The organism is Ruegeria sp. HKCCD6428, assembly GCF_013110595.1.
Taxonomy (GTDB): Bacteria; Pseudomonadota; Alphaproteobacteria; order Rhodobacterales; family Rhodobacteraceae; genus Ruegeria.
Window position 1 is genome coordinate 112,491 of record NZ_WVQX01000006.1, and the last position, 57,032, is coordinate 169,522.

Annotated in this window: 56 protein-coding genes and 1 riboswitch (2 of these 57 cut by a window edge); of the genes, 19 read left to right on the forward strand and 37 right to left on the reverse strand. The window is 58.2% G+C overall.

Annotation, left to right across the window (positions count from 1 at the left end; genetic code table 11):
• From GS620_RS14505 to GS620_RS14530, 6 genes are all read right to left on the reverse strand, one after another.
• Positions 1-167 carry the 5' portion of an ABC transporter substrate-binding protein gene (locus tag GS620_RS14505; protein WP_171330598.1) on the reverse strand. 1,117 nt of this gene lie to the left of the window's left edge, so the window shows 167 of its 1,284 coding nt (coding positions 1-167); its start codon is at positions 165-167; the stop codon falls past the left edge of the window.
• Between the two features lie 74 nt (positions 168-241).
• Positions 242-1,318, reverse strand: a complete 1,077-nt coding sequence (locus tag GS620_RS14510) for a branched-chain amino acid ABC transporter permease (protein WP_152459551.1) — start codon at positions 1,316-1,318, stop codon at positions 242-244.
• A gap of 3 nt (positions 1,319-1,321) precedes the next feature.
• Complete coding sequence (locus tag GS620_RS14515; protein ID WP_170345775.1) at positions 1,322-1,579, reverse strand: hypothetical protein; 258 nt, start codon at positions 1,577-1,579, stop codon at positions 1,322-1,324.
• A 3-nt stretch (positions 1,580-1,582) separates the two neighbouring features.
• On the reverse strand, positions 1,583-2,569 hold the full coding sequence (locus GS620_RS14520; protein ID WP_171616568.1) for a branched-chain amino acid ABC transporter permease: 987 nt from the start codon (positions 2,567-2,569) through the stop codon (positions 1,583-1,585).
• A gap of 29 nt (positions 2,570-2,598) precedes the next feature.
• Positions 2,599-3,417: an ABC transporter ATP-binding protein gene (locus tag GS620_RS14525; protein ID WP_171616570.1), complete on the reverse strand. Its 819-nt coding sequence runs from the start codon at positions 3,415-3,417 to the stop codon at positions 2,599-2,601.
• 78 nt (positions 3,418-3,495) lie between these two features.
• The gene (locus tag GS620_RS14530; RefSeq protein ID WP_171616728.1) at positions 3,496-5,439 is read right to left on the reverse strand and encodes an AMP-binding protein; all 1,944 of its coding nucleotides are present in this window, start codon (positions 5,437-5,439) and stop codon (positions 3,496-3,498) included.
• 313 nt (positions 5,440-5,752) lie between these two features.
• Here GS620_RS14530 and GS620_RS14535 point away from each other — a divergent pair, with 313 nt between their 5' ends.
• The gene (locus GS620_RS14535; protein WP_253283952.1) at positions 5,753-6,181 is read left to right on the forward strand and encodes a GFA family protein; all 429 of its coding nucleotides are present in this window, start codon (positions 5,753-5,755) and stop codon (positions 6,179-6,181) included.
• A 24-nt stretch (positions 6,182-6,205) separates the two neighbouring features.
• On the opposite strand, the gene mutT is transcribed toward GS620_RS14535, so the two are convergent.
• The 3 genes from mutT to GS620_RS14550 are packed head-to-tail and all read right to left on the reverse strand — an operon-like array spanning position 6,206 to position 8,682.
• Positions 6,206-6,604 carry an 8-oxo-dGTP diphosphatase MutT gene (gene mutT, locus GS620_RS14540; protein WP_171616574.1) on the reverse strand — a complete coding sequence of 133 codons (399 nt, stop codon included), beginning with the start codon at positions 6,602-6,604 and terminating at the stop codon, positions 6,206-6,208.
• Positions 6,601-7,827 carry a bifunctional glutamate N-acetyltransferase/amino-acid acetyltransferase ArgJ gene (gene argJ, locus GS620_RS14545; RefSeq protein ID WP_171616576.1) on the reverse strand — a complete coding sequence of 409 codons (1,227 nt, stop codon included), beginning with the start codon at positions 7,825-7,827 and terminating at the stop codon, positions 6,601-6,603. Before argJ ends, mutT begins: the two co-directional genes overlap by 4 nt.
• 6 nt (positions 7,828-7,833) lie before the next feature.
• On the reverse strand, positions 7,834-8,682 hold the full coding sequence (locus GS620_RS14550) for a peptidylprolyl isomerase (RefSeq protein ID WP_171616578.1): 849 nt from the start codon (positions 8,680-8,682) through the stop codon (positions 7,834-7,836).
• A gap of 176 nt (positions 8,683-8,858) precedes the next feature.
• Here GS620_RS14550 and secA point away from each other — a divergent pair, with 176 nt between their 5' ends.
• From secA to GS620_RS14565, 3 genes are all read left to right on the forward strand, one after another.
• Positions 8,859-11,576 (forward strand): preprotein translocase subunit SecA, encoded by a 2,718-nt coding sequence (gene secA / locus GS620_RS14555; RefSeq protein WP_171616580.1) that lies wholly within the window; start codon positions 8,859-8,861, stop codon positions 11,574-11,576.
• Between the two features lie 99 nt (positions 11,577-11,675).
• Positions 11,676-12,593: a hypothetical protein gene (locus GS620_RS14560; protein WP_171616582.1), complete on the forward strand. Its 918-nt coding sequence runs from the start codon at positions 11,676-11,678 to the stop codon at positions 12,591-12,593.
• 24 nt (positions 12,594-12,617) lie between these two features.
• On the forward strand, positions 12,618-14,174 hold the full coding sequence (locus tag GS620_RS14565; RefSeq protein WP_171616584.1) for a phosphate ABC transporter substrate-binding/OmpA family protein: 1,557 nt from the start codon (positions 12,618-12,620) through the stop codon (positions 14,172-14,174).
• 3 nt (positions 14,175-14,177) lie between these two features.
• Here GS620_RS14565 and radC read toward each other — a convergent pair whose 3' ends face one another.
• The 14 genes from radC to dnaK form a co-directional block, all read right to left on the reverse strand.
• Positions 14,178-14,933 carry a DNA repair protein RadC gene (gene radC, locus GS620_RS14570; RefSeq protein WP_152459563.1) on the reverse strand — a complete coding sequence of 252 codons (756 nt, stop codon included), beginning with the start codon at positions 14,931-14,933 and terminating at the stop codon, positions 14,178-14,180.
• A 35-nt stretch (positions 14,934-14,968) separates the two neighbouring features.
• Positions 14,969-15,703, reverse strand: coding sequence for an ABC transporter permease (locus GS620_RS14575; RefSeq protein WP_152459564.1), 735 nt, complete (start codon positions 15,701-15,703; stop codon positions 14,969-14,971).
• Positions 15,700-16,428: an ABC transporter ATP-binding protein gene (locus GS620_RS14580; protein WP_171116778.1), complete on the reverse strand. Its 729-nt coding sequence runs from the start codon at positions 16,426-16,428 to the stop codon at positions 15,700-15,702. Before GS620_RS14580 ends, GS620_RS14575 begins: the two co-directional genes overlap by 4 nt.
• Entirely contained in the window at positions 16,425-17,099 is a 675-nt protein-coding gene (gene tenA, locus GS620_RS14585; RefSeq protein ID WP_171616586.1) for a thiaminase II, read from the reverse strand. Before tenA ends, GS620_RS14580 begins: the two co-directional genes overlap by 4 nt.
• A complete protein-coding gene (locus GS620_RS14590; protein WP_152459567.1) occupies positions 17,096-18,031 on the reverse strand; it encodes an ABC transporter substrate-binding protein in 936 nt (311 codons plus the stop codon). The genes tenA and GS620_RS14590 overlap by 4 nt, the downstream gene beginning before the upstream one ends.
• Positions 18,032-18,051: 20 nt before the next feature.
• A complete protein-coding gene (locus tag GS620_RS14595; protein WP_171171455.1) occupies positions 18,052-19,017 on the reverse strand; it encodes a HesA/MoeB/ThiF family protein in 966 nt (321 codons plus the stop codon).
• On the reverse strand, positions 19,014-19,610 hold the full coding sequence (locus GS620_RS14600) for a thiamine phosphate synthase (RefSeq protein ID WP_171171457.1): 597 nt from the start codon (positions 19,608-19,610) through the stop codon (positions 19,014-19,016). Before GS620_RS14600 ends, GS620_RS14595 begins: the two co-directional genes overlap by 4 nt.
• Positions 19,607-20,371, reverse strand: a complete 765-nt coding sequence (locus GS620_RS14605; protein WP_171616588.1) for a thiazole synthase — start codon at positions 20,369-20,371, stop codon at positions 19,607-19,609. Before GS620_RS14605 ends, GS620_RS14600 begins: the two co-directional genes overlap by 4 nt.
• Positions 20,372-20,373: 2 nt before the next feature.
• On the reverse strand, positions 20,374-20,568 hold the full coding sequence (gene thiS / locus GS620_RS14610) for a sulfur carrier protein ThiS (protein ID WP_171230109.1): 195 nt from the start codon (positions 20,566-20,568) through the stop codon (positions 20,374-20,376).
• A complete protein-coding gene (gene thiO / locus GS620_RS14615; RefSeq protein ID WP_171616590.1) occupies positions 20,552-21,529 on the reverse strand; it encodes a glycine oxidase ThiO in 978 nt (325 codons plus the stop codon). Before thiO ends, thiS begins: the two co-directional genes overlap by 17 nt.
• Positions 21,526-22,329 carry a bifunctional hydroxymethylpyrimidine kinase/phosphomethylpyrimidine kinase gene (thiD, locus tag GS620_RS14620; RefSeq protein ID WP_171616592.1) on the reverse strand — a complete coding sequence of 268 codons (804 nt, stop codon included), beginning with the start codon at positions 22,327-22,329 and terminating at the stop codon, positions 21,526-21,528. Before thiD ends, thiO begins: the two co-directional genes overlap by 4 nt.
• Positions 22,330-22,373: 44 nt before the next feature.
• A riboswitch (TPP riboswitch) is annotated at positions 22,374-22,479 on the reverse strand.
• Between the two features lie 238 nt (positions 22,480-22,717).
• Positions 22,718-23,866, reverse strand: coding sequence for a molecular chaperone DnaJ (dnaJ, locus tag GS620_RS14625; RefSeq protein ID WP_171233554.1), 1,149 nt, complete (start codon positions 23,864-23,866; stop codon positions 22,718-22,720).
• Between the two features lie 3 nt (positions 23,867-23,869).
• Positions 23,870-24,595, reverse strand: a complete 726-nt coding sequence (locus GS620_RS14630; protein ID WP_171616594.1) for an FkbM family methyltransferase — start codon at positions 24,593-24,595, stop codon at positions 23,870-23,872.
• Between the two features lie 180 nt (positions 24,596-24,775).
• Positions 24,776-26,683, reverse strand: coding sequence for a molecular chaperone DnaK (gene dnaK, locus GS620_RS14635; RefSeq protein ID WP_152459576.1), 1,908 nt, complete (start codon positions 26,681-26,683; stop codon positions 24,776-24,778).
• A gap of 212 nt (positions 26,684-26,895) precedes the next feature.
• Here dnaK and GS620_RS14640 point away from each other — a divergent pair, with 212 nt between their 5' ends.
• A complete protein-coding gene (locus tag GS620_RS14640) occupies positions 26,896-27,498 on the forward strand; it encodes an alpha-ketoglutarate-dependent dioxygenase AlkB (RefSeq protein ID WP_171616596.1) in 603 nt (200 codons plus the stop codon).
• On the opposite strand, the gene GS620_RS14645 is transcribed toward GS620_RS14640, so the two are convergent.
• Positions 27,495-28,319, reverse strand: a complete 825-nt coding sequence (locus GS620_RS14645; RefSeq protein ID WP_171616598.1) for an ABC transporter permease — start codon at positions 28,317-28,319, stop codon at positions 27,495-27,497. The genes GS620_RS14640 and GS620_RS14645 overlap by 4 nt on opposite strands.
• A 122-nt stretch (positions 28,320-28,441) precedes the next feature.
• Here GS620_RS14645 and cysQ point away from each other — a divergent pair, with 122 nt between their 5' ends.
• The 7 genes from cysQ to GS620_RS14680 all read left to right on the forward strand — a co-directional run bounded on the left by cysQ (position 28,442) and on the right by GS620_RS14680 (position 36,458).
• Positions 28,442-29,239 (forward strand): 3'(2'),5'-bisphosphate nucleotidase CysQ, encoded by a 798-nt coding sequence (cysQ, locus tag GS620_RS14650; RefSeq protein WP_171616600.1) that lies wholly within the window; start codon positions 28,442-28,444, stop codon positions 29,237-29,239.
• The gene (locus tag GS620_RS14655; RefSeq protein WP_171616602.1) at positions 29,239-30,039 is read left to right on the forward strand and encodes a 3-deoxy-manno-octulosonate cytidylyltransferase; all 801 of its coding nucleotides are present in this window, start codon (positions 29,239-29,241) and stop codon (positions 30,037-30,039) included. The genes cysQ and GS620_RS14655 overlap by 1 nt, the downstream gene beginning before the upstream one ends.
• A gap of 70 nt (positions 30,040-30,109) precedes the next feature.
• Complete coding sequence (gene galE / locus GS620_RS14660) at positions 30,110-31,093, forward strand: UDP-glucose 4-epimerase GalE (protein WP_171616604.1); 984 nt, start codon at positions 30,110-30,112, stop codon at positions 31,091-31,093.
• 7 nt (positions 31,094-31,100) lie between these two features.
• Complete coding sequence (locus GS620_RS14665) at positions 31,101-32,144, forward strand: glycosyltransferase family 2 protein (protein WP_371807915.1); 1,044 nt, start codon at positions 31,101-31,103, stop codon at positions 32,142-32,144.
• A gap of 184 nt (positions 32,145-32,328) precedes the next feature.
• Positions 32,329-33,315, forward strand: a complete 987-nt coding sequence (locus GS620_RS14670; RefSeq protein ID WP_152459939.1) for a glycosyltransferase family 2 protein — start codon at positions 32,329-32,331, stop codon at positions 33,313-33,315.
• Positions 33,312-35,012: a beta-1,6-N-acetylglucosaminyltransferase gene (locus GS620_RS14675; protein ID WP_171616609.1), complete on the forward strand. Its 1,701-nt coding sequence runs from the start codon at positions 33,312-33,314 to the stop codon at positions 35,010-35,012. Before GS620_RS14670 ends, GS620_RS14675 begins: the two co-directional genes overlap by 4 nt.
• 6 nt (positions 35,013-35,018) lie before the next feature.
• Positions 35,019-36,458, forward strand: a complete 1,440-nt coding sequence (locus tag GS620_RS14680; protein ID WP_171616611.1) for a nodulation protein NodH — start codon at positions 35,019-35,021, stop codon at positions 36,456-36,458.
• Here the strand turns inward: GS620_RS14680 and GS620_RS14685 are convergent.
• From GS620_RS14685 to GS620_RS14720, 8 genes are all read right to left on the reverse strand, one after another.
• Positions 36,455-36,973 (reverse strand): murein L,D-transpeptidase family protein, encoded by a 519-nt coding sequence (locus tag GS620_RS14685; RefSeq protein ID WP_171364101.1) that lies wholly within the window; start codon positions 36,971-36,973, stop codon positions 36,455-36,457. The two genes, GS620_RS14680 and GS620_RS14685, sit on opposite strands and share 4 nt — an antisense overlap.
• Before the next feature lie 59 nt (positions 36,974-37,032).
• Positions 37,033-37,818, reverse strand: a complete 786-nt coding sequence (locus GS620_RS14690) for an ion transporter (protein ID WP_152459586.1) — start codon at positions 37,816-37,818, stop codon at positions 37,033-37,035.
• A gap of 21 nt (positions 37,819-37,839) precedes the next feature.
• Positions 37,840-39,069, reverse strand: a complete 1,230-nt coding sequence (locus tag GS620_RS14695; protein WP_171616613.1) for a class I SAM-dependent RNA methyltransferase — start codon at positions 39,067-39,069, stop codon at positions 37,840-37,842.
• 39 nt (positions 39,070-39,108) lie between these two features.
• On the reverse strand, positions 39,109-40,941 hold the full coding sequence (locus GS620_RS14700) for an ABC transporter ATP-binding protein (RefSeq protein WP_171616615.1): 1,833 nt from the start codon (positions 40,939-40,941) through the stop codon (positions 39,109-39,111).
• Complete coding sequence (locus GS620_RS14705) at positions 40,938-42,776, reverse strand: ABC transporter ATP-binding protein (protein WP_171616617.1); 1,839 nt, start codon at positions 42,774-42,776, stop codon at positions 40,938-40,940. The genes GS620_RS14700 and GS620_RS14705 overlap by 4 nt, the downstream gene beginning before the upstream one ends.
• A gap of 191 nt (positions 42,777-42,967) precedes the next feature.
• The gene (locus GS620_RS14710; RefSeq protein ID WP_171616619.1) at positions 42,968-44,122 is read right to left on the reverse strand and encodes a CCA tRNA nucleotidyltransferase; all 1,155 of its coding nucleotides are present in this window, start codon (positions 44,120-44,122) and stop codon (positions 42,968-42,970) included.
• Positions 44,119-44,733: a CoA pyrophosphatase gene (locus GS620_RS14715; protein WP_152459591.1), complete on the reverse strand. Its 615-nt coding sequence runs from the start codon at positions 44,731-44,733 to the stop codon at positions 44,119-44,121. Before GS620_RS14715 ends, GS620_RS14710 begins: the two co-directional genes overlap by 4 nt.
• Positions 44,708-45,694, reverse strand: a complete 987-nt coding sequence (locus GS620_RS14720) for an Hsp33 family molecular chaperone HslO (protein ID WP_171206492.1) — start codon at positions 45,692-45,694, stop codon at positions 44,708-44,710. Before GS620_RS14720 ends, GS620_RS14715 begins: the two co-directional genes overlap by 26 nt.
• Positions 45,695-45,770: 76 nt before the next feature.
• Here GS620_RS14720 and GS620_RS14725 point away from each other — a divergent pair, with 76 nt between their 5' ends.
• The gene (locus GS620_RS14725) at positions 45,771-46,214 is read left to right on the forward strand and encodes an NUDIX hydrolase (protein ID WP_152459593.1); all 444 of its coding nucleotides are present in this window, start codon (positions 45,771-45,773) and stop codon (positions 46,212-46,214) included.
• On the opposite strand, the gene GS620_RS14730 is transcribed toward GS620_RS14725, so the two are convergent.
• The gene (locus GS620_RS14730; protein WP_171616621.1) at positions 46,211-47,485 is read right to left on the reverse strand and encodes a PP2C family protein-serine/threonine phosphatase; all 1,275 of its coding nucleotides are present in this window, start codon (positions 47,483-47,485) and stop codon (positions 46,211-46,213) included. The genes GS620_RS14725 and GS620_RS14730 overlap by 4 nt on opposite strands.
• 163 nt (positions 47,486-47,648) lie before the next feature.
• Between GS620_RS14730 and GS620_RS14735 the strand changes: the two genes are divergently transcribed.
• Positions 47,649-47,978: an Hpt domain-containing protein gene (locus GS620_RS14735; RefSeq protein ID WP_170345824.1), complete on the forward strand. Its 330-nt coding sequence runs from the start codon at positions 47,649-47,651 to the stop codon at positions 47,976-47,978.
• On the opposite strand, the gene ilvA is transcribed toward GS620_RS14735, so the two are convergent.
• Positions 47,975-49,201: a threonine ammonia-lyase IlvA gene (ilvA, locus tag GS620_RS14740; RefSeq protein WP_152459596.1), complete on the reverse strand. Its 1,227-nt coding sequence runs from the start codon at positions 49,199-49,201 to the stop codon at positions 47,975-47,977. The two genes, GS620_RS14735 and ilvA, sit on opposite strands and share 4 nt — an antisense overlap.
• A gap of 58 nt (positions 49,202-49,259) precedes the next feature.
• Entirely contained in the window at positions 49,260-49,967 is a 708-nt protein-coding gene (locus tag GS620_RS14745; RefSeq protein ID WP_371809810.1) for a hypothetical protein, read from the reverse strand.
• A gap of 201 nt (positions 49,968-50,168) precedes the next feature.
• Here GS620_RS14745 and GS620_RS14750 point away from each other — a divergent pair, with 201 nt between their 5' ends.
• The 4 genes from GS620_RS14750 to msrA all read left to right on the forward strand — a co-directional run bounded on the left by GS620_RS14750 (position 50,169) and on the right by msrA (position 53,055).
• Entirely contained in the window at positions 50,169-51,395 is a 1,227-nt protein-coding gene (locus tag GS620_RS14750; RefSeq protein ID WP_171230137.1) for an argininosuccinate synthase, read from the forward strand.
• A 32-nt stretch (positions 51,396-51,427) separates the two neighbouring features.
• Positions 51,428-51,832, forward strand: coding sequence for a DUF1810 domain-containing protein (locus tag GS620_RS14755; protein WP_152459940.1), 405 nt, complete (start codon positions 51,428-51,430; stop codon positions 51,830-51,832).
• Between the two features lie 79 nt (positions 51,833-51,911).
• Positions 51,912-52,193 carry an SCP2 sterol-binding domain-containing protein gene (locus GS620_RS14760; protein WP_152459599.1) on the forward strand — a complete coding sequence of 94 codons (282 nt, stop codon included), beginning with the start codon at positions 51,912-51,914 and terminating at the stop codon, positions 52,191-52,193.
• 256 nt (positions 52,194-52,449) lie between these two features.
• Positions 52,450-53,055: a peptide-methionine (S)-S-oxide reductase MsrA gene (gene msrA / locus GS620_RS14765; protein ID WP_371809812.1), complete on the forward strand. Its 606-nt coding sequence runs from the start codon at positions 52,450-52,452 to the stop codon at positions 53,053-53,055.
• Here msrA and GS620_RS14770 read toward each other — a convergent pair.
• Positions 53,052-53,924, reverse strand: a complete 873-nt coding sequence (locus tag GS620_RS14770; RefSeq protein WP_171616627.1) for a ribokinase — start codon at positions 53,922-53,924, stop codon at positions 53,052-53,054. The two genes, msrA and GS620_RS14770, sit on opposite strands and share 4 nt — an antisense overlap.
• Positions 53,925-53,927: 3 nt before the next feature.
• The gene (locus GS620_RS14775; RefSeq protein ID WP_171230141.1) at positions 53,928-56,183 is read right to left on the reverse strand and encodes an NADP-dependent malic enzyme; all 2,256 of its coding nucleotides are present in this window, start codon (positions 56,181-56,183) and stop codon (positions 53,928-53,930) included.
• A gap of 161 nt (positions 56,184-56,344) precedes the next feature.
• Between GS620_RS14775 and mutS the strand changes: the two genes are divergently transcribed.
• Positions 56,345-57,032, forward strand: the 5' portion of a protein-coding gene (mutS, locus tag GS620_RS14780; RefSeq protein WP_171616730.1) for a DNA mismatch repair protein MutS. 1,925 nt of this gene lie beyond the right edge of the window; the window shows 688 of its 2,613 coding nt (coding positions 1-688); the start codon lies at positions 56,345-56,347; its stop codon lies beyond the right edge, outside the window.

Sequence of the window (57,032 nt, forward strand, 5' to 3'; positions counted from 1 at the left end):
CGTTCGTTCAGCAGGGTGAAATAGTCCGCATAGCCATCCGCGAACGGAATGCCGCCCGCTGCGTATGGGCCAGTCCGGTAGCTGAGCGATGGGAACACCAGGTCGGCCATGACCGGACCTGCGGCCATCACGGCGCCCAGCGCCAGGGTTGCCAGTTTCTTGTTCATCGGGTGTGTCCTCCCTTGATTGATCCGATGTTGAGTTTCGGGCTTCGCACCCGTCTTTTCCTTGGGCCTGCCCCTTAGTGCGGGAACGGCCAGAGTCTGAGTTTCTCTTTCGCCACGCGCCATAGCTGTGCCAGCCCGTGTGGTTCTAGGATCAGGAACATGATGATCAGCGCACCCACGATCACCAAGTTAAGATGCGCGACGATGTCAGTGGGCCAGCCCAGCAAATCAACGCCAACAAGTTTCAGAACCACCGGCAGCAACACCAGGAAAGCGGCCCCGGCAAAGGATCCGAAAATAGACCCTAATCCGCCGATAATGACCATGAACAGAACCAGGAACGATTTCTGGATCCCGAACACCTCGCCGACCTCGACCGCGCCCAGATAGACCGCGAAAAACAGCGCGCCCGCGATGCCCACGAAGAACGAGCTTACGGCAAAGGCCGTCAGTTTCGCCTTGAGAGGGTTCACCCCGATGATCTCGGCGGCGATGTCCATGTCGCGGATCGCCATCCATGTCCGCCCTGTCGTACCACGTGTCAGGTTGCGCGCAACGATGGCGCAGGCGGTCAGGAAAATCAGACAGAACAGATAGGTGGCCCAAGCCGATGCATTCGGACCGGTGATGATGATGCCGAACACATCGCGTTCCGGCGCGTTGATCTGCCCCGAAGCCGAGTAGTTGTAGAACCACGGCACCCGGTTGAACAGCCAGACCAGAAAGAACTGCGCCGCCAGCGTCGCCACCGCAAGATAAAACCCCTTGATCCGCAAGGATGGCAAGCCGAACAGCACGCCCACGATGGCAGTGATGCCACCGGCCAGGATCACGTGGATGAACATCGACACGTCTGGAAAGGCGGTCATCAGCTTGTAGCAGGCATAGGCCCCAACGGCCATGAACCCCCCGGTACCCAGGCTGACCTGCCCGCAATACCCCACAAGAATGTTCAGCCCAATGGCCGCGATCGCATAGATCAGGAAGGGCAGCAGAAGTGCGTTGGCCCAATAGTCGTTGATGATGAACGGGATGATCCCGAAGGCCACCGCCAGCACCACATAGTACCGATACCGATCGAACTTGATCGGGAAAGTCTGGCTGTCATCCACGTAGGAGGTTTTGAAATCTCCGGCCTCACGATAGAACATGTCTTACTTTCCCCATTGTTCCTGTGCCCGGTTCCGGGCTTCGGCGTCCAGTTGATTGGACCCTTTGGCATATCCGCTCGCCTCCGAGGCGCGCACCAGCTTCAAGTAGGCCAGAACCCCCATGATCAGCCCTGCAAAGGCCAGGATCGCTGCAATCGTCAGTTGGCCTTCGGTCAGATCGTCTGATGTGAGGGCGATGTAGCCAAAGGCCCAGAACCCCGCCCATGCGATCACGTTGATGATGGCGATCAGCTTGGTCATGCCCTACACCCTCTCGATGATCTTTTCTCCGAACAGGCCTTGCGGCCTGAACACAAGGAAGATCAGCGCCAGCACATAGGCAAACCAGTTCTCGGTTGCGCCGCCGACCATCGGTCCGATTGCGAATTCGAACAGCTTTTCACCCACGCCGATGATCAGACCGCCCACGATGGCACCGGGGATCGAGGTGAACCCGCCCAGCATCAGCACCGGCAGCGCCTTGAGCGCGATCAAAGACAGCGAGAACTGGACCCCCGATTTGGTGCCCCACATGATCCCCGCGACCAGCGCGACAAAGCCCGCGACCGACCAGACCATGATCCAGATAAAGTTCAGAGAAATGCCCACCGACAGTGCCGCCTGATGGTCATCCGCCACCGCGCGCATGGCCCGGCCCTGCTTGGTGTACTGGCTGAACGCCACCAGAGCGGCCACCAACAGCGCCGCAATGATCGTTGCCACGATGTCCAGATTGTCGATGAAGAAGCCGTAGTCGAAGATGTTATAGGTGGTCTCGTCAATCCACAGATTGATGCCCTGCGGCAGACCCACATCCAGCGTCTTGATTTCAGACCCCCACATCAGGTCGGCCACGCCTTCAAGGAAGTACGCCAGACCAATGGTCGCCATAAACAGAATGATCGGTTCCTGCCCCACCAGATGGCGCATGACGAACCGCTGCACGGCCCAGGCCAGCAACACCATCACACCCATCGTCAGAATGATCGCAAACAACGCTGGCACATTCCACCCGAAATAATGGATATGGGTGCCGAAAGTCGCGTTGATCAGATGCGCAAACGGCACCTGCCCATTCATGATCCCGACCAGCGTCATGGCCGCGAACAGGGCCATAACCCCTTGGGCGTAATTGAAAATACCGGACGCCTTGTAGATCAGCACAAAGCCCAGCGCGACCAGCGCATAGAGCACCCCGGCCATCAGACCGTTGAGGATGACCTCCATCGCGAAGATAAGTTGTTCAGGCATGCCAGCCCCTCCCCAATTCTGCCCAGAGCTTAATCATGGCTGACCCCCAGATAGGCGTCGATGACTTCCTGGTTGTTGCGCACCTCGTCGGGTGTGCCGTCGCCGATCTTCTTGCCGTAATCCATCACGACCACCCGGTCGCTGAGATCCATCACAACGCCCATATCGTGCTCGATCAAAGCAATCGTGGTCCCGAACTCATCATTCACGTCCAGGATAAAGCGGCTCATGTCCTCTTTCTCTTCGACGTTCATGCCCGCCATCGGTTCATCCAACAGCAATAGTTTGGGTTCCGCCGCCAACGCCCGCGCCAGTTCGACGCGTTTTTTCAGGCCATACGGCAAGCGCGACACAGGCGTTTTACGAATGTGCTGAACCTCAAGGAAGTCGATGATCTTCTCGACCGCCTCGCGGTTTTGCACCTCTTCCGCTTCGGCCTTGCCGCGCCAGATCGCCTGCTGGAGGATGTTGGTCTTCATAAAGTTCAGACGACCCGTCATCACGTTGTCCAGAACGCTCATACCCTCGAACAGGGCGATGTTCTGAAACGTCCGCGCGATTCCCTGCTGGGCGACTTCAAAAGGCCGCATCGGCGGGCGTCTGGACCCATGGAACCAGACCTCGCCTTCCTGCGGAACATAGAAGCCCGAGATCACGTTCAGCATCGAGGATTTCCCGGCGCCGTTCGGCCCGATGATGGCGCGGATCTCGCCCTCGCGGATATCGAACGAGATATCCTTGATCGCCACCACACCGCCAAAGCGCAGAGTGATGTTCTTCATTTCCATCACCACACCGCCGATCTTGCGACCGTCTTCGGTGACATATCCTTCGGAATTATCCAGCATCGGTCACTCCCTGACTTGCGCGAAAACGGGACGGCGGGCGGGGCGATGACCGCAGGTCGAGCGGCGCTCGTACGGCCCTCATTCTGCGGCAACCTTGTGTTGGGCGACGGGAACAACCGGCGCGTCAACGATCTCCAGCGTCGCCGAGATCGATCCCTTGCGACCATCCTCATAGGTCACCTCGGTCGTGGTCGAAACCGTCTTGGACCCGTCATAAAGCGCGGCAATGATGTCGCTGAACTTGTCCTCGACAAACCCGCGCCGCACCTTGCGGGTCCGGGTCATCTCGCCATCATCGGCATCCAGTTCCTTGTGCAGCACCACAAAGCGGTGCACCTGACAACCCGACAGCATCTCGTCAGCGGCGACCGACTTGTTCACCTCTTCCACATGGGCCTTGATCGTCTCTAACACGCGCGGATGTCCCGCCAGTTCCTGATACGAGGCATAGGCCACGTTGTTGCGTTCGGCCCAGTTGCCGACCGCGGTCAGATCGATATTGATGAAGGCCACGCAACGATCCTTGCCATTGCCGAACATCACCGCCTCCAGAATATCCGGATAGAACTTCAGCTTGTTCTCGACATATTTCGGAGCGAACATCGACCCGTCGGCCATCTTGCCCACGTCCTTGGCGCGGTCGATGATCCGCAGATGACCCGAGCTTTCCTCGATGAACCCCGCGTCGCCCGTGGCCACCCAGCCCTCAGCGTCCTTGGTCGATGCGGTCGAGTCCGGGTTCTTGAAGTATTCGACGAACACACCGGGCGAGCGGTAATGTATCTCGCCCTTGTCGTCGATCCTGATCTCGACATCGGGGGCCGGGACGCCAACGGTGTCGGCGCGCACCTCGCCGTCGGGCTGGACGGTGATGAACACGGTCGCCTCGGTCTGGCCGTACAACTGTTTCAGGTTGATGCCTAAAGAGCGATAGAAATCAAAGATCTCCGGCCCGATCGCCTCACCCGCCGTATAGCCCACCCGAAAGCGCCCATATCCCAGCGTGTCTTTGAGCGGCCCGTAAACCAACAGATTGCCCAGCGCATATTTCACCTTGTCACCCAAGCTCACCGGCTTGCCATCCAGCAACCGGCCGCCGACCTTCTTGGCATGCGCCATGAAGTAGTGGAACATGCGCTGCTTGAGCTTGCTGGCATCCTCCATTCGGATCATCACATTGGTCAGCTGGGTCTCGAAGACCCGCGGCGGCGCGAAGAAATAGGTCGGCCCGATCTCGCGCAGGTCAGTCATCATCGTGTCGGCGCTTTCGGGGCAGTTCACGCAGAACCCGCACCAATAAGCCTGACCGATGGAAAAGATGAAATCCCCGACCCAGGCCATCGGCAGATAGGACAGGATGTCCTCGTTGCGGGTCAGGTGGTCGAATTCGGCTGAGTTCTTTGCACTTTCGATCACGTTGCGGTTCGACAGCACCACGCCCTTGGGCTTGCCCGTGGTACCCGAGGTATAAAGCATCACGCAGGTGTCGTCATAGGTGATCTCGCCGATGCGCCTGTCCAGTTCGGCGTCGAAACGCGCATGACCGGCGCTGCCCTCGGCCTTGATGTCGTCAAGGGCATTCATCTGGCTGTGGTCGTATTTCCGCATACCGCGCTTGTCGGTATAGAGGATGTGTTTGACCTGATGCAGGTTTTCCTGAATCTCGATGACCTTGTCGACCTGTTCCTGATCGCCGCAGACGACATATTTCGCTCCGCAATGCTCCAGCACATAGGCCATCTCTTCGGCAACCGCGTCTTGATAGAGAGGGACCGGAATGGCACCGACCATCTGCGCCGCAACCATTGACCAGTAATGTGCGGGACGGTTGCGCCCGATTACGGCGATGTGGTCACCCTTTTCAACGCCAAGTTCAAGAAGTCCAAGCGCCAGCGCGCGGATCTCGGCGACCGTTTCCGCCCAGGTCCAGCATTGCCAGATCCCGAATTCCTTTTCGCGGTAAGCCGGGGCATCCCCGAACTGCGTCGCATTGCGATGTAGCAGCGCCGGAAGGGAGTGCATCCCTTCGGCGCCCGACTGCGTCTGAGCCAATTCTATCTCTCCTCCCCATCCGGCCCCGGGTCGGGCCGGAACGGCGTCGCCGGGTCAGACCGGAACGCTGTTGCCCCGATTAAGGACAAGGAGGACGATCAGCGTCAACTTTTTCGTGATGTTTTCTCAATTCTTACGAATTGTAACAATGGAGGGGTGATCGTCTGATCCTGTTTCAAACCGCATATTCTAGTCGTGTTTTGTACTTTAACTGTCCGCTTTCAAACAGTCTTGGGCCAATGGGCGTGCCAATACACATTGGCAAATGAACAAGGAGCTTGGCATGACAACGCGAGGCAATTGCCTGTGCAAAAATACGAAATGGGAGTTTATCGGGGATGTGACATGGGCGTGCTACTGCCATTGCGATGATTGCCGTCGAAACTGTGCCGCACCCATAGTTGCATGGTTGGGTGTTCCACTTCGGAACTTCAAATGGACTGCCCAAGCACCCAAAACACTGGAAAGCTCAAAAGGTGTATTTCGGCATTTCTGCCGCGATTGTGGTTCTCCAGTTGGTTTTGAAGCAGACCATTACCCTGGCGGGATGCATTTATATGCCGCTTCAATGGAATACCCAGAGGACTTTGTTCCGACCTTCCACGTCAACTACCAAAGCAAACTTCCATGGCTGCGTATCGAAGACGATCTGACGAAGTACGAGGGCACACTGCTTCACGCCCCAGAGGATTTGAGTGCTTATGACGAATAGGCCGATTCAGGGTCTAAGTAACGCTTAAAGCCAATCCCGTAAAATCGGAATCAGCGGCACATCGGCAGCCGGCATCGGGTAGTTCCGCAGATCTTTCGCGCGCACCCATTTCAGCGCCTGACCCTCTTTCGACTGCGGGATGCCGTCCCATTTGCGGCAGGCAAACAGCGGCATCAGCAGGTGGAAATCGTCATAGCTGTGGCTGGCAAAGGTCAGCGGCGCCAAGCACGAGGCCCAGGTGTCAATGCCCAGTTCCTCGTGCAATTCACGGATCAGGGCGGCCTCGGGGGTTTCGCCGGGCTCGATCTTGCCGCCGGGGAATTCCCACAATCCGGCCATGGATTTGCCTTCTGGGCGTTGGGCCAGCAGCACGCGGCCCTCGATGTCGATCAGGGCGACAGCAGAGACTAACACGGTTCTCACGAGCGATAATCCGCGTTGATCTCGATATAGCCGTGGGTCAGATCACAGGTCCAGACGGTGGATTTCCCCTCGCCCAGCCCCAGATCAACGGCAATCACCAAATCCTGGCCTTTCATGTATTCGGCGGCGTCCTCTTCGCGGTAGTTGGGACTGACCCAGCCGTTCTCGGCCACAAGAATATCACCGAAGGAAATGCTGAGCTTGTCGCGATCGGCCGCCGCGCCCGACTTGCCGATGGCCATGACAATACGGCCCCAGTTCGGGTCCTCACCGGCAATGGCAGTTTTCACCAGAGGGGAGTTGGCGATGGCCAGACCGTGGGTCTTGGCGTCAGCGTCCGAGGCGGCTCCGGTCACGCGGATTTCCACGAATTTCGTGGCGCCTTCCCCGTCACGCACCACTTGTTGCGCCAGATCCAGCATCACGCCTTCCAGCGCCTCGGCAAATGCAGCGTTGGCGGTGGCATCGACGCCCGAGGCCCCGGTGGCGCACAAAAGCAGCGTATCCGAGGTCGAGGTGTCGCTGTCCACAGTGATGCAGTTGAAGGTGCGATCTGTCTGGGCACTCAGCATTTCCTGCAACGCCGATTGCTCAACCCGTGCGTCGGTGAAGGTATAGACCAGCATCGTCGCCATGTCTGGCGCGATCATTCCAGAACCCTTCGCAATCCCTGCAATAGAGACTGTTTTGCCACCGATTTCGACCTGTGCGCTCGCCCCTTTCGGGAACGTGTCCGTCGTCATGATCGCCCGCGCGGCGTCTTCGATTGCATGGCGGCTGAGGCCGGATTTCAACGCCTCAAGCTGCGAGATGATGCGATCATGCGGCAGCGGTTCACCGATGACACCGGTGGACGAGGTAAAGACCCGTTCGACGGGGACACCGGTCGCTTTGGAAACGGCCTGCGTCACCTCGGCAACCGATGTCTGGCCATAATGCCCGGTAAAGGCGTTGGCGTTGCCCGAGTTCACAAGGATCGCCGCAGGTCCATCGCTGGGGCCGCCGATTTTCTCCTGACAATCCAGAACCGGTGCCGCGCGGGTGGCCGAGCGGGTGAAGACACCCGCCACCGACGTGCCCGGATCAAGAACAGCCAGCATGACATCCGTGCGACCCTGATAGCGCACACCCGCTTCGACGGTGGCAAAACGCACACCGTCAATCGCAGGCAGTTCAGGGAAAGACGCCGGCGCCAGCGGCGAAACCTTCGTGATCGTGGCCACTGGTCTTTACTCCTGAATCAGGTCCAGCTGGCGCATGATCTCGGGGCCTGCGCCTTCCAGCGCGGGGCGTTCGATCTGTGCCTGCTGCGTCAACTCGTCGATCCGCGCCTGAATGGCATCTTGCTGGATCGTTTGGGCCAGCTCATCGCGCACCGCGTCCAGTTCGGGGGCTTCGGTTTTGCGCTTGTCGTTCAGCTTGACCAGATGCCAGCCAAATTGTGTTTGCACCGGAGCCGACACCTGCCCTTTTTCCAGCGCGATCACTGCTGCCTCGAATTCAGGTACCATCTGGCCTTTTCCGAACCATCCCAGCGCGCCACCATTCGGGCCGGACGGACCGGTCGAGTTCTCGCGGGCAAGTTCCGCAAAATCTACACCATCATCAAGCTGAGTCTTGAGCGCTTTGGCTTCTTCTTCCGATTCCACCAGAATATGGCTGGCGTCGAATTCGTCTTCACCCGCAAAATCATTGAAACGCGCATCGTAAGCGGCCCGAATGGCTTCCTCTGTGACGACATCGTTGGTCAGGGCCGCCACCGTCTGAACCGCCTGAAGCGACCGCTTTTCATTGTCGAGTGTCAGCGCGTTTTGCTTGCTCAGGCCGTCCTGTTGCTGTCCCAGCAATTGCTGCTGGATCAGCTGTTCCAGAACGAAATCGAACAGCACGTCGTCTTCCGCCTGTTGATATTGCGGTGGCAGAGAAGCGACGGTGGCGATCACGTGACCCAATGTGATCTCATCCCCGTTTACCCGAGCGACCACCGTCGACGCATCCGGCTGGGTTTCGGCGGCCAGCGGCAGGGCCATCACGGCGGCCAGGGCCAGCGATGGCAGAAAAGTGAGACCTTTGGGCATTGAATCATCCTATTTTCTTGCCGCGACAGGGCGCGGCGTTGACACTCTGGAACCTGCCGCTTACATCGCTTTGAAGCCTTGGACAGGGCCGCCTTTCACCCCCCGTATCTATGGGTTGCGCGCAAGGTGGGCAAGCCTGTCGCAACCACGAAAAGAACAGATCCTCTGGAGTGAACATGCTGGGACTCGGAACGCTCGCCAAAAAGGTGTTCGGAACACCGAACGACCGCAAGATCAAGGCGACCCGCCCTCTGGTCGAAAAGATCAATGCGCTGGAGCCAGAGTTTGAAAAGCTTTCAGATCAAGGTCTGATCGACAAGACCGAAGACCTGCGCAAGCGCGCACTGGATGGGGAAAGCCTGGACGACCTGCTGCCCGAGGCCTTTGCCAACGTACGCGAAGGCGCCAAGCGCGCACTTGGCCTGCGGGCCTTTGACGTGCAGCTGATGGGCGGCATTTTCCTGCATCAGGGCAACATCTCGGAAATGAAGACGGGCGAAGGCAAGACTCTGGTCGCCACCTTCCCGGCCTATTTGAACGCGCTGACCGGCAAGGGCGTGCATGTCGTCACGGTGAACGAATACCTGGCCAAACGTGACGCGGAATGGATGGGCAAGGTGTTTGCGGCCGTAGGCATGACAACTGGTGTGATCTGGTCCGGCCAGCCCGACGCGGAAAAACTGGCCGCGTATTCCTGTGACATCACGTATGCCACCAACAATGAGCTGGGCTTCGACTATCTGCGCGACAATATGAAGGCGGATCTGGAGCAGGTTTACCAGAAACATCACAACTTTGCGATTGTGGACGAGGTCGACTCGATCCTGATCGATGAAGCGCGGACGCCGCTGATCATCTCGGGTCCTGCGCAGGACCGGTCGGATTTGTACACCGCCATTGATGCCCTGATCCCGACGCTGAGCGATGATCATTACACCCTGGACGAAAAATCGCGCAATGTGACCTTTACCGATGAAGGCAACGAATTTCTTGAGGCACAGCTGCTTCAGGCCGGCCTGATTCCCGAAGGCCATTCCCTGTATGATCCGGAAAGCACCACCGTCGTGCATCACGTCAACCAGGCGCTGCGTGCACACAAGCTGTTCCAGCGCGACAAGGATTACATCGTGCGCGACGGCAACGTCGTTCTGATCGATGAATTCACCGGCCGCATGATGCCGGGGCGTCGCCTGTCCGAAGGTCTGCATCAGGCGATCGAAGCCAAGGAAAAGGTTCAGATCCAGCCGGAAAACGTCACATTGGCAAGCGTGACATTCCAGAACTATTTCCGCCTGTACGACAAACTGAGCGGCATGACCGGCACCGCGTTGACCGAAGCCGAAGAATTTGCCGAGATCTACGGTCTGGGCGTGGTCGAAGTTCCGACCAACCTGCCGATTGCCCGTATCGACGAAGATGATCAGGTCTATCGTACGGCCGCCGAAAAATACAATGCGATGATCGCCGAGACGAAAAAGGCGCAGGAAAAGGGCCAGCCGGTTCTGCTGGGGACCACGTCGATCGAAAAATCCGAACTGCTCAGCCAGATGCTGACCAAAGAAGGTATCAAGCACAACGTTCTGAACGCCCGCCAGCACGAACAAGAGGCACAGATCGTTGCTGATGCCGGTCGTCTGGGTGCAGTAACCATCGCCACCAACATGGCCGGTCGCGGCACCGACATTCAGCTTGGCGGCAATGTAGATATGAAGGTGATGAAAGCGATTGCCGAGAATCCAGACGCGGATCCGTCTGAACTGCGGGCCGCCGAAGAAGCACGCCACGCCGAGGAAAAGGAAAAGGTTCTGGCTGCTGGCGGCCTTTACGTCATGGCATCCGAACGCCACGAAAGCCGTCGAATCGACAACCAGCTGCGCGGTCGTTCCGGCCGTCAGGGCGATCCGGGCCGAACGGTGTTTTACCTGAGCCTCGAAGATGACCTGATGCGCATCTTCGGCTCGGAACGGCTGGACAAGGTATTGACCACGCTGGGCATGAAGGAAGGCGAAGCGATCATTCACCCCTGGGTGAACAAATCGCTGGAACGCGCGCAATCCAAGGTCGAAGGCCGCAACTTTGACATGCGCAAGAACGTTCTGAAGTTCGACGACGTGATGAACGACCAGCGGAAGGTGATCTTCAGCCAGCGCCGCGAGATCATGTCTGCGAACGACCTGTCCGAGATCGTCTCGGATATGCGCGAACAGGTGATTGACGACCTGATTGACGAATACATGCCACCGAAATCCTATGCGGATCAGTGGGATACCGAGGGCCTGCACGAGGCGATAAAGGACAAGCTGAACATGGACGTCCCGGTTCAGGACTGGGCCGCCGAAGAAGGCGTGGATGACGAGCAGGTACGCGAACGTCTGATCAAGGCTGCGGATGAGATGATGGCCCAGAAGGCCGTCGCCTTTGGCCCTGAAAACATGCGCAACATCGAAAAGCAGGTTCTGCTTCAGACCATCGACAGCAAATGGCGCGAGCATCTGCTGACCCTGGAACATCTGCGCTCGGTCGTTGGGTTCCGCGGTTATGCCCAGCGCGATCCTCTGAACGAATACAAGAACGAAAGCTTCCAGCTGTTCGAAAGCATGCTGGATTCCCTGCGCGAAACCGTGACACAGCAATTGTCACGCGTACGTCCGCTGACCGAAGAAGAACAGAAAGAAATGCTGGCGCAGATGGCAGGGCAGCAGGCTCAGGCGCAGGAGGCCGTGGACAAGGCCGCGAAACAGGCCGAAGCCAAGGCCGAGGCTGCGGCTTCGGGCGATGCGCTTCCCGGGTTCGACGAAAGCGATCCATCGACCTGGGGCAACCCGTCGCGAAATGATCCGTGCCCGTGTGGCTCGGGCAAGAAGTTCAAACACTGCCATGGCCGACTGACCTAACGTCACCCGCCGAATCCACAATGTGTTCGTCTCGCGGCCACAAATTGGCCGCGATTCGTGGCGAATGTGCGATTTGCTCCTTCAACTGGGGAGGGTGTCTTGTTTGTAGTTCGAAACTACGTGACCATGTGCGGCACGGTCGCTTGTGCTTTGGGCATAGGCTACCTGATGCAGAACGGACCAACCGCGCAGCCGGCGAACGCGGGGGCTAGTGTTGATGTTGCCTCGGCATCTCAGCAATCTTCGGTTCTGTCGGGGTTGGATGCTATCGTACTGACTTCGGCTTCGGCGTCTGACGCAGATTCCGGGGCGGCAGCGCCCGAACCCCGCGCAGTTCCGTCAGCACCGAAAACGACGAATTGCAGCATCAGCGCGCGCGCCGTCGCCGTCCCCGGCGCAATGGCACAGCTGTCGCTGCGGGCACCCTGCCATCGAAACGAACGCGTTGAAATTCATCACAGCGGCCTGACGGTCAGCCAGAGCACCGACGAATCCGGCGCCTTGGGCATGACCATCCCGGCACTGTCGGAATACGCGATTTTCCTGATTTCATTCGAAGATGAAACCGGTACGGTCGCCACCACTCACGTGACCGACATTGCCGAATATGACCGCGTCGTCCTGCAATGGCAGGGTGATACCGAGTTGCAGATTCACGCGCTGGAATTCGGGGCAAGCTATGGCAGCAGCGGCCATGTGTGGGATGAGTCCTCGGCAAATGGCGCAGGAGAGGTTCTGCGCCTGGGCCAGACGGGTCTGGGCAGTGCCAAGAATATCGAAGTCTATTCTTTTCCGACAGGCGCGTCGGGCCGGTCCGGCACCATCGACCTGACGGTCGAAGCCGAAGTAACCGAATCCAACTGCGGGCAAACGCTGAATGTGCAGGCGCTGGAACTTCTCTCGGATAGCCGCCTGCGGTCGCGCGACATGTCCCTGACCCTTCCGGATTGTTCGCAGGCCGGTGAGTTTCTGGTGTTGAATAATCTGCTCTCAGACCTGACAATTGCGGCAAAGTAATCCGCAGGCAGGCTCGACTCTCTTATGACTTTCTTTCGTGCGGCTGTAACCGCGCTGTTTTCCGTTGCAGGTGCGACCTGTGCAATGGCGCAGGACATCACGCTGACGTCTCATGACGGCAAGATCGAAGTAACAGGCAACCTGCTGGGCTTTGACGGCGAATTCTACCGCGTTGATACGCAGTTCGGTGAGTTGACCGTTGATGGCTCGGGCGTCACATGCGACGGACCTGCGTGCCCCAGCCTGACGGATTTCGTAGCCGAGTTGTGGTTTTCCGGATCGTCTGTCATGGCCGAAACGGTCCTTCCCGCCCTGATCATCGGGTTTGCGCGGCAGGAAGATCTGACCGCAACGCCTGCCCGCGTGGATTCGGACACCTTCGTCTATGAACTTTTTCAGTCAGGCCGTAACGCCCCGTTGGCGCGGTTCTACTTTGACGTTGGGACCACGGATCGTGGATTCGCCAAGCTGATCGAAGCCCAGACAGATATCGTGATGGCCCTGCGCGAAGTACGCGAAGCAGAGCGGGATGCAGCCGAAGCCGCGGGGCTGGGTGATTTGAAACGGGCCCGGCGATCCAGGGTTGTTGCATTGGACGCCATGGTTCCGGTGGTGGCGCCCGATAGTGTGATGCGTCAGATTTCGCTGGCCGATTTGGCGCGCATTCTGTCAGGTGAAGTGAAGAACTGGGTGGACCTGGCCGGGCCGGATGCTCCGATCGCCTTGCATGTGCCGGATCCGGGTTCGGGGCTGGCGCAGGCTGTCGAGGATCAGGTATTGAAGACCGCTGGTGTGGAACTGACCGATACCGCAATCCGTCACACTCGAACGAGCGACCTGACCAAGGCCGTGGCCAAAGACCCGTTTTCCATCGGAATCGCCAGCAAGGCGACAGCCGGCGATACCCGCGCCCTGCCGTTGACCGGAGGGTGTGGGCATCCGCTGGCCGCAACCCGTCAATCGATCAAGACCGAAGATTATCCGCTGAATCTGCCGATGTTCCTGTATCTGCCCGAACGCCGCCTGCCGCGGATCGCACGGCAGTTTCTGGCCTTTAGTCTAAGCCCCGGGGCTCAGATGGCCATTCGTGACGCAGGTTATGTGGATCAGTCGCCTGAAACCTTGCCGGTTGGCGTGCAAGGCGACCGGCTTGCCAATGCCATCGCCACCGGAGGGCCCGAAGTTGGGCTGGACGAGCTTCAGCGCATGATCGAAACCCTGCGCCCGCTGTCGCGCCTGTCCCTGTCGGTTCGGTTCGAGCCCGGATCATCCCGACCGGATGCGCAGTCACGCTCCAATATTCAGCAACTGGCACATATGCTTGACGCCGGAACACTGAAGGCACGCAAGCTGGTGTTTGCCGGCTTCAGCGACGGGGATGGCGGGGCCGCCACCAACGCCCGCATTGCCCTGCGGCGTGCACAGACCGTACGAAACGCGGTTCTGGCTGCGGCCGAGACATCGATATCAGACAGTATCGAGGTGGTCGCGGAAGGGTTTGGCGAAGCAATGCCGATGGCCTGTGACGACACCGAATGGGGCCGCAAGGTCAACCGCCGGGTTGAAATCTGGGTGCAGTGAAGCTCACAGATACCCTTCGGAGCGAAAGCTCAACTCGGTCGATTTTCCAATGATCAGGTGGTCGTGAAGGGTCAGGCCCAACGCCGAACAGGCATCCTGAATACGGTTTGTCATGTCGATATCCGACTGCGAGGGCGTCGGATCACCCGACGGGTGGTTGTGCACCAGAATCAGGGCCGAGGCATTCAGTTCCAGCGCTCGTTTGGCAACCTCACGCGGGTAAACCGGTACGTGATCCACGGTGCCTTTGGCCTGTTCCTCATCCGCGATCATTACGTTCTTGCGATCCAGATAGAACACGCGAAACTGTTCGATTTCACGATGCGCCATGGTGGTGTGGCAATAATCCAGCAGCGCATCCCAGCCCGAGATCACATGCCGCTGCATCACCCGGGCGCGGGCCATCCTGTGGGCGCAGGCCTCAAGAATTTTCAGGTCGGTAACCACGGTATCGCCAACGCCCTTGATCTGGCGCAGCCGTTCCTCGGGCGCGGTCAGGACACGATTGAAATCACCAAAAGTGTCCATCAACGCCCGCGCCAGCGGCTTCACATCCTGCCGGGGAATGGACCGGAACAGGACCAGTTCAAGCAGTTCGTAATCCGGCATCGCCGCCGATCCACCGGTCATGAACCGTTCGCGCAGCCGCTTGCGGTGGTCTTTTATGTAGGAGGGTAGCCGACCAGAGGGCAGCGGCTGCGCCGGGGCTTCGTCCGTATCAAACAGCATCGGGGCTTCGGCAAAGGCGTCCTGTGTCATGAGCGCACCCTGACCCAGAATCGGTTTCTGATTGGTTAACGCACCTCACCCGCCATGCGTGCCGTGGCCCGGCGGACAATCATGTGCAGAAGAATCGAGAATACGCCCAGGGTCAGCATCGCGGCAAACATGAGATCGGTCTTGGCACGTCCATTGGCCAGCAACATCAGGTATCCCAACCCCTGCGACGAGCCGACCCATTCGCCGATCACCGCTCCGATCGGGGCATAGACCGCCGCCAGCCGCATCCCCGACGCCAGCGACGGCAGAGCGGCCGGAATACGGATATGCCACAATACGGCGCGCTTGCTGGCCTGCATCGTTCGGGCCAGATCCAGATACCCCGAAGGGGTGCGCATAAGCCCGTCAAAAAAGGATGAGGTGATCGGGAAATAGATGATCAACACCGCCATGGCGACCTTGGACCACAGCCCATAGCCCAACCACAGCGTCAGCAACGGCGCCAATGCGAATACCGGCAGAGCCTGCGTAAACACGAGCATCGGCTGCACCAGCACTCGCGCCGCCCGCGAATTCGCCAGTTGCAGCGCAGTAACGACACCCAGCAGTGTTCCGCATGCCAGACCGATCACCACTTCGATCGCGGTGATCCAGGTATGCTCGGCAATCACCCAGCGGTTCTGCCACCAGGTTTCGGCCACGACGGCGGGTCCGGGCAGGATGAACTTCGGCAACCCGGTCAGGGTCACGATGCCCTGCCAGATCAGCAAGGCAAACAAAGTTGCGGCCAATGCAGAAAAATACTTCATGCCGCGCCCTCGCGGAGAAGACGCAGCAAGGCACCCTGGGTTTCCAATGTCTCCAGATCATCCACGCGGCGCGGGGCCGGGGCCCGGGGCGGTTCGCACTGCGTCAATCCGTGTTCCGTCATCACCACGATGGATTGCCCCAGACGCGCGGCCTCTGCGGGATCATGGGTCACAAGAAGGACGGTTCGACCGTGCAATGCTTCGGCGGCCAAATCCTGCATGTCAGCGCGGGTGCGGGCATCAAGGGCTGAAAAGGGCTCGTCCAGCAAAACAACGGGGCGATCTTCCATAAGTGTCCGGGCCAAGGCGACACGCTGACGTTGCCCGCCGGACAACGCGTTGGGCTTCTTGTTCATGTGATCCTGCAACCGCATACGCTTGATCAGGCGGTCGCGTCGATCAAGATCAACGGTTTCCCCGCGCAGACGCGCACCCAGCGAGACATTCTGCGCGACGGTTGCCCAAGGCAAAAGAAGATCATCCTGCGCCATGTATGCGACACGCTCAGCCACAGGCAAGCCATCACTGGCCGTGATCCGCCCAGCGAAGACAGCCCCGGTCTCGAGCCCCGCAATCAACCTCAGAACCGTTGTTTTTCCCACGCCCGAACCGCCCAGCAGGCATGTCCACGCCCCGGCCCCAAGGGTCAGGGACAACGGCGCAAACAGGGTCGCGCCGTCGATCGTGGCAGTGCCACTGATGGTCAGTTCGGGCGCAGGTGTCATGGCGTCAACCCCATCTGCCAGAAGTTGACTTCAAGCTCTGTCGCCTTGCGGAAGGTCTGGCACAGTCGATCCCAGCGTGGCGACCCTTGAAAATCAGCCCCAATACGTCTTGTTAGAGCCTGATCCAGCAACTCGCCAACCGCCACACATGCGCCTTGGTAATCCTCGCCGGCATAAGTGTCGATCCAGCCGCGATATGCCTCGGACGTTGCCTCGGCGGATAGGCGCGTACCGATCTCACCATACCCCATGACGCAAGGAACAAGGGCCGCCAGCAGGTCCAGAAGATCTCCGCTGTAGCCTGCTTCCAGGACAAACCGGGTATAGGCCAGATTCTCGTGCCGCTCTGGCGTGGCAAACAACTCTGCCTGCGAGATACCTTCTGCCGCGCAGATGCCGATATGCAGTTTCATCTCTTCGCTGATCAAACCGTTCACGGTTTGCGATGCGGCAAGCATTTCTTCATGCGTTTCTGATTTCACCACGGCCAGCGCCCAGGCACGTGAGAAGTGGATCAGAAACACATAATCCTGCCGCAGATAGTGCAGAAACGCCTCGCGTGGCAGCGTTCCGTCTTTCATGCCCTCTACGAAGGCGTGGCGGGTATAATCCCGCCACGGCCCCGCCGCAGCATCGCGCATCAGCGCAAAGGCTTTGCCATAGTTGCTCATTGCGCGGTCACGTCGATGGTGATGTCACTAACTGGAAGGACGCTGTCGATCATCCCGCTTTCGTTCAGGAAGGTTTCGAACCGGGCATAACGACCGGCATCAAAACCTGCCGGACGCAGCGCAAAGCGCGGCAGTGTATCGACCCAGGCGCGGGCATTCAGCTCGTCCTGAAGTTCCGGCGAGGTCGCCGCGAAGATTTCCCAGCTTTTTTCCGGGTTGTTGACGATATATTGGGTCGCTTTTTCAGTCGCGGCGAGGAACCGGGCGATCTTGTCCTTGTCCATCGTTTCAGGATTGGCGACATAGATCAGTTCATCGTAGGACGGAACGCCCTCTTCCTCGATATAGAAGCAAGTGCCGGGACGACCTTCGATATCCATCTGGTTCAGTTCGAAGTTGCGATATGCGCCAATCACCGCATCCACCTGACCGGTCATCAGCGACGGTGAGAGGGAAAAGTTGACATTGATCAGCTCGACATCGCCCAGCGCAACATCATATTTTCCCAGAACGGTGCCAAGGATGGCTTCTTCGACCCCCGCGACCGAGAAGCCGATTTTTTTACCCTTGAGGTCAGCAGGCGACTTGATCGGCCCGTCTTCCAGCACCAAAAGACAGTTTAGCGGCGTCGCAACCAATGTGCCGACGCGCTTCAGCGGCAGGCCCTCGTGAATCTGCAAGTGCAATTGCGGCTGGTAAGACACCGCCAGATCGGCTTGGCCGGCAGCCACCAAACGGGGCGGGGCGGACGGGTCGGCGGGTGGAACGATCTCGACCTCAAGCCCTTGTTCGGCAAAATAGCCGTTTTCCTGCGCAACGATGATGGGACCATGGTCAGGGTTGATGAACCAGTCCAGCAGAACGGTCATTTTGTCTTCGGCCCATGCCGGCGCGGCGGCCAGAAGGGCGATGGCTGTCATCAGCTTTTTCATATCTCGCGTTTCCCTTTTCTTCACGAGGTTGAGGCCGCGACGAGGACAATCTCGCCCGGCCAATCTGGTTGAATCTGTTCGGCGGCACGCCATGCCCGCAAACCGGTGGCACAGCAAAGAGCCAGCCTTTTTCCTTTGTTAGGATCTATTCTGCGCAAATTATCCGGTGAAATGCGCGTCGCGTTCGAATGGATGGGAACAGGGGCTTCCTGCGAACTGCGCAGCTCGATGATCTGATCCGTGTCTTTCAGCTGGCTTGCGGACAGAAAGCGAAAGCAGTTGCCGGGCTCGGGTGCGTCATCAAAGCGAAACCCGGTGCTGCGCAGGGTTCTTGCGTCATATTGAACCAACTGCCCAAGGGGCGAGGGATCAAGTCCAAGGATCAAGCTGAGCGCCATCTGCGCCTGCATCGCCCCCATCACGCCAACCACGGGGCCCAAAACCCCCGCAGTGGCGCAGCTGGCACCACTGTCCGGTGCATCGGGGAATACAGCGCGCAGCGATGGGCCCCCGCCGCAGAACCCGCCCACATAACCCGAAAGCCCCAGAACCGAGGCGCTGATCAAAGGTTTGCCCTGCGCCAGACACGTATCCGACAGGATGTAGCTGGCTGCGTAGCTGTCGGCACAATCCAGAATGATATCGGCTTGCGACACCGAGCCAGGCGCATTTTCACTGGTCAGAGCCTGATTCAGACCGATGACATCAGTTTCACCATTCAGCGCGCGGCAGCGCGCCTCGGCGGTTTCCGCCTTGGAGTGCCCGCAATCGGCCTCGGAGAAAAACGTTTGACGGTGCAGGTTCGACAGATCGACGGTATCACCGTCCATGACCGTAATCCGCCCCACCCCGGCCCCTGTTAAAAGTGGCAGAACCGGTGCAGCCAGACCGCCCGCACCGACGACCAGAACACGGGCCGCCGACAGGCGTGCCTGCCCCTGCGCCCCAACTTCAGGCAAAAGCGTCTGGCGGGCATATCGGCTCATCGTGTGACCTCGATCCACGCGCGCACCCGTGCTTCGGGGTCGGGGTTCAGTGTGATATCCGTGACCGCCGAGACGATGTCCGCCCCGGCCTTCAGCACACCGGTCGCGCGCTCGACACTCATCCCGCCAATACCGACCAAGGGAATATCACCAACCCGCGCCTTCCATTCCGTTACGCGGGGCAGGCCCTGCTGATGCCATTTCATCTTTTTCAGAATGGTGGGGTAGACCGGGCCCAATGCCACGTAATCGGGATCCATGGCCAGCACACGCTCAAGCTCATCATCGTCATGGGTGGAAACGCCCAGTTTCAGACCCGCTTTTCGGATGGCTTTCAGGTCGGCGTCGTCCAGATCTTCCTGCCCCAGATGGATCCAGTCGCAGCCCAGATCGATCGCGTGTTGCCAATAGTCATTGACCACCAGAACCGCCCCATGGTCGCGGCACAATTCGCGTGAGACGGCAATCTGGTCGCGCACCGCATCGTCTGGCTGATCCTTGATGCGCAGCTGCACCAGTTTGACACCCAGCGGCAACATCCGCCGCAGCCAGTCCGAGTGATCAAAGATCGGATAGAAACGGTCCAGCGTCATGACAGGAAGGCCTTTCCAACAACAGGGGTAGAGGGTTCCGCCATATCGCGCGGCTCGATCGGGTCGGCCTGATGGGCCAACTGCCCGGCAAGGGTTGCCTGCGCCATCGCCCTGGCCATCAGAACCGGATCTCCGGCACGGGCCACGGCGGTGTTGAGCAGAACCGCGTCAAAGCCCAGTTCCATCGCGCGGGCCGCGTGGCTGGGCAAACCGATTCCGGCATCCACCACCAGGGGAATGTCAGGAAATTCCGCCCGCATCGCACGCAGGGCGTATTCGTTGTTCAGGCCCCGCCCTGACCCGATCGGTGCGCCCCAGGGCATCAGCACCTCGCATCCCGCTTCCAACAAGCGTTCGCCCACGATCAGATCATCGGTGGTGTAGGGAAACACCTCGAACCCGTCCTCGGTCAGAATGCGGGCGGCTTCTACCAGTTGGAAAACGTCCGGTTGCAGACTGTCCGTATGTCCGATGAGTTCCAGCTTGATCCATCGGGTCTCGAACACTTCGCGGGCCATATGGGCGGTCGTGACGGCCTCTTTCACCGTATGGCAACCGGCCGTATTGGGCAGGATCAGAACTCCCAATTCGCGGATCATGTTCCAAAAGGTCTGGCCTGCACCCGCTTCGCGCCGCAAGGATACAGTGGCAACGCCTGCACCGCTTTCGCGAAACGCCTGTTCCAGAATGGCCGGGCTTGGATATTGCGCCGTGCCCAGCATCAGCGGGTTGGGCAGTTCAGTGCCGTAAAACGTCTTCATCTTCAGCCCCCCTGCATCGGTGCGACGACCTCGACCCGGTCACCTTCGGCCAGCTTGTGAGCGATGCGCAGGCTTGAGGGCACGAAATCTTCGTTCACAGCGGTGGCCACACGGCCCGAGAAACCGCATTCGTCCAACAATTCCGACAGGGTTTCGGCGCGCACCTCGCGCGTCTCGCCGTTAAGCACGATCTTCATCGACCATCTCCGAATGTGTGTTGTTCAGCGCCAGATCTGCAACACCCCGCGCCAGCGCCGGTGCCAGCAGATATCCGTGGCGATAAAGCCCGTTGGCATAGATCGTCCGGCCCAAACGCCGGATGCGCGGTAAGTTGTCGGGAAAGGCGGGGCGCAGATCGACGCCTATCTCCAACACTTCGGCTTCGCCAAAAGCCGGGTTCACGGCGTAGGCCGCGCTGAGCAATTCCAGCATCGAACGGGCGGTAATGCGGCTGCTGTCCTCGGATTCGATCATGGTCGCACCCAACATATAGACGCCGCCGCCGCGCGGAACGATATAAAGCGGCATCCGCGGGTGCAGCAAACGAACCGGGCGTGTCAGTTCCACGTCAGGGCATCGTATCACAAGCATCTCACCCTTCACGCCGCGCAGATCATGCAGGTATTCGCGCGCGTGAAGACCACGGCAGTCAATGGCATTCTCCAACTGAGCGGGGGCCAGTTTCCGGTGGAACTCCACGCCCTGGCTTTGCAGTTGACGATACAGATCGCGCAGCGCCTGACGCGGATCGACATGGGCTTCGCGTTCGAAAAACAGGCCCTGGCCAAACCCCGACAGATCAGGCTCTAATTCAGTTATTTTTGCCCGTTCGACCTGTGTGAACTCTTTTGTTCGCCGCGCGAAGCGGCGCAGGTCCGATACATCGCGGGCGTTTGCGACAACAAGCGTTCCCCGCTGGATCACCTTTGTGCGTTGAGCCCACCATTCGATCGCCGTCTGACCCAGGCGCAGCACCGGTTCTTCTGCGTTTTCATATTCGCACCACGGCGCCAGCATTCCCCCGGCCCACCACGAACACCCATGCGGGCCCGGTGGCCCGCCGGGGTCGAATATCTGCACTTTTGCACCGCGCGACACCAGTTCGCTGGCAACGGCAAGACCGGCAACCCCTGCCCCTATGACAGACCAAAGCGTCACGAGGGCCAAACCCGGTGGAAATGATGCACCGGGCCGTGCCCGGCGCCGACATTCAACTCATCCGCGCGCGCGATGGCCCCTTGCAGATAGTCATGCGCCTGCGCAACCGCGTCCCTCAGGGTCAGCCCCTTGGCCAAACCGGCGGTGATGGATGACGACAGGGTGCATCCTGTTCCATGCGTGTTTTTCGTATCCTGACGCGGGGCCTGAAACTCGGCCATGACACCCGACGGATCGATCAGCAAATCGTGGCAGATGTCACCTGACCCGTGTCCGCCTTTCATCACGACTGCACCCGCACCCAAGGCGCACAATGCCCGGCCCTGTTCAGCCATCTGCTCACGCGTTTCTGCCGCTGGCATGTTCAGCAGGCACGCCGCCTCAGGCAGATTCGGCGTAAGAACCGTCGCCGTTGGCAACAACACATCGCGCAGCGTCCGGACCGCCTCTTGCGCCAACAAAGCGTCGCCGGATTTGGCGATCATGACCGGATCAAGAACCACGGGACCCTCGAAAGCCGCCAGCCCCCTGGCGACCGTATGAATGATCTCAGGTGTGCCAAGCATGCCGATTTTGACGGCCGTGACGTCAAGATCGTTCAGAACCGCGTCAATTTGGGCGGAAATCACATCCAGCGGAATCCCATGCACCGCGGTAACAGCTCGCGTGTTCTGCGCGGTAACGGCGGTGATGACACTTGCGCCAAAAACACCCAGCGCCGACATTGCCTTCAGGTCAGCCTGAATGCCCGCGCCGCCGCCACTGTCGGATCCTGCTATGGTCAGGGCAATTGCCGCCATGTCGTTGCTCCATCTTCTATGGGCAACGGAGTAGAGAAAACGTCTGTGTTCAAGAGACCGTTCCCTACGCCGGAATTGCCCGGATCAGGTTCGATGGGTTAACGCGGTTGCGTCTCTCAGCCCTGTCAAAGGGCACCCCAACGGTTGAGGCGGACAATCTCAGGGTCGAGGGCCGGAATCAAGACTCAATTTTCCAGATATATTGCCACTTTCAGCTTTCTGCTAAGGCCAAAACTGCATGCGTATGACAGTGAAATGCGAGGCTCTGCCTCGCGCTCCGGGATTTTTTGGGCCAGATGAAGAACGGACCCCATGCTTCATCTGGCTGAAAATATCCCGGGGGAGTCGCCCGAAGGGCGGCGGGGGCAGAGCCCCCGTTCCTGGTCATTCAGCCTTTCATACCGTCCCAGAAAGACTTGACGGACGAGAAAAAGCTTTTTGATTCCGGGTGGTTGTCTTCACCCAGATCATCAAACTCGCGCAGCAGTTCTTTCTGGCGGCTGGTCAGGTTGACCGGGGTTTCCACGGCCAGTTCAATGAACATGTCACCCACACCTCCGCCGCGCAACGCAGGCATGCCTTTTCCGCGCAGGCGCATTTGCCGACCCGACTGACTTCCGGCCGGAATCTGAACGCGGCCGCGACCGCCATCGATGGTCGGAACCTCGATCGATCCGCCCAGCGCCGCCTTGGCCATGCTGACCGGCACACGGCAGTAGAGGTTCACGCTGTCGCGTTCGAACAGTTTGTGCTCGGCCACTTCGACGAAAATATACAGATCGCCCGGAGGGCCGCCGCGCATTCCCGCCTCACCTTCGCCTGCCAGACGAATTCGCGTACCGGTTTCGACACCGGCAGGAATGTTCACCGACAAAGCGCGGTCCTTTTCGACCCTGCCGGCCCCCTGACAGGATTTACAGGGGTTCTTGATGATCTGACCCAGCCCCGAACAGGTGGGGCAAGTCCGTTCCACCGTAAAGAAGCCCTGTTGTGCCCGCACTTTCCCCATGCCCGAACAGGTGGGGCAGGATGTGGGTTCAACGCCACCTTCAGCCCCGGTACCTTCGCAGGACGAACACGCCACGGCCGTTGGCACGTTGATGGTTTTTTGTAGGCCCGAGTAGGCTTCTTCCAGCGTCACACGCAGGTTGTAGCGCAGGTCCGAGCCGCGCGCGGCGCGACGCCCGCCGCCGCCCCTTTGACCACCCATGAAATCACCGAACAGGTCGTCAAATACATCCGAAAATGCGCTGGAGAAGTCGCCTTGACCGCCAAAGCCGCCACCGGGGCGGCCACCGCCCCCCATACCGTTTTCAAATGCGGCATGGCCAAAGCGATCATAAGCTGCCTTCTTTTCGGCGTCACGCAGAACGTCGTAAGCCTCGTTGGCTTCCTTGAACTGCGCCTCGGCATCCGGGTTGTCCTTGTTGCGGTCAGGGTGCAGCTCTTTGGCTTTCCTGCGAAAACCCTTCTTGATCTCATCCGACGAAGCGCCCTTGGACACGCCGAGCACTTCGTAATAGTCGCGCTTTGACATTTGTTATTCCTTCGTGCCGCCGGACGCGGTGCTTTCATTGAGCCTGTACACGCCGTTGGTGTTGATTGCAAAACTGGCCACGTAACCTGCCTTATTCAAGACCTCGTCAAGCCCGTCATCCGAATGCTTGATTTCTATCAGCAGCACTTCGGGCCAAATCTCCCGCGGTGCGTCTTCGAAAAAAGCGCGCAATACGCGGGTTTCCTGACCTTCGATATCCATTTTCATTGCATCAACCTTGGTCAGCCCGGCATCGCGTATCGCGTCCAACAACGGAATCGCCTGAACGCACAGATCGCCCGACTCGGCAACTTTGGCATGACCCCGATCGCCAAGGTTCGCGGATTCGAACCACACCTCACCCGGTTTGTCAGACAAGGCCTTGTCGCAATGGATGACTTCACTGGCTTGATTGGCAGCCAGATTGGTACCAAGGCGAGCCTTGTTGACCGGATCCGGTTCAACAACCAGAGCTTTCAGGTTGCGCCCCAACTTCTGCGCAACTGATCTGACCCACAGGGTGTACAGCCCGACATTTTCACCGGCGTCGACAAAGACATAATCGCCAGAGCCCCGCGACATATGGTTGGCCAGCGATTGACGCTCATCCAGATCAAAGAACTGCGAGCCGGTTATGACGCGACGTTCGGCCCAGTTGTCAGATGGGTACAATCGGCATTTCTGTCCGCCAAACACCTCAACATCGTAAGGCTCTCGCTGAGAGGCCATTACTATCCTGCGAATTCCGGACGACATCCATTGACGCGGCATACCCTCAGACCACCGGCGCAATATTTCCATCCGATGTGAGAGAGCGTAGGTGCCAAAAGAAGGTTTCGGAGACGCGTGCTGCATGGTCAAGACCGTTCCGGCAGGCCCGAACTAGGCCTGCCGGAACCAATTAACGCGTTAGGCGCGCTTGTCGTCGTCGAGGTCTTCGAACTCGGCGTCAACGATGTCATCGTCGCCTGGTGCAGCGTCTGCGGCAGCTGGTTCCTCTTCGCCTTCTTCGGCTTGCGCCTTATAGATGGCTTCGCCCAACTTCATCGCGGCTTCGGTGACGTTCTGGATGCCCGACTTGATCTTGTCGGCATTTTCGGTTTCCAGCTCGTCCTTCAGCGCGGCGATCGCCAACTCGATGGCTTCGATCGTGGTCGGGTCGACCTTGTCGGAATGCTCTTCCATCGACTTTTCGGTCGAATGGATGAGGCTTTCCGCCTGGTTCTTCGCCTCGATCAGCTCGCGGCGTTCCTTGTCGGCTTCCGCGTTCTCTTCGGCGTCCTTGACCATCTTTTCGATATCCTCGTCGGACAGTCCGCCCGATGCCTGGATGGTGATCTTCTGTTCTTTGCCAGTGCCTTTGTCTTTGGCCGAAACCGAGACGATGCCGTTGGCGTCGATGTCAAAAGTCACCTCGATCTGAGGCATGCCGCGCGGTGCCGGCGGGATGTCTTCAAGGTTGAACTGACCCAGGATCTTGTTGTCCGCAGCCATTTCACGCTCACCCTGGAACACGCGGATGGTCACGGCGTTCTGGTTGTCCTCGGCGGTCGAGAAGACCTGAGACTTCTTGGTCGGGATCGTGGTGTTGCGGTCGATCAGGCGGGTGAACACGCCACCCAGCGTTTCGATACCCAGCGACAGCGGGGTCACGTCCAGCAGAACCACGTCTTTGACGTCGCCCTGAAGAACACCGGCCTGGATGGCGGCGCCCATGGCAACCACTTCGTCCGGGTTCACGCCCTTGTGCGGCTCTTTGCCGAAGAACTTGGTGACCTCTTCGATCACTTTCGGCATCCGGGTCATACCACCGACCAGAACAACTTCGTCCACGTCAGCAGCCGACAGACCCGCGTCTTTCAGAGCGGCCTGGCAGGGTTTCAGCGACTTCTTGATCAGGTCTGACACCAGCGATTCCAGCTTGGCACGGGTCAGTTTCATGACCATGTGCAGCGGCTGACCGTTGGCGCCCATCGAGATGAAGGGTTGGTTGATCTCGGTCTGCGAGGTCGAGGACAGTTCGATCTTGGCTTTTTCCGCGGCTTCTTTCAGACGCTGCAGGGCCATCTTGTCCTGAGACAGATCGACACCGTGTTCCTTTTTGAACTCATCCGCCAGATAGTTGACGATGCGCATGTCAAAGTCTTCACCACCCAGGAAGGTGTCACCATTGGTCGATTTGACCTCGAACAGGCCATCGTCGATTTCCAGGATGGTCACGTCGAAGGTACCACCGCCAAGGTCATAGACCGCGATGGTTTGGGTTTCTTCCTTGTCCAGACCATAGGCCAGCGCAGCAGCTGTCGGTTCGTTGATGATCCGCAGAACTTCCAGACCGGCAATCTTACCGGCATCTTTGGTGGCCTGACGCTGGGCGTCGTTGAAATATGCCGGAACGGTGATGACCGCCTGGGTGACATCTTCGCCCAGATAGCTCTCAGCGGTTTCCTTCATCTTGCCCAGAATGAAAGCGGAAATCTGGCTGGGGGAGTATTTTTCACCGCGAGCTTCAACCCACGCGTCACCATTGCCGCCATTCACGATGGAATACGGCACCATTTTCTTGTCTTTTTCTACTTCGGCATCATCCACGCGACGACCGATCAGACGTTTGACGCCAAAGATCGTGTTGTCAGGGTTGGTGACCGCCTGGCGTTTTGCAGGCTGACCGACCAGTCGCTCATCTTCGGTGAAGGCGACGATCGAAGGCGTGGTCCGCGCCCCTTCGGCGTTTTCGATGACCTTCGGCTGCGAGCCTTCCATAATGGCTACGCAGGAGTTCGTGGTTCCGAGGTCAATCCCGATTACTTTTCCCATTTTTGCAATCCCTTTCTCTTCAAGGCGATGTCCCGAGGGTCGGACCCTTTATGGCATCCCACCCCCGATCTGATGTGCGCGACAGCACTACCATCGCGCGTCCCGGCGTATATAAGGGCGAGGCAAGAGGCCTGCAAGCACCGTAGAGTGCAGGTTTTCGGGAATTTGAGGTCTTTTTTGGCAAGAAATTGGAAAGGTTTGGGGTTTCCAGAATGACGCGGGTGGTCTTGCGAGGGTTCGAAATCAGAAAAGGCTATATTGACCCTGCTGCCCAGGCACGGCTGATCGCGGACCTTCGACCGATTCTGAAAGCGGCACCCTTGTTTCGACCCGTCACGCCGTCGGGCAAAGAGATGTCGGTGCGCATGACCTCGGCCGGGGATCTGGGGTGGGTGACCGACAAGGCAGGCTATCGCTATCAGGATAAGCACCCGAAAGGCGGGGTCTGGCCTGAAATCCCCCCGGTCATTCTTGATATCTGGCACGATCTGGTCAGCACCGAGCGCGCGCCGGATTGCTGTTTGATCAACTACTACGGGGAAGGCGCCAAAATGGGCCTGCATCAGGACAAGGACGAGGCAGATTTTTCCTGGCCCGTTCTGTCGGTTTCCCTGGGCGATGACGCCTTGTTCCGAATTGGCAACACAACCCGTGGCGGCAAGACCGAGTCGATCTGGCTTGGCTCGGGCGACGTGGTGATCATGGGCGGTCCGGCACGATTGGCCTATCACGGAATCGACCGGATCAGATACGGATCATCCCGACTGTTGCCAAAAGGCGGACGGATCAACTTGACGCTGCGGGTCGCATGTTAGCGGCGCGCGTTCCAGCTTTGCGAAACATGCTGGCGCGTGAAAAACTCAGCCATCAAACCGATCATCAACAAGGCTATCCCGACCCATAGCGCGTATTCCCAACTTGTGTTTCGCGGAAAGTAGTTTCGGAAGATGAAGCCCCGGCACTGGTCGATAATATGAAACAGCGGGTTCCAGGCGAACATCATCAGCAATCCGCCGCCCAGTGTGTTTGCAACGAACATTTTTCCCGAAAACACCATGTTCAGGCGACGGTAGATATTGGTGAGCATTCCCACAGTCGTCGGAAACCATGGTTTCATCGCCATGAACACCAAACCCACGGCGCATCCGGTAAACCAGGCCAATATCAGCATCGCGAAAGCACCGCCGGGATCCTGCACCTCGATCGGGGCGACCGCGACGCTGTAGATGAACAGGATCACGAACATGGCCAGCAGTTGCTTGTAAAGAATACCGAGCGCCGCAGACAGGATCGTCACCATCACATTCATCGGCGAATGGAGCATCATCGGATTGTTCGCGGACCCAACCCCTGAAATCGCGCCTATCGACTGGATGTGCAGCATGAAGGGGAACACGCCGGACAGAACATACAGCAAAAATTCGCCCCTGATTTTCGGAATTCCGCCCCGGCCCATCAGTGACATGAGCAGGTAGAAAGTGGTTCCCATCACCACAAGCTGCAAGACATTGATCAGGATGGCGACTATTGCATTCGGATGTTGCGAGCGCACCTTTCGCACGGTGGCATGGAACACCAGCTCAGCCGTCGTGAAAGCGCCGCCCAGCAGCGTTTGGTTGCGCTTGAAATAGAACATTCAAAGGGTCTTTTCTGCTTCGTCGCCTCTAAACTGGCATGAATATCTTGCCGTTCCGTAACCGCCGCATCATAAGTCGATCGCGATTTTGGATCAACAAACCACAGGAACGGAGCTTTTTTGTGACCTACGATGCGCTTATTCCCGTCATCCGGCGACTGGCTCTGGAGGCAGGCGAAAAGATCATGGAAATCTACGAGGCGGATGATTTCGATGTCAAAGTCAAATCCGACTCCAGCCCTGTGACCGAGGCAGACGAAGCCGCAGACGCATTGATTTCGGCAGGCTTGCGTGCGGCATTCCCGGATATTCTTCTGGTCACCGAAGAACAGGCCGCTTCGCATTCGGAAAAAGGCGATACTTTCCTCATTGTTGATCCGCTGGACGGCACCAAGGAATTCATCAACCGTCGCGGCGACTTTACCGTCAACATCGCGCTTGTCGAAAACGGAGTGCCAACCCGGGGCGTGGTCTATGCCCCGGCGCGGGGTCGTATGTTCTTCACGCTGGCTGATGGCCGCGCGGTCGAGGAAACAGGCGCTTTCGACAATAACGAGACCGGTCCTTTGACACCCATATCAGTCTCTGAACCGGATAGTTCCGGGCTTTTGGTCGTGGCGTCGAAGTCCCACAGGGATCAGGCCACCGAGGACTACATCAACAAATATCACGTGAAGGACAGCAAAAGCGCGGGGTCGTCACTCAAGTTCTGTCTGGTTGCCACGGGCGAGGCGGACATCTATCCGCGCGTCGGGCGCACGATGGAATGGGATACGGCGGCAGGCCATGCGGTACTGGCCGGAGCCGGTGGCCGGGTTGTGCGTTTTGACGACCATACTCCGTTGCTTTATGGCAAGGATGGCTATGCAAATCCGTTCTTTATTGCCTACGCTCCGGGTGTTGAATTGAAGGAAGCCTGATGTCTGTTCTGATTGCCATTCCCGCCCGTTACGCCTCGACCCGCTATCCCGGCAAGCCGCTGGTTCCCCTGACCGGCGCAAAAGGCGCGTCCATGACACTGATCGAACGGTCCTGGCGTGCAGCCAGGTCAGTCTCGGGTGTCGACCGTGTTGTTGTTGCGACGGATGATGAGCGAATTCGCGACGTGTCCGAGGGCTTTGGGGCCGAGGTCGTGATGACCTCGGAAACCTGTCAGAACGGCACCGAACGATGCGCCGAAGCGCATGAGGTTCTGGGTGGCGGGTATGAAATCATCGTCAACCTGCAAGGCGACGCTCCGCTGACCCCGCATTGGTTTGTCGAAGATCTGGTTTCCGGCCTGCGCGCGGCCCCGGATGCCGGTGTTGCGACCCCTGTCTTGCGCTGTGACGGAAGTGCGTTGAACAGTCTTCTGAACGACCGCAAGCATGGCCGTGTAGGTGGCACGACGGCAGTGTTCGGACGCGATCACAGTGCGATGTACTTCTCGAAAGAGGTCGTCCCCTTCACGTCCCAGACATACGCTGGCGATGAAGCGACACCCGTGTTTCACCATGTCGGCGTTTACGCCTATCGGCCCGACGCCCTTGCGGCGTATCCGGGCTGGCCGGCCGGGCCTCTGGAACAGCTGGAAGGCCTGGAACAGCTCAGGTTCATGGAAAACGGGCGCAAGGTTCTGTGCGTCGAGGTCGAGGCAAGGGGCCGTCAGTTCTGGGAGCTGAACAACCCGCAGGACGTGCCCAAGATTGAAGAGATGATGGCAGCCATGGGGCTGGAGTGACGTCTTTTCCCCATGACTCTGACGGCGCCTTTGGCGAAACTGTTCCTCAACCAGCCCCGATGGATATGCCATGAAGACAATTCTTGTCACCGGTGGTGCCGGGTATATCGGCTCGCATGCCTGCAAGGCGCTTGCGCAGGCAGGTTATCTTCCCGTGACCTACGACAACCTGATCACGGGTTGGCAGGATGCGGTGCAATTTGGCCCTTTTGAACACGGCGATCTTTTGGATCGGGACCGCCTGGATGAGGTGTTCGCGAAACACAAACCAGATGCGGTTATGCATTTCGCGGCGCTCAGCCAGGTTGGCGATGCCATGCGTCAGCCCGGCGTGTATTGGTCGAACAATGTCACGGGCTCGTTGACTCTGATTGAAGCAGCCGTTGCGGCCGGCTGTCTGGATTTCGTATTTTCGTCCACATGTGCCACATATGGCGAGCACGACAATGTGGTTCTTGATGAATCCACGGCGCAGTATCCCCTGAACGCCTACGGGGCATCAAAACGCGCGATCGAAGATATCCTCAAGAATTTCGAGGCGGCTCATGGGCTGCGCCATGTCATTTTCCGGTATTTCAACGTTGCAGGTGCAGACCCCGAAGGCGAGGTGGGCGAGTTTCACCGCCCCGAAACCCATCTGATCCCGCTGATGTTGGACGCGATTGACGGCAAGCGGGACGGTCTGACCGTCTTTGGCACGGATTATGATACGCCCGACGGCACCTGTATCCGCGATTATGTACATGTTTGCGATCTGGTTAATGCGCATATTCTGGGGCTGGGCTGGCTGGAACAGGGCAAAGGCAGCCGTGTCTTCAATCTGGGCACCGGATCCGGGTTTTCCGTTCTTGAGGTGATCGAGCAATCCAGGTCCGTCACCAACCGTCCCGTGCCGTATACTGTAGGCCCTCGTCGGGCAGGAGATTGCACCAAGCTGGTATCTGGTTCTGTGCGGGCTGAAAACGAGCTGGGATGGAAGCCAAAAAGATCTACGTTAGAGACGATGATCGCAGATGCCTGGCGCTGGCACCAGAACGGCCACTACGAAAAATGAGAACCCGGTGACATCCAGCACTGCTTTGACACTTCCCCGGATCGGATGGGCACGGAAGTACAGGTTGCGCTGGAAACGCCGGCGGCTGCTCTGGAGGTCGCTGCGCAGCCGACATCAGTTGACCTGCCAGAAGGATCAGACATCCCGAATCCAGCGGGGTGACATATTGGCCTTTGTCACCTTGCGCAATGAAATCATTCGCCTGCCCTGGTTCTTTCGTCACTATCGCGCCTTGGGCGTCGATCATTTTCTAATCGTCGACAACGGCAGCGACGATGGATCATCCGAGTATCTGCAAGATCAACCGGATGTCTCGGTGTGGAGAACCCATTCCAGCTATCGTGGATCGCGGTTTGGCCTGGACTGGCTGACCTGGTTGCAGATGCGCTATGGCCACCGCCACTGGTGCCTGATGGTGGATGCGGATGAACTGCTGGTCTATGCCCACTGCGACGCCCGGTCCCTGCATGACCTGACAGCCTGGCTGGACCGGCGCGGGAAGATCGGGTTCGGGGCGCTGATGCTGGATCTCTATCCCAAGGGTCCTTTGGGTGATGCGGCTTATGACCCGGACACCGACCCCACAAATCTGCTGTGCTGGTTCGATGCAGGACCGTATCGCGCGCAGCGGCAAAGCCCGATGGGCAATCTGTGGGTGCAGGGTGGCGCGCGGGAACGGATGTTCTTTACGCAAACGCGGCAAAGATCGCCCACGCTGAACAAGATCCCGCTGATGCGCTGGTCGCGGCGCTATGCCTACGTGAACTCATGCCATTCCGCCCTGCCGCGCCGCCTGAACGAAACCTATGATGGACCGGGCGGCGATACCCCGTCAGGCGTGTTGCTGCACACGAAGTTCCTGCCGGACGTTATCGAGAAATCCAACACCGAAAAGCAGCGACGCCAACATTTTCATGATCCGGACCAATTCGGGCCATACTACGATGGGATAATCAACCAGCCGGACATGTGGACCCCACATTCGGTGCGCTACACCGGGTGGAGCCAGCTGGAACAGTTGGGTCTGATGAACGGCGGAGGCTGGGATTGAAAACGAAAACAAGGGCATCAACCGCACGTTTACAGTTTGCGGGTTTTAAAGACGTTGCTTCAGAAGATGCAAAGATGGCATAAACCGGTAATGCCATGTCGTGCCAACGGTCACGGCTGGTTCGGGGAAAGCTCGCGTTTTAAAAAGGTTGGGCAGTCACGTGAGCCTGTTTGAATCCTACAAAATGAGATTGCGGCGCAAGCGCCGTATTCTGCGCTGCCTCAGACGACGCCGCGAGCTCAAGCCAGTCAGCAACAACACACAGGCTATACGGCGTGATGATATCCTGCTGATGAGCGTTGTGCGGAACGAGAAAATTCGCCTGCCCTTCTTTCTTGAATATTATCGCAAACTGGGCATCAACCATTTTCTGTTTGTCGACAACAACAGCGATGATGGCAGTTTTGAATTTTTGAAAGAACAGGCTGACGTTTCGGTCTGGCGGACGACGACCAGCTACAAACGGGCAAGCTATGGCCTGGACTGGTCGAACTATCTGTTGCGCAAATACGCGCACGATCACTGGGTGCTGAGCGTCGATCCGGACGAATTCTTCATCTATCCGTTCTGCGACACCCGTCCAATCCGAGCCTTGACGGACTGGCTGGATGGCAGTGCCGTGCGCAGTTTTGGCACGATGCTGATCGACATGTACCCCGAAGGTCCGGTGGACGCCGACCCCTATGCTGAAGGTCAGAACCCGTTCGAAATCGCGCGCTGGTTCGATCCCGGGAATTACATGATCACCAAGAACCCCGAGTACAAGAACCTTTGGATTCAAGGGGGCCCACGGGCGCGCGTGTTCTTTCAGGACAACCCCTCCAAAGCACCGGCGCTGAACAAGATTCCGCTGGTAAAATGGAACCGGCGCTATGTTTATGTCAGCTCGACCCATTCGCTTTTGCCACGCGGGCTCAACCAGGTTTACGACGAATGGGGCGGCGAAAAAGCCAGCGGGTCACTGCTTCATGCCAAGTTGATCAATACTCTTGGGGAAAAAGCCCGCGAGGAATTGCTGCGTGGCCAGCATTACCGGGGCTCGGGCGAATACAAGGCCTATGCCACTCAGCTTGAGGACAAGCCTGTTTTCTGGTGCGAGTGGTCCGAGGCCTATATCAACTGGCGACAGCTTGAGATCCTGGGCCTCATGTCGAAAGGAAACTGGGCATGAGCGGTCTAGGTATTGTCATGTTGGTTCATACCTCACTGGACCGCGCCGAGCAGGTCGCGCGACACTGGACAGCAGCGGGATGCCCGGTGGTCATCCATGTGGATCGCAAGGTGCCAGACACTGTTTATTCCCGGTTTGTTGCGTCCTGTTCGAACAATCCATCGATCGTGTTTTCTGACCGACATCGGTGCGATTGGGGTGGCTGGGGTATCGTTGCCGCCTCGCAAAGCGCGTCCGAGTTGATGCTGGAGCGTTTCCCCGAAGTTCGGCATGTGTTTCTTGCCTCGGGGGCCTGCCTGCCCTTGCGACCGGTTCAGGAGTTGATCGATTACCTGTCAGACCGGCCGCGTGTCGATTTCATCGAAAGCGCGACGACATCCGATGTCAGCTGGACCATCGGCGGGCTGGATCATGAACGGTTCACCTTGCGGTTTCCGTTTTCGTGGCGCAAGCATCGCAAACTATTCGACACATATGTAAAACTTCAGCGTCTGATAGGGTTTCGCAGGAAAATCCCCGACGGACTGGTTCCGCATATGGGAAGCCAGTGGTGGTGCCTGACCCGCCAAACGCTGTCGGCAATCCTTCAAGACCCCAGGCGCAAGCTGTATGACAAGTATTTCCGTCATGTCTGGATTCCGGATGAAAGCTATTTCCAGACGCTTGCGCGGTTGTATTCCACGCATATTGAAAGCAGGTCCCTGACCCTATCCAAATTCGATTACCAGGGCCGCCCGCACATCTTTTATGACGATCATCTGCAATTGCTGCGTCGATCGGATTGTTTTGTCGCCCGAAAAATCTGGCCCCGCGCAGAGCGATTGTACCAGGCATTCCTGACAGATCAGACCGGGGCGATGAAACCGGCGGAACCCAATCCGGGCAAGATCGATCGCGTATTTTCCAAAGCGGTGGAACGGCGAACTCGTGGGCGCGACGGGCTGTATATGCAAAGCCGGTTTCCCCGCCATGGCAGTGAAAACGGTCTGACATCGTCACAATATTCCGTATTCCAAGGCTTTTCGGAATTGTTCGAGGATTTCGAACCTTGGTTGGCCGCAACCACCGGAGCCAGAGTCCACGGGCATCTATTCGGGCCGGAACGCGCCGAATTTTCGCAAGGAGAAGCCATAACAAATGGTGCCCTCAGCGACAGTGCGGCGCTGCGGGACTATAACCCGACCGCCTTTCTGTCGAACCTGATCTGGAATACGCGCGGTGAACGCCAGTGTTTCCAGTTCAGCCCGCGGGACACTCAGGAAATCAACTGGTTTTTGGCGCGGGACAAGAACGCTCAGATTTCGGTCATCACCGGCGCTTGGGCGATCCCATTGTTCCGATCCAATATGAACTTCTCGGAAATCCGGAGTGAAGCGGCGCGCCTGCAACAGATTGAAACCAAGCAGCTGGAGGTGCTGACATCGGTCTGGACCAAGGCGCGGATGCGCAGTTGGACGCTGGCCGACTTCATTGAATCTCCGATGGATGCCTTGCAGGGTATTCTAGAAGAAATCGGCATGCAGCAGACCAGCCATCTGACCGAAGTGCCAACCATGGTCGATCTGTCCGGATTCGGGAAGTTCCTGCAAAACCTCAAGAATCAGGGAATGCACCCATATCTGATGGGTGATTTCCCGGCGGACGATGTGTTCGGTCGCCAGGAAAAGCCATATCGAAAACCGTATCTGGTGCAGTGATTGCCCATGTCAGCCCAATTTGACTACTTCGTGATTCTGGCCGCCATGCGCACAGGTTCGAACCTGCTTGAGGCCAACCTGAACGCGCTGGACGGGGTCACCTGTCACGGAGAGGCGTTCAATCCGCATTTTGCGGGCAGCCTGAAATCCGATCATCTGCTTGGCCTTTCGCTGGAAGACCGGGATGCGGACCCCATGCGAATGCTCAAGGCCATCAAATCAGCACCGGGTGACATCAATGGCTTCCGATATTTCGAAGACCATGACCCACGTATCCTGAAACCTATGCTGAACGACCCGCGCTGTGCCAAGATCATTCTGACCCGCAACCCATTGGACAGTTACCTGTCGCTGAAAATAGCACAGAAAACGCAGCAGTGGCTGCTGAAGAATGTGAAACGCCGTGTCGACGCGCAGGTTGACTTCGACGCCGACGAGTTTTCGGATTACCTGAACCAGCTGCAAGACCATCAGCTTATGGTGCAACGGCACCTGCAAAAGACAGGCCAAACCGGGTTCTTCATTCACTATGACGACCTGACCGAGCTGGAGGTCATAAACGGGCTGGCTGTATGGCTGGGGGTTGAGGGTCGGCTGACCCGACTGGATGATACCCTGAAACCGCAAAACCCGGCGCCGGCATTGTCGAAGGTCACCAATCCTGATGAAATGAAACAAGCCCTGTGCGATCAGGATCGGTTCGGATTGCATCGGTCAACAAGCTTTGAGCCGCAGCGCGGCGCGGCTGTACCGCTTTATGTTGCCGCTGCAAGGTCTCCTTTGATGTATTTGCCCATTCGGGGCGGAATAGAGCCTGTTATCGTGCAATGGCTCGCTGATCTGGACGGATGTCAGACCGACAAGCTGATCACGGATCGAAACCGCAAACAGGTCCGCTCATGGAAACAGGGCCATCCCGGACATCGGCAATTCACTGTTCTGCGTCACCCTCTGGCCCGGGCACATACGGCATTTTGCAGTCATATTCTGAATACGGGGCCGGGCAGCTATAAGATGGTGCGGAATTACCTTCGCAACCGGCTTAAGCTGCCGATCCCGGGGCAAGTGCGGGACAACAATTATTCTGTCGAACAACACCGCGAAGCTTTTTCGGGCTTTCTGGACTTTCTACGCCTCAACCTCAACGGGCAGACACCGGTCCGTGTGGACGGCACGTGGTGCAGCCAGTCCAGGACGTTGGAGGGAATCGCATCCTTCACTATGCCCGATCTGATTCTGAGAGAAGAGGATCTGGTGACGGCCTTGCCGGATCTGGCGCGTAGTATGGGGCATTCAAACCCGCCTCAGCCTGGCTCCTGTGCACCGGATGAACCATACGCTTTGCACCTGATCTACGACAAAAACCTCGAAGCGCTGGCGGTTGAAGCCTATCAGCGCGACTATGAAGCATTCGGATTCAGTGACTGGGCGCCAGGATCGGCCTAAGGGCGCAGGGTTATCAGCGTACCTTTGTTGACCATCGCATAAATCTCTTCGATTTCGTCATTCTTGACTGCGATGCATCCAGCTGTCCAATCCCGCTTCTTTTTTGCGCGTCTCCGCTCTGAGCGCAGATTGGGTTCACCGTGGATGAAGATATCCCCACCCGGATCAACGCCCGCAGCCTTGGCTTTGGCGACATCCTGCGAGTTGGGATAAGAAATGCCCAGGGATAGGTGATACCGGCTTCTGGGGTTGCGACGGTCAATCAGATAGGTGCCCTCGGGCGTTCTACCGTCACCGCGCTGGTTCTTTGTTCCATTCGGGGCAAACCCCAAATCGACGTCATATTCCCTGAGGATCTTTTCGTTGTGCAACAAGTAAAGTTTGCGCGTGCCCTTGTTGACCACCAAAGAGGTCACCTCGGGTCCGTTATAAGTCAGAAATCTTGGGCCGCTAGAGCCACAAGCCGAAAGGCTCAGCGTTGCCAACGCGCCTAAACCGAATACTCGACGATCCATGTTTCACTGCCTGCTCTGCTTTTTTTCGATCATTATGCCAAAAATGGGAAAAACTGAAATCACTTTTTGATGTTCGACTGCTCGGCCAGTCTACGTTCGATGCTTTCCAGCCGTTCCAGAACCTCATCGCGATAGGCATCGGTTTTAACCTCATCCTCGGCATGATGGGCATCCTGCATCGAATTGACGATCAGACCCACCAACAGGTTCACCACCGCAAAGGTCGTGACCATGATGAAGGGAACAAAGAAGACCCAGGCATAGGGATAGACCTCCATCACCGGGCGCACGATGCCCATCGACCAGCTTTCCAACGTCATGATCTGGAACAGCGTATAAGCAGACAGGCCCAGATCGCCGAACCAATCCGGGAACGATGCCGAAAACAGCTTGGTCGAGATTACCGCACCGATATAGAACAGAATTGCCATCAGCAGAAACACGCTGGCCATGCCGGGAAGGGCCGAGATGAACCCTTCGACCACGCGACGCAGACGAGGCGCCACGGAAATCACGCGCAACACCCGCAGAATTCGCAGGGCGCGCAGCACCGACAGACCTCCGGCGCTGGGAACCAGGGCAATTCCAACGATCAGGAAATCGAATATGTTCCAGCCATTTGTGAAGAACCTGCGCCCGGTGGCAATCAGTTTCATGGAAATTTCAGCCACAAAGATCGCCAGGCAAAGCCTGTCCAGCGCCACGATCAAGGGGCCGGCCAGTTCCATCAGGGTCGGCGATGTCTCCATCCCCAAAAGAATGGCATTGAAAATGATCACGGCCGTTATGAACCGCCCGAAAACGGGCGCTTCGATAATATTCAGCAAACGCTGTTTGGACCCCATGTGTCAGTTTCCCCGGTAAGATCAAGATGCTGCGTTCAGAACAAACCGCGCAGCAAGTTCCGTGTGTGTTGACCATCGAAATTGGTCAACGACCTGTACCCATTCAAGGGTGTAACCCGCGTTAACCAGCGTTTTCGCATCACGCGCAAAGGTGACGGGATTGCACGAGACATAGGCGATCACCGGGCGTTGCGCCTGTGCAATCTCATCTACCTGAGCTTCGGCACCGGCACGAGGCGGATCCAGAACAATGGCGTCGAAAGTTTTCAGCTCGTCCGGCATCAGCGGGCGGCGGAACAGGTCACGGGCCTCGGTCGTTACGCGTTTCAGCCCTTGTGCCCTGCGCCAGCCCTGATCCAGCGCCTCGATCATGGCGGCCTCGCCTTCAACCGCGTGAACTTCGGCGCTTTCCGCCAACGGCAAAGAGAACGTTCCGCTGCCCGCAAACAGGTCAACGATACGTTTCGCGCCCCGTGTAGCCTCGGAAACTGCCTTTAACAGAGCCTTTTCTCCGTCCTTTGTTGCTTGCAAGAAAGCTCCGGGGGGTGGCGTGACTCCGGCTGCTCCAAAGCGCTGAACCGGCGCATGCCGCATGGCAATAACCTCATCATCCCAACTGAGCCGGGCCAGCCCATGTTTCTCGGTCGCCTGCGCCAACGCCAGTTCCAAGGGGCCGTCCAGCGGTTTGCCACCTGTTACGGCCACATCCAGACCAGCTTCGGACAGTGTGAGCGTGACAGCCAGAACGCCCTTGCGGCTTGCGCCCAGGTTGGCCAGCGCCTCGGCCACCGGAATGGCCGCGATCAAGGCCGGGTCAAGCAACCGGCAATCGGGTATCTCGGTGATCGTGTCGGATGCACGACCGTGAAACCCCGCCAACGTGCCCTTTTTCGTGCGCCTTACGGCAATCGTAGCCCGCCGACGTGACTGTTCGGGCGATGTGTGTATCGGGCGCAGTGGAGCTTTGAGATCCTGCGCCATCAGCGCCTTGCGGACGACTTGCAATTTCCAGTCGGTCACAAATGTATCGGATGCGTGCTGCAACTGGCAGCCACCGCACGCTTTGTAGTGGCGGCAAGGCGCTTTGACACGGTGTTCGGACGGTGTCTCGACCCGGATATCGGTCACTTGCTGACCGACAAGGGTGCCGCTGACGATCTCGCCGGGAAGGGTACGAGGGGCGTAAACAGGGCCATCGGCAATACCGTCGCCCTGATGTCCAAGCCGTGTGATTGTGAATTGCTGCGTCATGAGAGGCCTGATAGCCGGGCTTTCGCAGCAAAAAAACCCTTATTCCGCAGCTTCTGCCTGAATGAACCCGCCCGACTGGCGGTGCCAGAACCGCGCATACAGGCCGCCCAGGTCCAGCAGCGCCTCATGCGTTCCGGTTTCGACGATCCGGCCCTCGTCCAAAACAACAATCCGGTCCATTTCGCTGAGTGTCGACAGCCGGTGCGCGATGGCCAGAACCGTTTTGCCCTGCATCACCCGATGCAGCGCGGTCTGAATCGAAGCTTCAACCTCGGAATCCAGCGCCGATGTCGCTTCGTCGAGAACCAGAATTGGGGCATCTTTCAGAATGGCGCGCGCCAGAGCGATCCGCTGTCGTTGCCCGCCGCTGAGTTTCACGCCCCGTTCACCCAGATGAGCATCATAGCCTTTTCGACCATGAGCATCTTCAAGACTCAGGATGAAATCATGCGCTTCGGCCTTTTTTGCGGCCTCGATCATCTCGGCCTCTGAGGCGTCCGGCCGGCCATACAGAATGTTCTCACGAGCAGACCGGTTGAACATCGCCGTTTCCTGCGTGACCATACCGATCTGTCGGCGCAGGCTGTCCTGCGTCACCTGTGACACGTCCTGCCCATCAATACGAATGGCGCCACTTTCCCTGTCATAGAGCCTGAGCAACAGGGAGACGAGCGTGGATTTCCCCGCCCCCGAGGCACCGACGATGCCCAGTTTTTCACCCGGGTTGACGGTCAGGGTCAAATCCGTGACGCCACCGATATCGCGACCATAGGCGAAGCTGACGCCGTCGAATGAAATCGACCCTTCGGTCACGTCAAGGTCCTTCGCCCCGCGCATGTTTTCGACCCGGTCACGCTTGGTCAGCGTTTTCATCCCGTTTTCGATTTCACCGACATTGGCATACAGCCCCATCAAGGTGAAACTGACCCAACCGGTCATCTGAGCAATACGGATCGAAACAGCCCCGGCAGCCACGATATCCCCGGCGGTCGCCATGCCGCCCTGCCACAGCCACAAGGTCGCGCCCAGCAACAAGACAGGCAGGACACCGGCCAGCGTCATGAGGATGAACCGGAAACTTGCCGACAACTTGCCGAAATCCAGCGATTTTTCACGCAGATCCACCATCGATTCACGCGCCGCCTGATCTTCGAATTCTGAGTGGGCGAACAGCTTCACGGTTTTGATGTTGGTGATCGTATCGACCACCTGCCCGGACACCATCGCCCGCGCCCCGGCCCGCGCAGCGGAACGTTTGCGGATGCGCGGCAGATACCAGCGCACCAGCATGAAATACACCGCCAGCCATGCCGCGAAGGGCAGCATCACCAAAGGATGAATAGACCCTAACAAAAGCAAAGACCCCACCAGAGACGCCAGGGCAAACACAATCGCGCTGATCGTTTCCGACACGACCGAAGCCATGGCGTTCGATGTCTGCATCTGCTTTTGCGCGATCCGACCGGCGAAATCATCGTCGAAATAGGTCACCGACTGACCCAAGGTCCAACGGTTCAGCTTGGCCAGAACCAAAGGTGTGATGTTTGGCATGACAATGTAGTTGTTCGACAAGGATGACAGGCCAAACAGGATCGGGCGAAGCAACATGAAGAAGGCGACCGCACCGAGGATCATCCACATATTTGCAGCGGTCAGAAAATTCTCGGGCCCGCTGGCGGTCGCTACATCAATCACGCGGCCCAGTATCCAAGCCGTGACCGCCTCCATCGCGCCTGCAATGGCCGAGAAGAACGCCGCAACAAACAGCATCGGCCACGCCCCGGACAGGCTCCAGCGGATAAACGCCCCCAACGTCTGTGGTGGGGGCGTTTCGATGTTCCTGAACGGATAGATGAGGTCGGCAATCCTCATTCAGCAGCCTCCGGGTTCATGAAACCACCAGATTGCCGCGCCCAGAATTGGGCGTAAAGGCCACCTTGCGTCAGAAGATCAGAATGCGTGCCTTCCTCGACGATACGGCCTGCATCCATCACCAGAATGCGATCCATCTGCGCGATGGTACTAAGCCTGTGGGCAATGGCGATTACGGTTTTTCCTTGCATCATGCCGTAGAGGGTTTCCTGAATTGACGCTTCGACCTCGGAATCTAGGGCGGATGTCGCCTCATCCAACAACAAGATCGGCGCATCCTTCAGGATCACCCGCGCCAGCGTCACACGCTGCCGCTGGCCACCTGACAGCTTCACCCCCCGTTCACCGACATGCGCGTCGTACCCGGTCCGACCCTGCGGATCTTGCAAATCGAGGATGAACTCATGTGCTTCGGCCTGTTTGGCGGCGGCGATCATCTGCGCCTCGGACGCATCTGGCCGGCCATAAAGGATGTTGTCGCGGACCGAGCGATGCAGCAAGGCGCTGTCTTGTTGAACCATACCGATATGGCTGCGCAGACTGTCCTGGGTGACATGCGCAATGTTCTGACCGTCAATATAAATCGCACCGCGTTCGACGTCGTAGAACCGCAACAGCAGCTTTACCAGTGTCGATTTGCCAGCACCCGAGCGACCGATCAAACCAATCTTTTCGCCGGGCCGGACGGTCAGGTCGATATGGTCCAAACCGCCGGCCTCGCGACCATAGTGATGCGAGAGGTCGCGGATCTGGATCTCACCCTTGGTAAGCCGCAAGGGTTTCGCGTCAGGCGCATCAAGCAAGTCGATGGGCTGGGCAATGGTCTCCATCCCCTCGGACACGATACCAAGTTGACGGAAAAAGCTGGTCAGGGCCCACATGATCCATCCGGTCATGGCATTCAGGCGAAGGGTCAAGGCCGTAGCCGCCGCAACAACACCGACCGAAGCGCTGCCTTGCATCCACAAGGCAATCGCCCAGCCCACAACACCCACGATCAGCATACCGTTCAAAGTGACCAGAACGGCATCCATAATAGTGAAAATCCGCATTTCGATCTGAAATGTCCGACGGGTTTCCTCGATCGCCTCGCGGGCATAGTCCAGCTCTTGCGGGCCATGGGCAAACATTTTGACCGAATGGATGTTGGTATAGCTGTCCACCACCCGCCCCGTGACCGTCGAACGCGCATCCGAGGCCGCTTTTGACGCCGGACCAACACGCTGAACGGTCCAGCGCACCAGCATGGCGTAGAATCCGAACCAGATCAGCAGCGGGATCAACAAACGCGGATCCGCCGCATACAGCAGGATCGCCGCACCGATCAAATAGGCCAACGAAAAGGAAATCGCGTCAAAAACCTGAAAGACCACTTCACCCGCCGCAGGAGGTGTCTGCATGATCCGGTTTGCAATCCGCCCGGCAAAGTCGTTTTCGAACCAGCCAACCGACTGACGCAACACGTGTTTGTGCGCACGCCAACGGATCAGCGTACCAAAATTCGGCAATATTGTATTGTTCAGCAGAAGTACGTCGACCAAATGCAGAAGCGGACGCAACAGCAACACAAAGGCTGCCATCAACAACAATTCCGTTCCGTGATTTTGCCAGACCTCTGCCGGCGTGCCGCCCAACAGATCCACTACGCGACCCATGTAGTAGATCAGCCCGATTTCAACACCCGCGACGATTATGGAAACCAGCGCCGCCCAGAAAAATACCCGGAAAAAGGGCCGCGAATAATCCAGCATGAAGGGCCACAACCGCGTCGGCGGTGCGTCAGCCTCACGGTAGGCAACAAAAGGGTCAACAAGGTTTTCGAAATAGCGAAACATGGAAAGTGCTCCGATTGAGCAGGAAAATAGACGTGCGAAGAAAGATGGCGCCTGAACACCACCCTTTACGGGGCAGGTGTCCCGGCTTTAGCCGAACCAGATCCCGTAATACATTCGCATTCCTCCATCCATGTGACAGGCGCAACTAAGCACAAAGGATCCGAGATGTCATCCCCTTTTGAGACTTCGCGCTAATGTGCCAACAACTCTTCGCGTGACAGCGAAAAACCGGATGCGATCCAGCGTTTTTCCAGCTCGGCCAGCTTCTTGCCCAGCGCCGGGCCGGTGAAGTTGGGGATCAGATCTCTGGCCTGGACAGGGAAACGCGCTGCTGCGCCTGCATGCAGATCGCGCCGCAAATCTTCGGACCAGGGTTGTTCCAGAAAGGCGCAGCGCAAAAGCGTCTCGTGCAATCCCCCTTCATCGCCATAGCGGTATCCCAGTTCAGCAATACTGGTTGTGGACTGTGCTTCTTCACGCATCCTGATCAGGCGTTGCAACTGCGAACGGCTCAACCGCAATGTCGCGGCATCATCGGGCGAGGCAATGGCTGCCAGACGACGCACCGGATCGGGATCGGCACCAGCCGCCTGTTCCAGCGCGATCAAAGGGGCCAAAGACCGATCGTCCGCCCCCGGCAACACCCGGGCCAAAACACCGGTACTGCGCATGGTCGCAACGGCAGGGGCCGGATCAGGCGATGCCAGCAATTTCAGCAGCTCTGCCCCGATCCGCTCGCGCGACAATGACTCCAGCCCGTCAAGATTGGCGCCGATGGCGGCCAGGGCATCGGGGTCGAAACCGCCATCCGGATCCCCGTACCAGGCGTGAAAACGGAAGTAGCGAAGCGAGCGGAGATAGTCTTCGCGAATGCGGTTCTCGACGGCTCCAATGAACCGCACCAACCGGGCCTCGAGGTCGGGAAGACCACCCAGAGGGTCCAGCACGGTGCCATCGGGTTGGGCATAGAGCGCGTTCATGGTGAAATCCCGTCGCGCCGCGTCTTCTTCGACATGATCGGAAAATGCCACCACCGCGCGACGGCCATCGGTTTCCACGTCACGGCGGAAGGTGGTAACCTCGTGCGGGATGCCCGCGCTGACCACCGTGATCGTACCATGCTCGATGCCGGTCGGAATGGCCCTGAGCCCGGCGGCCTGCGCCAGCTCGACGATCTGCCCGGGCCTTGCATCGGTGGCGATGTCGATATCCGACACTGGAGCACCAAGCAGCGCGTTGCGCACGCATCCACCCACGAAAAGCGCCTGAGCCCCGGATGAGGTCAGGGCCGAACAGACCTTTTGCGTCGCTGGTTCACTGATCCAAGCTTCGTCAATCAGCATCATTCATTCACCCGTGCAGCAAGCCCGCGCAATATGCGGGCGGTCGCGCCCCAAATGTAATAGGGGCCGTACGGAACTGCGTAGTATCTGCGTCTCTGGCCGCGCCATCGGCGCGACTCGACCAGATAATTCTCAGGATTCAAAAGATGGGCAAGGGGGGTCGAGAAAACTTCGTCCACTTCGCCGGGTTCAGGCACGGGTTGGAACCTGTCCCGCAAAACTGCGACAACCGGTGTTACTGTGAACGAGGTCACGGTCTCATGCGTCGGCAGAAATCCCAGGATCTCGGGCATTTCAGGGGGCAGGCCGATCTCTTCCTCAGCTTCCCGCAGAGCCGCAGCCGTAACATCAGCATCGGTTTCGTCCTGTTTGCCACCGGGAAAGGCGATCTGGCCCGGGTGATGCTTCAACGCGGATGAGCGTTTGGTCAGGATGACCTGCGGTGTGTCATCAGCCAGGGAAATGGCCACCAGAACACCGGCGGGTCGCAACCGTCGTCCGGGCGGCAGAACGGTATCCGGGTTCAAGTCAAAGTCGCTGGACCCGTGACCGGGGCGGCGCAGGGCCGCCCGGATCTTTTCAACCGGGTCATGCACCTTTGGGGTCTTCGGCATCGAATCCGACAGTTGCCGGGTCCAACACATAATGAGCCCCGCAGAACTGACAATCCGCGGTGACTTCGCCCTCGGGCGTGGTCATCTTTTCGATATCCTTGGCCGAATAGATCGACAGGCTCTGTCGCACACGATCCTCGGAACAGGTGCAGCCAAATTGCACGGACTGCGCATCATAGACACGCGGCTGTTCCTCGTGAAACAGGCGAACCAGAAGGTCGGTCGGCGCAACAGAGGGGCCGATCATCTCCAAATCCTCGACGGTATCCAGCAGGATATTGACGCGACCCCAGTTTTCACCTTCTTCGCCATCGACCAGATCGGCAGCGGTCAGGATGTCACCGGTTCCTTCACCCGACGCGGCAAAGGGCGACGCTTTGGGCATGTGTTGCAGCATGATGCCGCCTGCACGCCAATGCTCGCCCACGCCCGGCTCGGTCGATTTGCCGAAGCTCAGCGAAAACCGCGTCGGCAGCTGTTCGGATTGCGCAAAATACGACTCGGCGCAGGCGCTCAGCGATCCACCGGCCAGCGGAGTGATGCCCTGATACGGCTGCGTGCCCTCTCCCTGATCGATCATGATGGCAAAATACCCTTCGCCCACCTGATCGAAAGGCGCAGAATTGGAAAGCCGGTCCCGGTCAAAGCTGGCATAAGCCCGTATCTGGGCGGGCTGGCCCTCTTCCTGCGGCGCATAATAGTCGGTTGCGATCATGCGCACCGCCCCTTTGGACTGTACCTGCAACGACAGTTTCCAGCGCAACGCAACCGTTTGGCCGATCAACGCGGTCAGCAAGGCCATCTCGGCCACAAGCGCCTCGACCTGCTCGGGATAGTGATGCTGTTTCAGGATACCATCCAGCACGCCATCCAGACGGGCCACGCGGCCGCGCATGTCGGATGCATCAAGTTGAAAGGGCAGGACGGTATCGTCCCACGCGATTTTTGTTCCAAGAGACATGGGGTTTCCTTACACGCCACGGGTTGGCATACCGGCACCATATAGGTCGTACAGATCGGGTTGAAAGGGGCCATACATGATCAGGCGGTTCGGTGAAACCCCCGAGACGGGGCGGAAATACACCCGAAGGGTTGGCGTATATGCCCTTTTGCCACGTGGCGGTCAATTGCTGTTGACCTGTCAGACCGAACCGGGCCCGGATCTGCAATTGCCGGGTGGAGGCATCGATCCGGGCGAATCACCGATTTCGGCCTTGCATCGCGAAGTCTATGAAGAAACCGGGTGGCACGTTGCCAACCCGCGTCGCATCGGCGCTTTTCGCCGGTTCACCTATATGCCCGAATACGATCTGTGGGCCGAAAAGGTCTGCCTGATCTACCGCGCCCGTCCCGTACGCCGCAAAGGCCCGCCGAGCGAGGCATTCCACGAAGCACTGTGGATGGAAGCCGCCGATGCTGTTGAATTGCTGGGCAACGACGGTGACCGGCACTTTGCGGAAATGCATCTCAGTTCGCTTTAAGGCCCGTAATATTCAAAGAAAACGGCGGATACGTCATCCCCAATGCCGTCTTTGGGCGAAATCTCCTGGGTCAATCGCCAGAACATGTCGTCCAGAAACTCCGACCCGCCCTTTTCAGAAATGCACTGCTGGGCCATCTGTCGCAAACCGTCTTCCTCCAGCAAACCGCCTTCGGCAAGCTGACATTCGGTAAATCCGTCCGAATACACCAACAGTTTGTCGCCGGGTTTCATGTGAATCTCGATTTGCTGAAAACTCGCATCTTCGATCAGCCCGATCGGCAACCCGCCATCGCCCAGAAATTCAGTGCTGCCATCCTGCCGCAGCAGAAGCGGATACGGATGCCCGGCCTGCACCATCTTGAGATGCCCGTTTCGAAGATCCACAATGGCGTAGACCATCGTGAAATATTCCTCGATCCCTTCATCCGCCATTAATCGGGAATTGAGCATGCTTGCGACGTCTTCCGGAGGCAGCAGTGCATAGAATTTGTTGAACCTCTTCTCCATTGCGACATTTTGATCGAAATGCTTGCTGGAAAGATAACCGCCCAGACGCGCCGTCATCATGGCCGAGGTGATGCCATGTCCGGATACATCGATGCTGTAGAACCCCAGCCGATTGACCCCGGGCGAAAACATGCCAACAAGGTCTCCTCCGATATGGCCACAGGGTTTCAACAACAGGCTGACCCGGGATTTTCCAAAGCTCCGCGTAAATTCCGGGACCAGCGATTCCTGGATTTTTCGGGCCTGAATGAGGTCCTTGTCGATCGCGTCATGCGCCAGCCTGAGTTCTTCCAGCGCGGATTCGATCAGGCGGTTTTTCTGTGAAAGCTCGCGCTGCATGTCCAGAATGCGCGCGCCTGCGGATATGCGCGCCCGCAATTCATCCGCCTCAAGGGGTTTGATCAGAAAATCGTCTGCCCCGGCATCCAGTCCGCGCGCAACCTCCTGCTTTTCACTTTTGGAAGTCAGAAGGATGAAATAACAATATTGATCGGTATCCAGGGCGCGAAACGCATTGCAGAACTCAAGCCCGCTCATCCCCGGCATGACCCAATCGCTGAGAACAAGATCGGGCGGATCGTCCAGACAATGCGCCAGGGCGGCATCGCCCGTATCGGCCTCAACCACCTCAAAGCCCCATTTTCTGAGCGATGCGACCAGGATGCGCCGCTGCAGACGGCTGTCATCAACCACCAGCACCTTACGGATCGCGCCGAAATCCAGATCTGATCTGGTTTCCTTAAGACTCGCCCTTGGTACCATTTACCCTCTGACCTGATGCGTTCATTCATACAGGGCGATCCTAGTAGCGACGGTTTTAACATCCGGTGAAGACCGAAGGCCGCAATCCCGCTGGGCTGTTAACCCGGTTTTTACTGGTGTTGCCTATTCCTGAAAACGCATGTTCAACGGCAGGTGACGCAGTATGATCCACTGGGGCAGAGTCCGACAATTGCGGGACGAGGTTGGCCCGGATGAGTTTGATGAGGTGGTCGACATCTTTCTGGAAGAAGTGCAGGAGGTCATCGCCCGCTTGCATCAGGATACAAGCCGGTCCGAACTGGAACAGAATCTGCATTTCCTGAAGGGCAGCGCGCTCAGTCTTGGATTCGACCAGTTCTCGAAACTCTGTCAGGACGGCGAACGGCAGGCGGCCGCGGGTCAGGGCGAGGATGTCGATCTGCCCGCTATTCTGGCCGTATTTGACAGCTCGAAACAGAAATTCGAGGCTGAGCTGCGCCAGAATCTGGATTAAATCACGAACTGCGCCAGCGTTTCGTCTTCGGTTATATCGGTGTAGGTGAACCCTGCCTCATCCAGATGCGCAAACAGACGCATGAAGTTTTCAGGCTTGCGGGTTTCAATCCCGATCAGGACCGAACCGAAATTGCGCGCCGATTTCTTCATGTATTCAAAGCGGGCGATATCGTCCTCGGGGCCCAGAATACCCAGAAACTCCTTCAGCGCGCCGGGGCGCTGCGGCAGGCGCAAGATGAAATACTTCTTCACCCCGGAATAGCGTTGAGCGCGTTCTTTGACCTCGGGCAGGCGTTCGAAATCGAAATTGCCACCGGATGTCACGCAGACCACGGTCTTGCCCCGCACAAAGCTTTGGATATCGCCCACCGCTTCGATCGCCAGCGCGCCGGCGGGCTCCAGAACGATGCCTTCGACATTCAGCATCTCGATCATAGTTGTGCAGATTCGGTCCTCGGACAGAACCAGCACATCCGACAGGTGGCGTGATTTCAACAATTCGAACGGTTTCTCGCCGATGCGGCCGACCGCAGCGCCATCGACGAAGGTATCCACATGATCCAGCGACACTGGATGCCCCGCAGCCAGTGCAGCGCGCAAACAGGCACCTCCGGCCGGTTCGACAAACAGACAATGGCTGCGATCCCCGAACCATGTCGCCACGCCCGAGGACATGCCGCCGCCGCCAACCGGCAAAACGACGTGATCCGGCACACCGCCCATTTGCTCTTCGATCTCGACCGCCAATGAAGCCTGGCCTTCAATGACATCAGCGTCATCGAAGGGTGACAGGAAATACCCGCCCTGCTGCGCGCACCATGCTTGCGCGGCGGCCAGAGTATCGTCGAAATAGTCGCCAGTCAGGTGGATCTCGATATTGTCGCCGCCGAAAATGCGGGTCTTTTGAATTTTTTGCTGCGGCGTCGTCACCGGCATGAAGATCACGCCGCGCACGTCCAGATGCTTGCACATGAACGCCACGCCCTGCGCGTGGTTGCCAGCACTGGCACAGACGAACAGGTCCTGCCCCTGCTGCTTGCGCATGGCATTGAACGCACCACGGATCTTGTAGGACCGCACTGGGCTGAGGTCTTCGCGCTTGAGCCAGATATCGGCCCCATAACGGTCAGACAAATGGGCATTCCGTTGCAACGGTGTTGCCGGAAACACGGTGCGCATCGCCTGTTCGGCAGCGCGGGCGCAGGTCATGAAATCAGTCATGTCGATTTCCCTGCCCCATCATCGCGATAAGGGCAAGGAATACATATGTGTACGCCGCTCAGGACAGTTCGCGTTTTTCGATGAAGATTCCGTACATCGTGGTCAGGATACTGACATTGATCATCGGCAAAATGAGCGTGCCAAAGAACACGGTCAGCAATACGCCAAGCACCGGTATAAGTGCCAGAAGGGTGAAAGCCAGCTGCACCAGAATCTGGAACAGGAGGGCGACGAGTAGCAGCAACAAGATTGCACCGCTGACCCCGGATGTGTTGTTCCATGCCTCACCGATCGATATGGGATTTCCTATCGCCGCCGCGGGCAGGATAATTGACAGGCGATAGAAGCACACGACCAGAAAAACGGTGTAAACAATCATCAGAATGATCGAAAGCCCCGCAAGACTTTCGCCTAGTGCAGCAGCGACCAGACCCATGGGGATATACGCGATCACCATCAAAATCCCCAACATCAGAAAGCGACCGAAATAGGCAAGAATCCTGTCCAAGCGGAATGTCGGGAATATTCCCGTGGGATACTCTTCCAACAGGATGAAGCGGTGCCATGACACCGCAATCCAGAACATGGTGACGGACATTACCGCCAGCAAAACGACCACAAAAACAAAGGCTGAACCTGCGGTTGCACCTGACGGCAACGCGCCTGCATTGTCTTCAAGTGCCTCAAGCGGAATACCAAGCGCCAAGAACACGCCCACGATGATGATTGTCGCAATAAGAGCAGGGCCAACCGTAATCTGTAGCACCTGCTTGATGTTTCCAAATACCATCCGCACAGAATGCAAGAAAATCTGCCATCCCAACATTTGAAACCGCCCCTTCAACCAATGCTTGTTATTCTCTGCACCCGTTTCACCCCAATTCAGGTACTGCGTCAATCCTCACAACTTGCCCCCGCGCTCAAAACCCGCTAGGGGCCAATCGTTCTACGCATAAAGGGAAGTCAGATGTCCGCGCCCAAGAAAGTTGTTCTGGCCTATTCCGGTGGCCTTGATACCTCGATCATCCTGAAATGGTTGCAGACCGAATATGGTTGTGAAGTTGTAACCTTCACCGCCGATCTGGGTCAGGGTGAAGAGCTGGAGCCCGCTCGCCAAAAAGCTGAACTGCTGGGGATCAAGCCCGAGAACATCTATATCGAGGACATCCGCGAAGAATTCGTGCGCGATTTCGTCTTCCCGATGTTCCGCGCCAATGCGCAGTACGAGGGTCTGTACCTTCTGGGCACGTCCATTGCGCGCCCCCTGATTTCGAAACGTTTGGTCGAAATCGCCGAAGCCACCGGTGCTGACGCCGTGGCACATGGTGCGACCGGCAAGGGCAACGATCAGGTGCGGTTCGAACTGGCGGCCTATGCGCTGAACCCCGACATCAAAGTGATCGCACCCTGGCGCGAATGGGACCTGACCAGCCGGACCAAGCTGCTGGAATTTGCGGAACAGAACCAGATTCCGATTGCCAAGGACAAACGTGGCGAGGCGCCGTTTTCGGTCGATGCCAACCTGCTGCACACCTCGTCCGAGGGCAAGGTTCTGGAAGACCCCGCCGATATGGCGCCCGACTATGTCTATCAGCGCACCGTCCACCCCGAGGACGCGCCCGATCAGCCTGAATTCATCGAGATCGGCTTTGAAAAAGGCGACGCGGTCAGCATCAATGGCGAGGCGATGAGCCCCGCGACCATCCTGACCAAGCTGAACGAATATGGCGGCAAGCACGGCATCGGTCGTCTGGACCTTGTTGAAGGTCGCTTTGTCGGTATGAAGTCGCGCGGCATCTACGAAACTCCCGGCGGCACCATCCTGCTTGAGGCGCATCGTGGCATCGAATCCATCACCATGGACCGCGGCGCGATGCATCTGAAGGACCAGTTGATGCCGCAATATGCGGAACTGATCTACAACGGCTTCTGGTACTCGCCTGAACGTGAAATGCTGCAAGCTGCCATCGACAAGAGCCAGGAACACGTCACCGGCACCGTCCGCGTGAAGCTGTACAAGGGTCTGGCCTCGACCGTGGGCCGCTGGTCGGATCACTCGCTGTATTCCGAGGCGCATGTGACCTTCGAAGAAGACGCGGGTGCCTATGATCAGAAAGACGCCGCGGGCTTCATCCAACTGAACGCGTTGCGGCTGAAACTGCTGGCCGCGCGCGACAAGCGGTTGTCCAAGTGACCGAAGATGACGGTCTGAACGACGAACTGGAAATGTTCATCGAAGCGCAGGACACGGTCTGGGCCGATGTCCTGCGCGAACTGGAACAGGGGCAGAAGACCAGCCACTGGATGTGGTTCGTGTTTCCGCAACTGGCCGAGCTGGGCCAGTCTCATATGGCGCAGCTTTACGGCATCGAAGATCTGGATGAAGCCACGCGCTATCTGAACCACCCGGTACTGCGCCACCGTCTGACGCAAGCGGCCTCGTTGATGTTGCTGCATCAGGGGCGCGACGTCAGCGACATTCTGGGTGGTGTTGACGCGAAAAAGCTTCGCTCTTCGATGACATTGTTTTCCTCGGTGGCAGATGCTCCGGCCGAGTTTCAGGCAATTCTTGACGCTTTCTACGATGGCGAGCCTTGCGCGCGAACCGTTCAGAGCCTTGGCGCATCGTGATCGGAAGTTCCAGTCGGGTCAGCCTTGCCTGTTCGATACCTGACGTTTTACGCATTCGGAAACTGCGAAAGGAACCCGGATGCTTCAGCATATCGCCGATGAAATTCAAAAAGGCCTGAACGGCAAAACCTTTGACGGCTCATTGAAATTCGATTGTGGCGAGGACGGCGTGATTGTTCTGGCCGACAGTCAGGCATCGACACAGGACCAGGAAACGGATTGCACGATCCGCATCTCGCAGGACAACCTGACCAAGCTTCTGACCGGAAAACTGAACCCGATGACAGGTGTCGCTTTGGGCAAGCTCAAAATCTCGGGCAATATGGGCGTTGCGATGAAACTGGGGCAGTTGCTGGGTTAAGCCGAAGGCAGGTTCACCGCGGAATTCCACCTCGCCGGGGCGCCCTATCCCACCGCCAAGACGGCCTGCGCAAGCTGTTCCACCGACATCCGCCGCCGATAAACTTGCCTCACCAGCCCGTGACATCAGATGTCAGGCAATTGAATGTCATTCGGGTTCGAGTCACCTTGGTGCCGAAAGGAGACCCGACATGTCACGAACCGCTTTTCTGGAAGCCTTCAAACCGGCCATTTTGTTCACCCTGATCACACTTGCGATGATGCTGCGCGCCCTGCCTGCCCCCGCGGCAGGTGCCGAAACGCTGACAGTTGCAGGGGGGTGTTTCTGGTGTGTCGAGTCCGATTTTGAATCTGTACCGGGCGTTATCGGGGCCGTGTCGGGCTATACCGGCGGCAAATCGGCCAACCCCACCTATGATCAGGTCTCCAAAGGTGGCACCGGCCATTATGAAGCAGTTCAGATCACTTTTGACCCGGCGCGGGTGTCACGTGAAACACTGCTGAACATGTTCTTCCGATCGGTTGATCCGACGGACGCCGGCGGCCAGTTCTGCGACCGGGGCGACAGCTATCGAACTGCGATATTCGTCTCTAACACAGGCGAAAAAGCGTTGGCTGAACAGGCGAAGAAAGAAGCACAACGAGCCCTGGGTCAAAATGTTGTCACCCCGATCCTGAAGGCGGGCACGTTTTACCCTGCCGAGGCCTATCATCAGGATTACTACAAAGGGAACAAGCTGATCCTTACCCGCTTTGGGCCCAAACGTCAGCACAACGCCTATAAAGCATATCGCAAAGCCTGTGGCCGTGACGCGCGTGTCAAACAGCTTTGGGGTTCAGATGCGCCTTTCGCCGGGTCTTAATCAAAGGTCGCGTCGCGCACTTCTCTCAGATCAGGAATGACATCCGCGGTTCCGTGCCGCGTGACCATCAGGGCAGCGGCGCGGTTCGCTTGCAGAATGGCCTGTTCCATCGGCATTCCGCGATCCATTCCAGCCAGCACGTAGCCGGTAAATGTATCACCTGCCCCGGTGGTATCCACGGCCTGAACCTTGTGGGCCGCAAATTCCACCGGGTCTTTGCCCTGCTGCAAATACCGGGCACCTTTTGAGCCCAGCGTGACAATGACATGCCGCACGGGCAGATCAGCCGCACCCATCCCGGTTTCCTGCCGCAATTGTTCGGCCTCGATCTCGTTCAGGATCAGGAAATCCAGATAGGGCAGAACCGCCTGAACCGCCTGTGCTTGAAACGGCGCGGCGGCATAACACACGGTCAATCCAAGTTTGCGCCCGAATTGCGCGGCTTCGACCTGTGCGTTGGTTTCATTCTGCAAGATCAGCAGATCACCGGTGCTTGCCGATGACAGCGCCTGCCCCAGATGGCTGACATCCAAGGCGTGGTTGGCCCCCGGATAGAGGATGATCAGGTTCTCACCCTCGGCGTCCACCGCAATGATCGCATGCCCCGTCGGCGGATCCACCTCAGAGATATAGCGTGTGTCCACGCCATATTCCGTCAGTCGATCCTTCGCCCAGCGCCCATCATGCCCAACGGCGCCGATATGGCTGACGCGTGATCCGGCCCGCGCAGCCGCCACTGACATATTGGCACCTTTTCCGCCAAGGAACCGGTCCAGCCCGTGGGCGGCCAGAGTTTCCCCTGGCGCAGGCAGATGCGGCAGGTCATAAACCATATCCGCGTTGATTGAGCCGAGGTTCCAGATTGTCATGGCTTATCCGATGTCGCACGAGGCCAGAATGGCCATGTTCAGAATATCGTTCGCGGTTGAGACGGTCGAGCAAATCTGAATCGGCTTGTCGACGCCCGACAGGATCGGCCCGATCACGGTGGCACCGCCCATTTCCTGCATCAGCTTGGTTGAAATCGACGCCGAGTGTCGTGCGGGGACGATCAGGATGTTCGCAGGCCCAGTCAGGCGTGAAAACGGATAGGCCGCCTGCTGATCCACGTTCAGGGCAACATCCACTGTCATTTCGCCCTCATACTCGAAATCGACACCGCGCTGGTCCAGAACCGCCGGCGCTCGGTGCATCTTCTCGGCACGTTCCGAAACCGGGTATCCAAATGTCGAGAAGCTGACAAAAGCAACCCGGGGCTCCAGACCCATATGTCGGGCCACTGCTGCGGAACGCTCGGCAATGTTGGCCAAATCGTTTTCATCCGGCCATTCATGCACCAGTGTATCACCGATCAGAACGATCCGGCCTTTATGCAGAAGTGCCGTCACACCGGCAGCACCATGGGCGGCATCGGCATCGAAGACATGATTGATACGATCAATTACGTGTGCCGATTTTCGTGTTGCACCTGTGACCAACCCGTCTCCGTGGCCATGGGCCAGCATCAGGGATGAGAACACATGGCGGTCCCGCGCGGCCAGTCGGTGAATATCCTTGCGGTCAAAGCCTTTACGCTGCAAACGCTCATAGAGGAAATTCGAATAGGTCTCGAGATGCGCGGTGTTGGCAGCGTTCACAACCTCGATTTCCCGCACAGCATCACCAAGACCGGTGGCTTCCAGTTTGTCTTTAACATCATCTGCCCGACCGACCACGAGCGCCTTACCAAAGCCTGAACGTTGGTACATGACGGCGGCACGCAGCACGCGGGGATCATCGCCCTCGGCAAAAATCATGCGGCTTTGCGCCTGTCGCGCCCGGGCGTTCAGCCCGCGCAGGATGCTTGCGGTCGGGTCCATCCGGGACTTCAGGCTCAGCTCATATGCGTCCATGTCGATGATCGGACGGCGGGCCGCGCCGGTATCCATTCCTGCCTTGGCAACAGCGGGCGGGATACGGTGGATCAGGCGCGGATCAAACGGCGTGGGAATGATGTAGTCGCGCCCGAAGGTCAGCGATTTGCCATAAGCCATCGCGACCTCATCCGGTACATCTTCGCGCGCCAGATTGGCGAGTGCATGGGCACAGGCGATCTTCATCTCGTCATTGATGGCGCGGGCGTGAATGTCCAGCGCGCCGCGGAACAAATAGGGAAAGCCCAGAACGTTGTTGACCTGGTTCGGATAATCGCTGCGCCCGGTCGCCACGATGGCGTCCACACGGACCTCGTGCGCCTCTTCCGGGGTGATTTCCGGATCGGGGTTGGCCATGGCGAAGATCACCGGATTATCGGCCATGCTTGCGACCATCTCCTGCGTGACCGCGCCCTTGACCGACACGCCCAGAAACACGTCCGCGCCCTTCATGGCCTCTTCCAGAGTCCGCAGATCCGTGGTGATCGCATGTGCCGATTTCCACTGGTTCATGCCCTCGGTACGGCCCTGATAGATCACGCCCTTTGTGTCGCAGACGATGCAGTTTTCATGGCGGGCGCCCATCGCCTTGAGCAATTCGATACAGGCGATCCCTGCCGCCCCGGCCCCGTTCAGAACGATCTTCACATCCTCGATCTTCTTGCCCGAGATATGCAGCGCATTGATCAAACCGGCCGCGCAAATCACGGCCGTGCCGTGCTGGTCGTCGTGAAAGACGGGGATGTCCATCTCTTCCTTCAGGCGCTGTTCGATGATGAAACATTCGGGCGCCTTGATGTCTTCCAGGTTGATACCGCCGAAGGTCGGCCCCATCAGTCGCACCGCGCGGCAGAATTCATCCGGGTCTTCGGTGTCCAGCTCGATATCGATCGAGTTCACGTCGGCGAACCGCTTGAACAGAACGGATTTCCCCTCCATCACCGGTTTCGAGCCCAGCGCGCCAAGGTTGCCAAGACCCAGAACCGCTGTTCCGTTCGAGATCACAGCAACCAGATTGCCCTTGTTGGTATAATCATATGCGGTTTCCGGTGCCTCAGCGATCGCTTCACATGGGACGGCCACACCCGGGCTGTAGGCCAATGACAGATCCCGCTGCGTGGTCATCGGGACGGTGGCTTGCACCTCCCACTTGCCGGGGGTCGGGTCAAGGTGAAAGGCCAGCGCCTCTTCTTTGGTGATCTTCGCTTTGGGCATCGGATATGTCGTTTCTTTACATCTGTTGGGCTTTTGCCTCATAGCGCAGGCAAAGGCGCGTCTCAACGACAATACGTTTTCACCTTTCGTCGCAGGGGCCGGGTTTGTAAGGTCGCGCCGGAATACGCCAGAGGGGAGCAGCCTTGTCCAACGTCACGCCGATGATGGCGCAATACCTGGAAATCAAAGAGGCCCACGCGGATGCCCTGCTGTTTTACCGCATGGGCGATTTCTACGAGATGTTCTTTGAAGACGCCGTGAACGCCGCCGAGGCGCTGGACATCGCCCTGACCAAGCGCGGCAAACACAATGGCGAAGATATTCCGATGTGCGGCGTGCCGGTGCATTCGGCCGAAGGCTATCTGCTGACGCTGATCCGCAAGGGCTTTCGCGTCGCCGTCTGCGAACAGATGGAAAGCCCGGCCGAGGCCAAGAAAAGAGGCTCTAAATCGGTGGTAAAGCGCGATGTCGTGCGCCTTGTCACCCCCGGCACCCTGACCGAGGACGCGCTGTTGGAGGCGCGCCGCCACAACTTTCTGGCCGCCTATGCCGAGGTGCGCGACGAGGCCGCGCTGGCCTGGGCGGACATATCGACCGGGGCGTTTCACGTGATGCCGCTGACCTCGGTCCGGCTGAGCCCCGAGCTGGCCCGGCTGGCCCCGTCGGAACTGATCGTGGCAGACAACGTGCAGGAAAAACTGAATGAGCCGGTCCGCGATTTGGGTATTTCTCTCACCCCTGTCGGACGGGCGAGTTTTGACAGCACGGCGGCTGAAAAACGCATCTGCGGGTTGTTTCACGTGGGCGCGCTGGACGCGTTCGGAAGCTTTGGACGCGCCGAAGTGTCCG

What these genes read in the sequence shown, in the direction of transcription:
- GS620_RS14510 (WP_152459551.1), bottom strand. Translation starts at nt 1,318, where the DNA reads ATGTTCTATCGTGAGGCCGGAGATTTCAAAACCTCCTACGTGGATGAC.
- GS620_RS14515 (WP_170345775.1), bottom strand. Translation starts at nt 1,579, where the DNA reads ATGACCAAGCTGATCGCCATCATCAACGTGATCGCATGGGCGGGGTTC.
- GS620_RS14520 (WP_171616568.1), bottom strand. Translation starts at nt 2,569, where the DNA reads ATGCCTGAACAACTTATCTTCGCGATGGAGGTCATCCTCAACGGTCTG.
- GS620_RS14525 (WP_171616570.1), bottom strand. Translation starts at nt 3,417, where the DNA reads ATGCTGGATAATTCCGAAGGATATGTCACCGAAGACGGTCGCAAGATC.
- GS620_RS14530 (WP_171616728.1), bottom strand. Translation starts at nt 5,439, where the DNA reads ATGCACTCCCTTCCGGCGCTGCTACATCGCAATGCGACGCAGTTCGGG.
- GS620_RS14535 (WP_253283952.1), top strand. Translation starts at nt 5,753, where the DNA reads ATGACAACGCGAGGCAATTGCCTGTGCAAAAATACGAAATGGGAGTTT.
- GS620_RS14550 (WP_171616578.1), bottom strand. Translation starts at nt 8,682, where the DNA reads ATGCCCAAAGGTCTCACTTTTCTGCCATCGCTGGCCCTGGCCGCCGTG.
- secA (WP_171616580.1), top strand. Translation starts at nt 8,859, where the DNA reads ATGCTGGGACTCGGAACGCTCGCCAAAAAGGTGTTCGGAACACCGAAC.
- GS620_RS14565 (WP_171616584.1), top strand. Translation starts at nt 12,618, where the DNA reads ATGACTTTCTTTCGTGCGGCTGTAACCGCGCTGTTTTCCGTTGCAGGT.
- radC (WP_152459563.1), bottom strand. Translation starts at nt 14,933, where the DNA reads ATGACACAGGACGCCTTTGCCGAAGCCCCGATGCTGTTTGATACGGAC.
- GS620_RS14575 (WP_152459564.1), bottom strand. Translation starts at nt 15,703, where the DNA reads ATGAAGTATTTTTCTGCATTGGCCGCAACTTTGTTTGCCTTGCTGATC.
- GS620_RS14580 (WP_171116778.1), bottom strand. Translation starts at nt 16,428, where the DNA reads ATGACACCTGCGCCCGAACTGACCATCAGTGGCACTGCCACGATCGAC.
- tenA (WP_171616586.1), bottom strand. Translation starts at nt 17,099, where the DNA reads ATGAGCAACTATGGCAAAGCCTTTGCGCTGATGCGCGATGCTGCGGCG.
- GS620_RS14590 (WP_152459567.1), bottom strand. Translation starts at nt 18,031, where the DNA reads ATGAAAAAGCTGATGACAGCCATCGCCCTTCTGGCCGCCGCGCCGGCA.
- GS620_RS14595 (WP_171171455.1), bottom strand. Translation starts at nt 19,017, where the DNA reads ATGAGCCGATATGCCCGCCAGACGCTTTTGCCTGAAGTTGGGGCGCAG.
- GS620_RS14600 (WP_171171457.1), bottom strand. Translation starts at nt 19,610, where the DNA reads ATGACGCTGGACCGTTTCTATCCGATCTTTGATCACTCGGACTGGCTG.
- GS620_RS14605 (WP_171616588.1), bottom strand. Translation starts at nt 20,371, where the DNA reads ATGAAGACGTTTTACGGCACTGAACTGCCCAACCCGCTGATGCTGGGC.
- thiS (WP_171230109.1), bottom strand. Translation starts at nt 20,568, where the DNA reads ATGAAGATCGTGCTTAACGGCGAGACGCGCGAGGTGCGCGCCGAAACC.
- thiD (WP_171616592.1), bottom strand. Translation starts at nt 22,329, where the DNA reads ATGGCGGCAATTGCCCTGACCATAGCAGGATCCGACAGTGGCGGCGGC.
- dnaJ (WP_171233554.1), bottom strand. Translation starts at nt 23,866, where the DNA reads ATGTCAAAGCGCGACTATTACGAAGTGCTCGGCGTGTCCAAGGGCGCT.
- GS620_RS14630 (WP_171616594.1), bottom strand. Translation starts at nt 24,595, where the DNA reads ATGGCCTCTCAGCGAGAGCCTTACGATGTTGAGGTGTTTGGCGGACAG.
- dnaK (WP_152459576.1), bottom strand. Translation starts at nt 26,683, where the DNA reads ATGGGAAAAGTAATCGGGATTGACCTCGGAACCACGAACTCCTGCGTA.
- GS620_RS14640 (WP_171616596.1), top strand. Translation starts at nt 26,896, where the DNA reads ATGACGCGGGTGGTCTTGCGAGGGTTCGAAATCAGAAAAGGCTATATT.
- GS620_RS14645 (WP_171616598.1), bottom strand. Translation starts at nt 28,319, where the DNA reads ATGTTCTATTTCAAGCGCAACCAAACGCTGCTGGGCGGCGCTTTCACG.
- GS620_RS14655 (WP_171616602.1), top strand. Translation starts at nt 29,239, where the DNA reads ATGTCTGTTCTGATTGCCATTCCCGCCCGTTACGCCTCGACCCGCTAT.
- galE (WP_171616604.1), top strand. Translation starts at nt 30,110, where the DNA reads ATGAAGACAATTCTTGTCACCGGTGGTGCCGGGTATATCGGCTCGCAT.
- GS620_RS14670 (WP_152459939.1), top strand. Translation starts at nt 32,329, where the DNA reads ATGAGATTGCGGCGCAAGCGCCGTATTCTGCGCTGCCTCAGACGACGC.
- GS620_RS14675 (WP_171616609.1), top strand. Translation starts at nt 33,312, where the DNA reads ATGAGCGGTCTAGGTATTGTCATGTTGGTTCATACCTCACTGGACCGC.
- GS620_RS14680 (WP_171616611.1), top strand. Translation starts at nt 35,019, where the DNA reads ATGTCAGCCCAATTTGACTACTTCGTGATTCTGGCCGCCATGCGCACA.
- GS620_RS14685 (WP_171364101.1), bottom strand. Translation starts at nt 36,973, where the DNA reads ATGGATCGTCGAGTATTCGGTTTAGGCGCGTTGGCAACGCTGAGCCTT.
- GS620_RS14690 (WP_152459586.1), bottom strand. Translation starts at nt 37,818, where the DNA reads ATGGGGTCCAAACAGCGTTTGCTGAATATTATCGAAGCGCCCGTTTTC.
- GS620_RS14695 (WP_171616613.1), bottom strand. Translation starts at nt 39,069, where the DNA reads ATGACGCAGCAATTCACAATCACACGGCTTGGACATCAGGGCGACGGT.
- GS620_RS14700 (WP_171616615.1), bottom strand. Translation starts at nt 40,941, where the DNA reads ATGAGGATTGCCGACCTCATCTATCCGTTCAGGAACATCGAAACGCCC.
- GS620_RS14705 (WP_171616617.1), bottom strand. Translation starts at nt 42,776, where the DNA reads ATGTTTCGCTATTTCGAAAACCTTGTTGACCCTTTTGTTGCCTACCGT.
- GS620_RS14710 (WP_171616619.1), bottom strand. Translation starts at nt 44,122, where the DNA reads ATGATGCTGATTGACGAAGCTTGGATCAGTGAACCAGCGACGCAAAAG.
- GS620_RS14715 (WP_152459591.1), bottom strand. Translation starts at nt 44,733, where the DNA reads ATGCCGAAGACCCCAAAGGTGCATGACCCGGTTGAAAAGATCCGGGCG.
- GS620_RS14720 (WP_171206492.1), bottom strand. Translation starts at nt 45,694, where the DNA reads ATGTCTCTTGGAACAAAAATCGCGTGGGACGATACCGTCCTGCCCTTT.
- GS620_RS14725 (WP_152459593.1), top strand. Translation starts at nt 45,771, where the DNA reads ATGATCAGGCGGTTCGGTGAAACCCCCGAGACGGGGCGGAAATACACC.
- GS620_RS14730 (WP_171616621.1), bottom strand. Translation starts at nt 47,485, where the DNA reads ATGGTACCAAGGGCGAGTCTTAAGGAAACCAGATCAGATCTGGATTTC.
- GS620_RS14735 (WP_170345824.1), top strand. Translation starts at nt 47,649, where the DNA reads ATGATCCACTGGGGCAGAGTCCGACAATTGCGGGACGAGGTTGGCCCG.
- ilvA (WP_152459596.1), bottom strand. Translation starts at nt 49,201, where the DNA reads ATGACTGATTTCATGACCTGCGCCCGCGCTGCCGAACAGGCGATGCGC.
- GS620_RS14750 (WP_171230137.1), top strand. Translation starts at nt 50,169, where the DNA reads ATGTCCGCGCCCAAGAAAGTTGTTCTGGCCTATTCCGGTGGCCTTGAT.
- GS620_RS14755 (WP_152459940.1), top strand. Translation starts at nt 51,428, where the DNA reads ATGTTCATCGAAGCGCAGGACACGGTCTGGGCCGATGTCCTGCGCGAA.
- GS620_RS14760 (WP_152459599.1), top strand. Translation starts at nt 51,912, where the DNA reads ATGCTTCAGCATATCGCCGATGAAATTCAAAAAGGCCTGAACGGCAAA.
- msrA (WP_371809812.1), top strand. Translation starts at nt 52,450, where the DNA reads ATGATGCTGCGCGCCCTGCCTGCCCCCGCGGCAGGTGCCGAAACGCTG.
- GS620_RS14770 (WP_171616627.1), bottom strand. Translation starts at nt 53,924, where the DNA reads ATGACAATCTGGAACCTCGGCTCAATCAACGCGGATATGGTTTATGAC.
- GS620_RS14775 (WP_171230141.1), bottom strand. Translation starts at nt 56,183, where the DNA reads ATGCCCAAAGCGAAGATCACCAAAGAAGAGGCGCTGGCCTTTCACCTT.